51 protein-coding genes, 1 tRNA gene, 2 rRNA genes and 3 pseudogenes (1 of these 57 cut by a window edge) are annotated in these 55969 nt (G+C 60.8%); 36 read left to right on the top strand and 21 right to left on the bottom strand.

Translation table 11 applies throughout. The features are described 5' to 3' along the window. From BMW74_RS22345 to mrdA, 3 genes are all read left to right on the top strand, one after another. Positions 1–202: ribosomal RNA gene (locus tag BMW74_RS22345) — 23S ribosomal RNA — on the top strand; the annotation flags it as partial. Between the two features lie 169 nt (positions 203–371). Beyond that, positions 372–487, top strand: a 5S ribosomal RNA gene (gene rrf / locus BMW74_RS22350). Between the two features lie 194 nt (positions 488–681). Next, on the top strand, positions 682–2574 hold the full coding sequence (gene mrdA / locus BMW74_RS22355) for a penicillin-binding protein 2 (protein ID WP_093426307.1): 1893 nt from the start codon (positions 682–684) through the stop codon (positions 2572–2574). 12 nt (positions 2575–2586) lie between these two features. Here the strand turns inward: mrdA and BMW74_RS25060 are convergent. Continuing rightward, positions 2587–2733 (bottom strand): annotated as a pseudogene (locus BMW74_RS25060) (LysR family transcriptional regulator); the annotation flags it as partial. 200 nt (positions 2734–2933) lie between these two features. Between BMW74_RS25060 and BMW74_RS25065 the strand changes: the two are divergent. Further along, complete coding sequence (locus BMW74_RS25065; protein ID WP_139208453.1) at positions 2934–3134, top strand: hypothetical protein; 201 nt, start codon at positions 2934–2936, stop codon at positions 3132–3134. Positions 3135–3252: 118 nt separating this feature from the next. Here BMW74_RS25065 and BMW74_RS22360 read toward each other — a convergent pair whose 3' ends face one another. From BMW74_RS22360 to BMW74_RS22370, 3 genes are all read right to left on the bottom strand, one after another. Further along, complete coding sequence (locus BMW74_RS22360; protein WP_093426308.1) at positions 3253–3915, bottom strand: HAD family hydrolase; 663 nt, start codon at positions 3913–3915, stop codon at positions 3253–3255. Between the two features lie 217 nt (positions 3916–4132). Further along, on the bottom strand, positions 4133–4528 hold the full coding sequence (locus BMW74_RS22365) for a lysozyme inhibitor LprI family protein (protein WP_093426309.1): 396 nt from the start codon (positions 4526–4528) through the stop codon (positions 4133–4135). A 67-nt stretch (positions 4529–4595) separates the two neighbouring features. Further along, positions 4596–4994: a GFA family protein gene (locus BMW74_RS22370; RefSeq protein WP_093426310.1), complete on the bottom strand. Its 399-nt coding sequence runs from the start codon at positions 4992–4994 to the stop codon at positions 4596–4598. A gap of 175 nt (positions 4995–5169) precedes the next feature. Between BMW74_RS22370 and BMW74_RS22375 the strand changes: the two genes are divergently transcribed. Both BMW74_RS22375 and BMW74_RS22380 read left to right on the top strand, forming a co-directional pair. Further along, positions 5170–5631 (top strand): SRPBCC family protein, encoded by a 462-nt coding sequence (locus BMW74_RS22375; RefSeq protein ID WP_093426311.1) that lies wholly within the window; start codon positions 5170–5172, stop codon positions 5629–5631. A gap of 28 nt (positions 5632–5659) precedes the next feature. After that, positions 5660–6469 carry an aminoglycoside phosphotransferase family protein gene (locus tag BMW74_RS22380; RefSeq protein WP_093426354.1) on the top strand — a complete coding sequence of 270 codons (810 nt, stop codon included), beginning with the start codon at positions 5660–5662 and terminating at the stop codon, positions 6467–6469. Positions 6470–6690: 221 nt separating this feature from the next. Here the strand turns inward: BMW74_RS22380 and inhA are convergent, their stop codons facing one another. Next, positions 6691–7371 (bottom strand): isonitrile hydratase, encoded by a 681-nt coding sequence (gene inhA / locus BMW74_RS22385; RefSeq protein WP_093426312.1) that lies wholly within the window; start codon positions 7369–7371, stop codon positions 6691–6693. Positions 7372–7462: 91 nt separating this feature from the next. Here inhA and BMW74_RS22390 point away from each other — a divergent pair, with 91 nt between their 5' ends. Further along, entirely contained in the window at positions 7463–8449 is a 987-nt protein-coding gene (locus BMW74_RS22390; RefSeq protein WP_093426313.1) for a GlxA family transcriptional regulator, read from the top strand. On the opposite strand, the gene BMW74_RS22395 is transcribed toward BMW74_RS22390, so the two are convergent. Next, positions 8428–8835 carry a hypothetical protein gene (locus BMW74_RS22395; protein ID WP_093426314.1) on the bottom strand — a complete coding sequence of 136 codons (408 nt, stop codon included), beginning with the start codon at positions 8833–8835 and terminating at the stop codon, positions 8428–8430. The genes BMW74_RS22390 and BMW74_RS22395 overlap by 22 nt on opposite strands. 600 nt (positions 8836–9435) lie before the next feature. Here BMW74_RS22395 and BMW74_RS22400 point away from each other — a divergent pair. Further along, positions 9436–9792 carry a DUF6124 family protein gene (locus BMW74_RS22400; RefSeq protein WP_093426315.1) on the top strand — a complete coding sequence of 119 codons (357 nt, stop codon included), beginning with the start codon at positions 9436–9438 and terminating at the stop codon, positions 9790–9792. Between the two features lie 42 nt (positions 9793–9834). Here BMW74_RS22400 and BMW74_RS22405 read toward each other — a convergent pair whose 3' ends face one another. Beyond that, on the bottom strand, positions 9835–10836 hold the full coding sequence (locus BMW74_RS22405; protein WP_093426316.1) for a family 2 encapsulin nanocompartment cargo protein terpene cyclase: 1002 nt from the start codon (positions 10834–10836) through the stop codon (positions 9835–9837). 39 nt (positions 10837–10875) lie between these two features. Beyond that, positions 10876–11421 carry an isopentenyl-diphosphate Delta-isomerase gene (gene idi / locus BMW74_RS22410; RefSeq protein ID WP_093426317.1) on the bottom strand — a complete coding sequence of 182 codons (546 nt, stop codon included), beginning with the start codon at positions 11419–11421 and terminating at the stop codon, positions 10876–10878. 199 nt (positions 11422–11620) lie between these two features. Between idi and BMW74_RS22415 the strand changes: the two genes are divergently transcribed. After that, the gene (locus tag BMW74_RS22415) at positions 11621–12793 is read left to right on the top strand and encodes an MFS transporter (protein ID WP_093426318.1); all 1173 of its coding nucleotides are present in this window, start codon (positions 11621–11623) and stop codon (positions 12791–12793) included. 268 nt (positions 12794–13061) lie between these two features. On the opposite strand, the gene BMW74_RS22420 is transcribed toward BMW74_RS22415, so the two are convergent. The 3 genes from BMW74_RS22420 to BMW74_RS22430 form a co-directional block, all read right to left on the bottom strand. Next, positions 13062–14033 (bottom strand): magnesium and cobalt transport protein CorA, encoded by a 972-nt coding sequence (locus tag BMW74_RS22420; protein WP_093426319.1) that lies wholly within the window; start codon positions 14031–14033, stop codon positions 13062–13064. Between the two features lie 48 nt (positions 14034–14081). Next, the gene (locus tag BMW74_RS22425) at positions 14082–14837 is read right to left on the bottom strand and encodes a lysophospholipid acyltransferase family protein (protein ID WP_093426320.1); all 756 of its coding nucleotides are present in this window, start codon (positions 14835–14837) and stop codon (positions 14082–14084) included. Between the two features lie 214 nt (positions 14838–15051). Continuing rightward, positions 15052–15741, bottom strand: coding sequence for a crotonase/enoyl-CoA hydratase family protein (locus BMW74_RS22430; RefSeq protein ID WP_093426321.1), 690 nt, complete (start codon positions 15739–15741; stop codon positions 15052–15054). A 308-nt stretch (positions 15742–16049) separates the two neighbouring features. Here BMW74_RS22430 and BMW74_RS22435 point away from each other — a divergent pair. Then, positions 16050–16139, top strand: a tRNA-Ser gene (locus BMW74_RS22435). Positions 16140–16272: 133 nt separating this feature from the next. Here the strand turns inward: BMW74_RS22435 and BMW74_RS22440 are convergent. Beyond that, a pseudogene (locus BMW74_RS22440) lies at positions 16273–16569 on the bottom strand (site-specific integrase); the annotation flags it as partial. A 455-nt stretch (positions 16570–17024) separates the two neighbouring features. On the opposite strand from BMW74_RS22440, the gene BMW74_RS22445 reads away from it, so the two are divergent. The 7 genes from BMW74_RS22445 to BMW74_RS22475 all read left to right on the top strand — a co-directional run bounded on the left by BMW74_RS22445 (position 17025) and on the right by BMW74_RS22475 (position 23416). After that, positions 17025–18005 (top strand): quinone oxidoreductase family protein, encoded by a 981-nt coding sequence (locus BMW74_RS22445; RefSeq protein WP_093426322.1) that lies wholly within the window; start codon positions 17025–17027, stop codon positions 18003–18005. 13 nt (positions 18006–18018) lie between these two features. Further along, positions 18019–18867, top strand: a complete 849-nt coding sequence (locus tag BMW74_RS22450; protein WP_093426323.1) for a TauD/TfdA dioxygenase family protein — start codon at positions 18019–18021, stop codon at positions 18865–18867. Positions 18868–18954: 87 nt separating this feature from the next. Continuing rightward, the gene (locus BMW74_RS22455; protein WP_093426324.1) at positions 18955–20007 is read left to right on the top strand and encodes a beta-keto acid cleavage family enzyme; all 1053 of its coding nucleotides are present in this window, start codon (positions 18955–18957) and stop codon (positions 20005–20007) included. Between the two features lie 91 nt (positions 20008–20098). Further along, positions 20099–21430, top strand: a complete 1332-nt coding sequence (locus BMW74_RS22460) for an MFS transporter (RefSeq protein ID WP_093426325.1) — start codon at positions 20099–20101, stop codon at positions 21428–21430. Further along, complete coding sequence (locus tag BMW74_RS22465) at positions 21427–22089, top strand: DsbA family oxidoreductase (protein WP_093426326.1); 663 nt, start codon at positions 21427–21429, stop codon at positions 22087–22089. The genes BMW74_RS22460 and BMW74_RS22465 overlap by 4 nt, the downstream gene beginning before the upstream one ends. Continuing rightward, a complete protein-coding gene (locus tag BMW74_RS22470; protein ID WP_093426327.1) occupies positions 22086–22409 on the top strand; it encodes a Rieske (2Fe-2S) protein in 324 nt (107 codons plus the stop codon). The genes BMW74_RS22465 and BMW74_RS22470 overlap by 4 nt, the downstream gene beginning before the upstream one ends. Further along, positions 22406–23416 carry a YeiH family protein gene (locus tag BMW74_RS22475; protein WP_093426328.1) on the top strand — a complete coding sequence of 337 codons (1011 nt, stop codon included), beginning with the start codon at positions 22406–22408 and terminating at the stop codon, positions 23414–23416. The genes BMW74_RS22470 and BMW74_RS22475 overlap by 4 nt, the downstream gene beginning before the upstream one ends. Positions 23417–23644: 228 nt before the next feature. Here the strand turns inward: BMW74_RS22475 and BMW74_RS22480 are convergent, their stop codons facing one another. Continuing rightward, positions 23645–24679, bottom strand: a complete 1035-nt coding sequence (locus tag BMW74_RS22480) for an AraC family transcriptional regulator (protein ID WP_093426329.1) — start codon at positions 24677–24679, stop codon at positions 23645–23647. Between the two features lie 355 nt (positions 24680–25034). Here BMW74_RS22480 and BMW74_RS22485 point away from each other — a divergent pair, with 355 nt between their 5' ends. The 8 genes from BMW74_RS22485 to tnpB all read left to right on the top strand — a co-directional run bounded on the left by BMW74_RS22485 (position 25035) and on the right by tnpB (position 36900). Next, entirely contained in the window at positions 25035–25601 is a 567-nt protein-coding gene (locus tag BMW74_RS22485; protein WP_093426330.1) for an RBBP9/YdeN family alpha/beta hydrolase, read from the top strand. 128 nt (positions 25602–25729) lie between these two features. Continuing rightward, positions 25730–27733, top strand: a complete 2004-nt coding sequence (locus BMW74_RS22490) for a DUF1302 domain-containing protein (RefSeq protein WP_093426331.1) — start codon at positions 25730–25732, stop codon at positions 27731–27733. 41 nt (positions 27734–27774) lie between these two features. After that, entirely contained in the window at positions 27775–29133 is a 1359-nt protein-coding gene (locus BMW74_RS22495) for a DUF1329 domain-containing protein (RefSeq protein ID WP_093426332.1), read from the top strand. A gap of 149 nt (positions 29134–29282) precedes the next feature. Next, positions 29283–30356 carry a WD40/YVTN/BNR-like repeat-containing protein gene (locus tag BMW74_RS22500; protein WP_093426333.1) on the top strand — a complete coding sequence of 358 codons (1074 nt, stop codon included), beginning with the start codon at positions 29283–29285 and terminating at the stop codon, positions 30354–30356. A gap of 31 nt (positions 30357–30387) precedes the next feature. Then, positions 30388–32910 carry an efflux RND transporter permease subunit gene (locus tag BMW74_RS22505; protein WP_093426334.1) on the top strand — a complete coding sequence of 841 codons (2523 nt, stop codon included), beginning with the start codon at positions 30388–30390 and terminating at the stop codon, positions 32908–32910. A gap of 7 nt (positions 32911–32917) precedes the next feature. Further along, positions 32918–34696 carry an acyl-CoA dehydrogenase C-terminal domain-containing protein gene (locus tag BMW74_RS22510; RefSeq protein ID WP_093426335.1) on the top strand — a complete coding sequence of 593 codons (1779 nt, stop codon included), beginning with the start codon at positions 32918–32920 and terminating at the stop codon, positions 34694–34696. 39 nt (positions 34697–34735) lie between these two features. After that, positions 34736–36379: a fatty acid--CoA ligase gene (locus tag BMW74_RS22515; RefSeq protein ID WP_093426336.1), complete on the top strand. Its 1644-nt coding sequence runs from the start codon at positions 34736–34738 to the stop codon at positions 36377–36379. 350 nt (positions 36380–36729) lie between these two features. Then, positions 36730–36900: an IS66 family insertion sequence element accessory protein TnpB gene (tnpB, locus tag BMW74_RS25840; protein WP_139208454.1), complete on the top strand. Its 171-nt coding sequence runs from the start codon at positions 36730–36732 to the stop codon at positions 36898–36900. Between the two features lie 17 nt (positions 36901–36917). Here the strand turns inward: tnpB and BMW74_RS22525 are convergent, their stop codons facing one another. Then, a complete protein-coding gene (locus BMW74_RS22525) occupies positions 36918–37928 on the bottom strand; it encodes a zinc-dependent alcohol dehydrogenase family protein (RefSeq protein WP_093426337.1) in 1011 nt (336 codons plus the stop codon). Between the two features lie 183 nt (positions 37929–38111). Here BMW74_RS22525 and BMW74_RS22530 point away from each other — a divergent pair, with 183 nt between their 5' ends. Together BMW74_RS22530 and BMW74_RS22535 are read left to right on the top strand one after the other, a co-directional pair. Further along, positions 38112–39011, top strand: coding sequence for a LysR family transcriptional regulator (locus tag BMW74_RS22530; protein WP_093426355.1), 900 nt, complete (start codon positions 38112–38114; stop codon positions 39009–39011). A 367-nt stretch (positions 39012–39378) separates the two neighbouring features. Further along, positions 39379–39714 carry a hypothetical protein gene (locus BMW74_RS22535; RefSeq protein WP_093426338.1) on the top strand — a complete coding sequence of 112 codons (336 nt, stop codon included), beginning with the start codon at positions 39379–39381 and terminating at the stop codon, positions 39712–39714. 8 nt (positions 39715–39722) lie between these two features. On the opposite strand, the gene BMW74_RS22540 is transcribed toward BMW74_RS22535, so the two are convergent. After that, positions 39723–39917: a hypothetical protein gene (locus BMW74_RS22540; protein WP_093426339.1), complete on the bottom strand. Its 195-nt coding sequence runs from the start codon at positions 39915–39917 to the stop codon at positions 39723–39725. Positions 39918–40311: 394 nt separating this feature from the next. On the opposite strand from BMW74_RS22540, the gene BMW74_RS22545 reads away from it, so the two are divergent. From BMW74_RS22545 to BMW74_RS22555, 3 genes are all read left to right on the top strand, one after another. Next, on the top strand, positions 40312–40671 hold the full coding sequence (locus tag BMW74_RS22545; RefSeq protein WP_093426340.1) for a glycine zipper domain-containing protein: 360 nt from the start codon (positions 40312–40314) through the stop codon (positions 40669–40671). A gap of 239 nt (positions 40672–40910) precedes the next feature. Continuing rightward, positions 40911–41582, top strand: coding sequence for an HAD-IA family hydrolase (locus BMW74_RS22550; RefSeq protein ID WP_093426341.1), 672 nt, complete (start codon positions 40911–40913; stop codon positions 41580–41582). 1 nt (position 41583) lies between these two features. Further along, positions 41584–42009, top strand: coding sequence for a hypothetical protein (locus tag BMW74_RS22555; protein WP_093426342.1), 426 nt, complete (start codon positions 41584–41586; stop codon positions 42007–42009). 15 nt (positions 42010–42024) lie between these two features. Here the strand turns inward: BMW74_RS22555 and BMW74_RS22560 are convergent. Both BMW74_RS22560 and BMW74_RS22565 read right to left on the bottom strand, forming a co-directional pair. Further along, positions 42025–42667, bottom strand: a pseudogene (locus tag BMW74_RS22560) (aspartate/glutamate racemase family protein); the annotation flags it as partial. Between the two features lie 87 nt (positions 42668–42754). Next, positions 42755–43489, bottom strand: coding sequence for a phosphoadenylyl-sulfate reductase (locus BMW74_RS22565; protein WP_093426343.1), 735 nt, complete (start codon positions 43487–43489; stop codon positions 42755–42757). A gap of 174 nt (positions 43490–43663) precedes the next feature. Here BMW74_RS22565 and thrH point away from each other — a divergent pair, with 174 nt between their 5' ends. Then, complete coding sequence (thrH, locus tag BMW74_RS22570; RefSeq protein ID WP_093426344.1) at positions 43664–44281, top strand: bifunctional phosphoserine phosphatase/homoserine phosphotransferase ThrH; 618 nt, start codon at positions 43664–43666, stop codon at positions 44279–44281. A 155-nt stretch (positions 44282–44436) separates the two neighbouring features. Here thrH and pabB read toward each other — a convergent pair whose 3' ends face one another. The 4 genes from pabB to BMW74_RS22590 all read right to left on the bottom strand — a co-directional run bounded on the left by pabB (position 44437) and on the right by BMW74_RS22590 (position 49038). After that, positions 44437–45780, bottom strand: coding sequence for an aminodeoxychorismate synthase component I (pabB, locus tag BMW74_RS22575; protein ID WP_093426345.1), 1344 nt, complete (start codon positions 45778–45780; stop codon positions 44437–44439). Positions 45781–45977: 197 nt separating this feature from the next. Beyond that, positions 45978–46964, bottom strand: coding sequence for an alpha-L-glutamate ligase-like protein (locus BMW74_RS22580; RefSeq protein WP_093426346.1), 987 nt, complete (start codon positions 46962–46964; stop codon positions 45978–45980). After that, on the bottom strand, positions 46964–48496 hold the full coding sequence (locus BMW74_RS22585) for an osmotic stress tolerance membrane protein RloB (protein ID WP_093426347.1): 1533 nt from the start codon (positions 48494–48496) through the stop codon (positions 46964–46966). Before BMW74_RS22585 ends, BMW74_RS22580 begins: the two co-directional genes overlap by 1 nt. A gap of 5 nt (positions 48497–48501) precedes the next feature. Next, complete coding sequence (locus tag BMW74_RS22590; RefSeq protein ID WP_093426348.1) at positions 48502–49038, bottom strand: retropepsin-like aspartic peptidase RloA; 537 nt, start codon at positions 49036–49038, stop codon at positions 48502–48504. 275 nt (positions 49039–49313) lie between these two features. Between BMW74_RS22590 and BMW74_RS22595 the strand changes: the two genes are divergently transcribed. From BMW74_RS22595 to prpF, 5 genes are all read left to right on the top strand, one after another. Next, complete coding sequence (locus BMW74_RS22595) at positions 49314–50036, top strand: GntR family transcriptional regulator (RefSeq protein WP_093426349.1); 723 nt, start codon at positions 49314–49316, stop codon at positions 50034–50036. Next, on the top strand, positions 50033–50926 hold the full coding sequence (prpB, locus tag BMW74_RS22600) for a methylisocitrate lyase (protein ID WP_093426350.1): 894 nt from the start codon (positions 50033–50035) through the stop codon (positions 50924–50926). The genes BMW74_RS22595 and prpB overlap by 4 nt, the downstream gene beginning before the upstream one ends. A gap of 198 nt (positions 50927–51124) precedes the next feature. After that, a complete protein-coding gene (prpC, locus tag BMW74_RS22605) occupies positions 51125–52252 on the top strand; it encodes a bifunctional 2-methylcitrate synthase/citrate synthase (RefSeq protein WP_093426351.1) in 1128 nt (375 codons plus the stop codon). A gap of 206 nt (positions 52253–52458) precedes the next feature. Continuing rightward, on the top strand, positions 52459–55050 hold the full coding sequence (gene acnD / locus BMW74_RS22610; RefSeq protein ID WP_093426352.1) for a Fe/S-dependent 2-methylisocitrate dehydratase AcnD: 2592 nt from the start codon (positions 52459–52461) through the stop codon (positions 55048–55050). Between the two features lie 60 nt (positions 55051–55110). After that, a protein-coding gene (gene prpF, locus BMW74_RS22615) for a 2-methylaconitate cis-trans isomerase PrpF (RefSeq protein WP_093426353.1) crosses the window boundary here: on the top strand, positions 55111–55969 show its 5' portion. It continues 332 nt past the right edge of the window; the window shows 859 of its 1191 coding nt (coding positions 1–859); the start codon lies at positions 55111–55113; its stop codon lies beyond the right edge, outside the window.

A 55969-nucleotide genomic window follows, 5' to 3' on the forward strand; every position in this document is an offset into this window, starting at 1 on the left:
CCAGTGGCATTGCCGGGTAGCTATGTTCGGAATAGATAACCGCTGAAAGCATCTAAGCGGGAAACTAGCCTCAAGATGAGATCTCACTGGGACCTTGAGTCCCCTGAAGGGCCGTCGAAGACTACGACGTTGATAGGTTGGGTGTGTAAGCGCTGTGAGGCGTTGAGCTAACCAATACTAATTGCCCGTGAGGCTTGACCATATAACACCCAAGCAATTTGCATGCTCCAAGCTGAAAAGCGAAAGAGACCAGATTGCGGTGTGTGAAGACGAAACGAACCGAAAGTTCGATTCTCACAAAACACCGAAATCTATCACGTACCCAATTTGCTGAAGCGCGGCCAGCTGGCCACGATTCGGTACCCGAATTTCTTGACGACCATAGAGCATTGGAACCACCTGATCCCATCCCGAACTCAGCAGTGAAACGATGCATCGCCGATGGTAGTGTGGGGTTTCCCCATGTGAGAGTAGGTCATCGTCAAGATTAAATTCCGAAACCCCAATTGCGAAAGCAGTTGGGGTTTTGTTTTTGCCTGCGAAAAATGATCTTCGCCGATTGCCGTTCAGGGGATTTACCCTGAAGTGCTCGACATCATTTGGTATGGTGCAGCTCTTTTTAAAGGACTGATGTCACGCGCAGGGAATGGCGGCCAATCCAGTCAAAGAGTTGCCGTAGAAATGCCCGAGCCGATCCCAATCAAGGACCACGAAACAGAACATCGCCTGGTCAACCGACGCCTCTTGGCGTGTGCGCTGTTCGTCGCGGCCGTCAGTTGTGCGCTGGTGGTGCGCATGTATGTCCTGCAGGTGGTCGAGTTCGACTACCACTCGACCATCTCCGAAAACAATCGGGTCCACGTCCTGCCCATTACGCCGACGCGAGGCCTGATCTATGACCGCAATGGCGTCCTGCTCGCAGGCAACCGACCCAGTTACAACCTGACGATCACCCGAGAGCGCGCAACCGATGTAAAGGGCGAGTTGGACGAGGTCGTCACTCTGCTGCACCTGCCCGCTGAAGACCGCACAGTGTTCGACAAGGCGATGAAGCAGGCGCGCCATCCCTTCGTGCCGGTTACGCTATTTTATGAGCTGACGGAGCAGCAGATCGCTGTACTTGCGGTCAACGAGTTCCGCCTGCCGGGACTCGATGTCGAGCCGCAATTCGTGCGGCACTACCCACTGGGCGCGCACTTTGCCCACTCGATTGGCTACGTCGGGCGCATTAACGAAAAAGAGTCCAAAACGTTGGACTCGGTGGAGTACCGGGGTACTCAATCGATAGGCAAAACCGGCATCGAAAAATTCTACGAGACCCAGTTGCATGGCCATGTGGGCTATGAAGAAGTCGAAACCAATGCACAAGGACGGGTGCTGCGCGTACTCAAGCACACCGATCCGATCCCCGGTCAGAACATCGTCCTGAGCCTCGATGTAAAACTCCAGCAAGCCGCCGAAGCAGCCCTGGGCGATCGCCGTGGTTCGGTGGTCGCCCTTGATCCGGCTACCGGCGAAGTGTTGGCCATGGTCAGCAAGCCGAGTTTTGACCCGAACCTGTTTGTCACTGGCATCAGCTTCAAGCAATACGCGGCGTTGCATGACTCCATCGACCGCCCGCTGTTCAACCGCGTGCTGCGTGGGCTGTATGCACCAGGCTCGACGATCAAGCCCGAAGTGGCGATTGCTGGCCTGGACACGGGCGTGGTCACGCCGCAAACCCGGGTCTTCGATCCGGGCTACTACCAACTGCCGGACTTCGACCACAAATACCGCAACTGGAACCACAGCGGTGACGGCTGGGTCGACATGGACGCTGCGATCATGCGTTCCAACGACACCTATTTCTACGACCTGGCGCACAAGCTGGGTATCGACCGCCTACACGACTACATGGCGATGTTTGGCCTTGGCGAAAAGGTCTCGTTGGACATGTTCGAAGAGTCTGCCGGCTTGATGCCGTCCCAGGCCTGGAAGCGTGCGACCCGTCGCCAGCCGTGGTTCCCCGGTGAGACGGTGATCCTCGGTATTGGCCAGGGCTACATGCAGGTCACGCCGCTGCAACTGGCACAGGCAACGGCACTGATTGCCAACAAAGGCGTATGGAATCGCCCGCACCTGGCCAAGACGGTCGATGGTGTGGCCCCGCTCGACGAGCATCCAATGCCAAACATCGTGCTGAAAAACCCAAGGGACTGGGAGCAGGTCAACCACGGCATGCAGATGGTCATGCACGACCCGCGGGGCATCGCCCGGGCTGCCGCCGCCGGCGCGCAGTATCGGATCGCGGGCAAGAGTGGCACCGCGCAAGTGGTGGCGATCAAGCAGGGTGAGCGTTATGACCGCTTGAAGACTCGCGAGCGTAACCGCGATAACGCCTTGTTCGTCGGTTTTGCCCCGGCCGAACACCCGCGGATTGTGATCTCGGTGATGATCGAGAACGGGGAGGCCGGTGGTCGTGTCGCCGGTCCTGTGGTGCGGCAGATCATGGATGCCTGGCTGCTGGATCAGAGCGGCCACCTGAAGCCGCAGTACGCCACGCCGAGTAAAGTCCCGGGCGATCCTCACGTATAAGCGATCACGGCATCACAGCACAGGCTCACGGAGACTGAGCATGTGCTGGATGCTGTCGAGGAACACTGTCTCGGCCTGAGTCATCTTCTGCTCACGGTTCCAGAGCAGTTGGATATCGAAATCCACCACCCCTTCTTCAGGCGGCAAAGGCCAGAGCACGCTGCCTGATCGTGCAGGAGGGCGGCTACCACCTGGAAAGCCTGGAGAACAATGGGCAGGCGTTCTTTGTGAATGGCGAGGTGTGGCAGCGCTAGGGTAAGCCGTTGAGACATTTGCTTAAAATGAAGATGAGAGTAATTATCGAATGGCGCAGTGCCATCCTTTACACTCGCGCGCTTCAAACACTCAAGGAAGGCTTCATGCCGTGGCGTAGAAGGATCAAGGGCCGGCACCTGATGTGGGCCGGCGCGGCGATGTATGGCGCCTGGGTGGTGATGCTACTGACCGACACCCCGTATGCGGGCGTGGTCATCAGCACTGCCGGGGTGTGGGTCATCCTGGGCTACTTCACCCACTGTGATGAAAAGAAGCGGGCGGCAGCGCAGAACCAAAAAGCCTGAGCCAAGCGTGTTCCCCGTGGGAGCGAGCCTGCTCGCGAAAGCGGCCTCCCAGGCAACATCAATGCTTAAGCTGATGGCCTCTTCGCGAGCAAGCTAGCGCCTACAGGTTTTCGGGGCGCTAATGGCCCAGCATTCGATCAATTACCGCCCACAACTGCGGGTCATTGAAGTCTTCGATCACCAACTGCGCACCTGCTGCCAGCAACGCCTCGCGCGATTGGCTGGTCGCCAGGCCCACGCTGAAGATCCCCGCGTTCACCGCTGCCGTCAGGCCCGGAATCGAGTCTTCGAACGCCAGGGCTGTGTCTTTATCGGCATTCAATCGCTCAAGACCGGTGAGGTAGGGCAGGGGGTCGGGCTTGGCGCGGGGCAGTTCCTCGGCCACCACCACGTGCTCGAAGCGTTCCCCAAGGCCTAGGGCCTGCAACATGTGATCGGCATTGGCCCGTGGTGCATTCGTCACCACGGCCATGCCGATTTTTTGTGCCTGGGCAAAGTCCAGCAAGCGCAGCAGCCCGGCAATCGGCGTCAGGTGCGGTGACAGCTCACGAAAGCGCACTTCCTTGCGCTCGGCAAACGCCGCGTGCTCGGCCACTGAGCGTTCGGGGAATAAGTAGCGGCACATGTTGGCGTTGGCCTGCCCGCTGACGTGGGCCTGGAACTCGGCGTGGGTGAGTGTCCGGCCTTCTTCTTCCAGCAGCAACTGCTGCAAGGCCAGTATGTGCAGGGCGTCGGTGTCAGTGAGGGTGCCGTCGAGGTCGAAGAGCAGGGCGGTGAGCATGGTCCAGTTCCCGTAGCTGAAGCGGTTAAGCGGATAGCCGACATCCTATACGAGGCGCGCACGCCAATGTTCGTCTCAGTGTGTAACCGTGGTCGTGACATTGAACCCGTCGCCGGGACGCCATCGCTGGAACGACCCGCTGCACCCGTTCCAGATTCCGATGTGGAGGTTGAATGTGCTGGCCTCTTCGCGCGCGATGGCGTTGTGTCGTGGTGCGTTATCTCACCGGGCAACTCAGGTCGCCTTCCTGGCAATCGAGGTAAGTCTTGAAGGCCTCGACTCGCTTGGTGGTGAGCTCGGCCAGGCATTGGCTGTAGATCATTGGATACACGCTGCCACCCTTCACGCCACTGGCGGCGAACCCACACTCGGCATCACGAAACCCCAGCCACGCGCGTTGCGCCATGAGCAGGGATTTCTTACCCTCGGGGTTGTCGTTCAAGCGCTGATTGATCTGCTTGTACAGCGTATTGAGCTGGGCATCGGCGTGTTTGTAGTCCTTGGCCGCGCACTCGTTCATTGTGCGCTGGTCGGCGGCATTGCTGCAGTCATCGGCGTGGGCCTGGGACGCCAGCAACAGAGGGACGAGGATCAATAAATAACGTAAAGACATGCAAAGACTCGCTAGCGATCGAAACAGAGTGGGCAATTGAAGAACAGGCGCCCCGCGCGTGCAACCTTCAGGTTGGCCACTCGTCCCATTCCTCCACGTCGGCGTAGGCCAGCCACGGCACATCGTGGGCGGTCCAGATATGCGCCTGCGGGCGCAGGCCCGGGTCATCATCCAGCGTGGCCACGCGCACAATCACATGGGGCTGTGCCAGGCGCTCGGCCATCAGCTGTGAGCCGCAGCGCGAGCAAAAGTGCCGCCGCTTGCCGGGGGAGGATTGGAATGAGGACAGCAGGTCGGCGCCTTTGATCCAGCGAAAATGCTCGCGCATCACTCCCGCCGTCGAGGCGAACGCGGCCCCGTGCGCCTTGCGACAGGTGTGGCAATGGCAGTGGCTGATGGGCATGTCGAGCTGGTCGAGTTCATAGCCAATGGCCTGGCACAGGCAACTGCCGTGGAGTGGGGGCATGGGGCATCCTTCGCGCGGGCTGACGGGCGGTCGAGAAGCGGACGTTACCACCGTTGGCCGGGCATTTGTCGATGCCGGTGGGTAATGTTTTTTGACAAACAATCGAGGATTTTTACCGTCCGGCTATTGGTCATTCCGCTATCCGCGCCTAGGGTTCAACTTACGGAGGTGCCCAATGCACACACACGATCGCATCGAAAGAAAAATCCTGCTCAACGCCCCGCGCTCAACCGTGTGGCGAGCGGTGGCCAATGCCGAAGCCTTTGGCCAGTGGTTTGGCGTGGAGCTGACGGGCAAGCGCTTCGTCGCGGGCCAGCGCACCCAGGGGCAAATTACCTATCCGGGCTACGAGCACCTGCTCTGGGACGTCGAGGTGATGCGGGTCGAACCTGAGCGAGTGTTTGCGTTTCGCTGGCACCCGTATGCCGTCGATCCGCAGTTGGACTACTCGACAGAGCCCACGACCTTGGTGGTGTTCGAGCTGCAAGACAGGCCCGACGGCACCTTGCTCACCGTGGTGGAGTCGGGGTTTGATAAGATCCCCGAGGTGCGCCGGCTCAAGGCCTTTCGCATGAACAGCCGGGGCTGGGACGATCAAATGAGCAACATCGAGAGCTTCCTCATCCCCGATGGATGAACCCCCTATCGAGCAACCACCCCTGAATATGTTTGAGCCCTACGTGAGGCAATGGAACCTGCGCGCCGACGGCGAGCCCATCATCACCCCCGGTAGCCGCCTGCTGCCGGTGCGCCATGGGACGAAGCCGGCGATGTTGAAGATCGCACTGGATGCCGAAGAAAAAATCGGCAACCAACTGATGACCTGGTGGGACGGCGACGGTGCGGCCCAGGTCTACGCCCACGCGGGCGATGCCTTGTTGATGGAGCGTGCCGAGGGCCCGCGTTCGTTGCTGCACATGGCCATGCACGGTGAGGATGACGAAGCCAGCCGAATCATCTGTGCTGCCGTGGCCCGGCTGCACGTGCCGCGCCCGGCACCGCTGCCGCCGTTGGTGGACATGCGCGCGTGTTTTCGCTCACTGCCGCGGGCTGCCCGGTTGTACGGCGGGATGTTCGAACACTGCCAGCACGTGGCCGAGCACCTGGTGTCCACGCCTCGGGACGAAGCAGTGCTGCACGGCGATATCCACCACAACAACATCCTCGACTTCGGCCCACGCGGTTGGCTGGCGATCGATCCGAAGCGGGTGATGGGCGAGCGTACGTTCGACTACGCCAACCTGATCTGCAACCCGGACTTGCCCAGCGTCACCGACCCCGCACGGTTTACCCGGCAGGTGAGATTGGTGGCGGATGTCGCGGGGCTGGAGCGCCAGCGTTTGCTGCTGTGGGTGCTGGCGTTTGCCGGGTTGTCGGCGGCGTGGTTCCTGGAGGACGGCCATCAGCAATCGGCTGCCGGGCAGCTCGCGGTGGCGAAACTGGCTGCGTCGGCCATCGATAACGGACAACGCTAAGGGAATTCGGAAGGGTGGCTATGGCGAATTTCCTACACGAACTGGTAAGAATGTCGTCTGTTACAGATTGGATCCGATGGGTAACCTAGCCCTACCAACTGAGCACAGGACGTGCTTAGGGTCACGGATGACCGGCCATGTGCAAGGAACGCATCGACAGGATGTCGGCATGGTCTTGAAAACCCGCTTCGGCGGGTTTTTTTGTGGCCGCGTAAACCTGTTCAGCCCAGGCGGGCGGCGGCGCGCAGGGTGATCTGGATGCGCTGCTGCAACGCATCGGCCGTCCGTTGCCGGGCTTGGTCCAGTACCGCCTTGGGCGCGGTGCGTGGATCACCCGCGTTGAACGGTGGGGCGGGGGCGTATTCGAGTTGCAGTTGCACTAACTGCGCCACCTCGTCGCCATACAACTCGGCCGCCAGGGCCAGGGCAAAATCGATGCCGGCGGTGATGCCGCCCCCGGTCAGCAGATTGCCGTCGCGCACCACCCGCTCATGCACCGCGATGGCGCCGAGCGGCGTAAGCAGTTCGTGGTAGGCCCAGTGGGTGGTGGCGCGCTTGCCCTGGAGCAAGCCGGCGGCGCCCAGCACCAGGGCGCCGGTGCACACCGAGGTGACGTAGCGCGCCGTGACCGCCTGACGCTTGAGGAAGGCGAGGGTCGGCGCATCCTCCATCAACGGCCCGACGCCACTGCCACCGGGCACGCAGATCACGTCCAGGGTCGGGCAGTCTGCAAAGGTCGTCGTCGGCGTGAGCACCAGGCCAGTGCTTGAGGTGACGGGGAGCACGTCCTTCCAGATCAGGTGCACCTTCATGTCCGGCAACGAGGCCAACACATCGTAAGGGCCGGTCAGGTCCAGTTGCTGGACCTGGGGAAACAACAAGAAACCGATCTGCAAGGTCATGACGCGCTCTCCTGGTTGGGGGGTAGACGGGTTGACTGTAGGCCCGTAGGCTTTGGCGCATACGCCAATCAACCCTCGAATCACGCCAATCATGCCGAAAACCATCCATGTGCTGGCCTTCGCCAATGTGCAGTTGCTCGACGTCACCGGGCCGTTGCAAGTGTTTGCCTCGGCCAATGACATCGCCGCCCAGCGCGGCCTGCCACGGCCCTATGCGCCGACGGTGATTGCCGAAGGGGGTGGGGCGGTGATGTCCTCGGCCGGCCTGGCCATGTTGGCCGAGCCGCTGCCCGTGGGACCGTCGGACACCCTGATCATTGCCGGCGGCTGGGGCGCCTATGCGGCGGCCGAAGCCCCGGCCCTGGTAGGCTGGATTCGCCAGCACGCCGCACGCTCGCGGCGTGTTGCGTCGGTGTGCACCGGGGCCTTTGTGTTGGCGGCCAGCGGCTGGCTCGACGGTCGACGGGTGGTCACCCACTGGACGCGCTGCGAGCAGTTGGCCCGCGAGCACCCGCAATTGCGGGTCGAAGCCAACCCGATCTTCATCAACGACGGTCCGGTCTGGACCTCGGCGGGGGTCACGGCCGGCATCGACCTGTCGTTGGCGCTGGTGGAGGCGGATCTAGGCCGGGCGATGGCCCTGGAAGTCGCCCGGCAACTGGTGGTGTTTCTCAAGCGCCCCGGTGGCCAGTCGCAATTCAGTGTGACGCTGGACCTGCAGCAGCAAGGCCAGCGTTTCGACGCGCTGCACGGTTGGATTGCCGAACACCTCACCCTGGACCTGAGCATTGCGATCCTGGCCCAGCAAGCCGGCATGAGCGAGCGCAGCTTCATTCGCCACTATCGCGCCGAGACGGGCCAGACCCCGGCGCGCGCCATCGAGTTGATCCGCGTCGAAACCGCCCGCCGCCTGTTGAGCGATACGTCGCTGGCGATCAAACGCATTGCCGGGCAATGCGGCTTTGGTAGCGAAGAGACATTGCGCCGCAGCTTCCTGCGGGCCATGGGCGTGACGCCACAGGTGTACCGAGAGCGGTTTTCCCGCGCGCCGCAGGGTCAACACACCTGGGAGTCCTGAGCCTCTGCGTCGGCGCTCTGGTTGAAGTACTTGGTGCGGTCCGGGGTGAAGATGACCGACATCTGGGTTCGGGAGCAGGTCAGGGTGCGCTCCTGGCCCAGGTCGACATCCAGGTCCTCGCCGCGCAGGCCCTGCCATTGGGCCAGGTACTTGAGGGAACCGAACTTGTCGCGCTTCTTCAGGCTGCGGCTGACGCCACCCTTCCAGCCCAGCACCGGCAGTTCGCCGGCCAGGCAGCGCTGCGCAAGCTCGGGGAATTTTCCGGCCCGTTCGCGGCCGATCTCCCAGCACTTGATCAGGCCCTTGTCGTCGGCCTCCCAGAGCTGGTCGCGGGTCAGGCCGCTGCGCGAGGGGGTGTCGATGGGGCGGTGGATGCGTTGAGTCATTCTGGTTCCTTGAATTCGGGTGGTGGCTGCACAGCTCCGCTGTACCCGTTGCAGGCCAGATCTTATGAGGCTGTAGGAAAGCTGGCAACAGGGTATTTTTGTCGGCCGCACGGGTTGATGCGGGAGGGTGTGTTTATGCTGTGTAGGCCCTGGGCACCGCGCCGGCGCTGGGCTCGCTATCGATCAGCGTGGGAGCGAGCCTGCTCGCGAAAGCAGTGTGTGAGCTGGCCGGCCACCGGTTTTGGGTTGCAGCGGGTGGATGTTGGGTAGGTCCTGTGCCTACAAATGCGGTGTTCGCTGGGAAATGTCCCACCCGGCTTTCAGGTTGTGGTTGGGCGCAGTGCAGGGCTAGCCTGTGTGGGTCGCTGCCCATTCAGCGGCCGGGTTTGGTCACCCGTTCAATGTCAGGCGCACGAGCGCCAACGTCAGCATGTCGGCGCTTTTTTCTGCACTTGCCGTTATGCTCCGCGGTGGGCTGTGCGCGGGGCACTTTCGAGTGCGCCGGGTGCCTGACTTCCCGGTTGACCAACCTGCGTACCGCCCACCACCCATCGTTTGGTCACGATGCTGGTGAGCTTCATTCAAGTCAGGAGTTCTACCATGCCCAAAGTCACCCCCAACCCCCCGCAAGACCCCAGTGTGTCCCCCTACGAAGGCCACGACTCCCGCAAGCTGCACCAGGCCGCCGAGCGGGCGCTCGACTTCCATCTGCAAGGCGCCCCAGCCACCGCACCCAAGCCCAATCCCGGCGACCTGTTCACGGTCAATCCGTCGGACAACGAAACCCTGCTGGCCTACGCCAGTGAAACCCTGGCCTCGCTCAACGTACTGGCCAGCGACCTGGCCTTCGAGCTGGAAGGCTCGCGTCGTCATGTGGCGCTGGCGATCCAGCAGTTGGCGGTGCTCAGCGGGTTGCTGGTGAACCGGGCGCTGGATAACGTCGATCCCTTTGAGTAAAGGACGAGGTCAAGTCCGGGCGGGTGCTGCAGGGCCGCCGTTTCAGGCCTGATAGCGCCCACTGTGCTGGTGCCACTCTCGGCTGCCGGCGACCCAGGCTTTTAATCCACCCAAAAAGCGTTCCAGTTCCGGCGTGGCTGCGGGCAGTGCGCGCTGTTCGGCGGCCTCGTAGGCGCGTACGACGTCATCATGAATGCTCGCGGTGCGCGTCATGGCCTCGGCCAGCGAGCACTGCTGGTGAGCCACTAGCAGTTGGGGCAGGTTGAAGTCCACCTGCACCGTCATGCCTTCCTTGTGCATCGAATACAAATCGTTGGCGATGATGGTGGCGCTGGCCGCCAGGGTCGTTACCCGACGAACCATTGGGGCGCAGTAGAGGTTGGCGGGCAGTTCGTAGCCGCCGACGATGTCGATCAAGGACATGCACGGTAGAAAGCTGTTCACCTGCCGATGGGCCAGGTATTCCCACACGCTGGGTGTCTGGCGATTCAAGCGCCAGGATGCTTCGGCGCCCATGGTTACAAACATGGCAATGATTTCGTGCCGGACCCTGGCGATCTGCGCGGGGCTGGCGAACTGGGCGACGCGCACCATGTAGGCACGCAAGCCGCGCAGTACTGGGTCGGCGTCCAGGGCGCGCTCCAGCGCTGCAATGTATTCACCGGTCAGGTGCGCAGGCTCCAGGGCCGCGAGCGCCACACTGAGGCGTGAGCCGACCTGCTCGGGAACGGAACCTTGGCTGTCGTCGTCGCAGTAATAATCGTCCACCGCAAATAACGCCGCGATGCATTGCGCCGACAACAGCAGCCGGTCGGGTTCATCGGTGTCCGGGTGGCAGAGCATGGCGAAGCGCCCGAACCGCGAGGCGCGAATTTTTTCCAGTTGCCCGGCGAAGATACCGACGCGTTCGATCCAGGGCAGCAGCAGGCTGTCGACCTGTTGTCCGAGTGGCTCATCGATGCGCACGGGGGTGGGGCAGTGCAGGGGAGGAACGCTCAGCCCGGTTGTGGCGGCGGCAGTGGCAGGATCAGTTGTATGGCTCATGATGCTCTCCATCACGTGCAAGGTTTCGATTGGAGGTGCTCAACCATGACGTTGGGCGAGTGTTTTCCAGTGACGCAATCCAGACGGTCCGACGTGCTGGAAGATCTGTACAAACCAGACGCTGAAGGCGTCTGGGTTTGCCGCAATGAGGGGACCAAGGCCAGACACGTTCTGCCAGCGCCAGGCGTGCGCTTCTTCGGGGTTGGCGATCGGCGCCGTGCGGCTGATGCCGGCGTACACGTGGTCGTACTCATGCTCGATGAGTTGGTTGGAGACCTGCTCGTGGTAGAGCAGGGTACTGACGGGGGTCAGGGTGCAGCGCAGTCCCATCTCTTCGCGCAGCCGGCGGTTGGCGGCGGCACGCGTGCGCTCACCGGGTCGCGGATGGCCGCAGCAGGTGTTGGTCCATAGGCCTTGCGAGTGGTATTTGCCCAGGGCACGTTGTTGCAGCAGCAGGCGCGCATTGCTATCGAAGATGAAGATCGAGAATGCCCGGTGCAGCAAGCCCTGCTGGTGGGCATACAGCTTGTCGGCCGAGCCGATTTCGCGGTCTTGGGGATCAACCAGGATCAGGGTGTCAGCCATTGTTGGGCTCCACGCTTCAAACCAGGGGTCAACTGTGGCGCAAACGCAGGCTCCTGCCTACTGTCAGAACTACCAGGTGGTTTCATCACCTGCCCCTAGGCGGTCGGTGGGTTTACACATACGTAACATATGCACCTCTCATCCCCGTGTGCTTTTATGGCAAGTTGCATGCCCCCAGTTCAAGGTGTTGGAACCCTCCATGGCAAACCCCTATTCGGCGTTGTTCAACGCCCCCGGCAGTCGCGCTTTTGTGTTGGCGGGAATGATTGCGCGGATGCCGATTTCCATGACCGGTATCGGCTTGATCACCATGCTCTCGCAGTTGCACGGCGGCTATGGGTTGGCCGGCTCGGTGGCGGCGACGTTCGCCTTGGCCACGGCCTTTTGCGCGCCGCAGGTGTCGCGTATGGTCGACCGCTTCGGTCAGGGCCGCGTGCTGCCGATCGCGGCGTTGGTTGGCGGCGGGGCGCTGTTGCTGCTGTTGCTGTGCACCCGCTTGCAAGCGCCGCAGTGGACCCTGTTTGTGTTCGCCGCGCTCGCCGGCTGTATGCCGAGCATGTCGGCAATGGTGCGGGCGCGCTGGACCGAGATCTATCGCGGCAAGCCCGAACTGCAAACCGCCTACGCGCTGGAGTCGGTGCTGGACGAGGTGTGCTTTATCGTCGGCCCGCCGCTGTCGGTGGGCTTGTGCGTGGTGGTGTTCCCCGAGGCCGGGCCGTTGGTGGCGTTGCTGGCGCTGGCCATCGGCGTGACCGCGTTTGCCCTGCAGCGCGGCACCGAGCCGGCGATCCATCCCCACGACGCGACGCAGGCGGGATCGGCCATTGCCTCGCTGGAAGTGCGCTGGTTGATCCTGCTGATGATCGCCCTGGGCACCATCGTCGGCGTGGTGGACGTGGTCAGCGTGGCCTTCGCCCAACAGCAGGGCCAGCCGGCGGCGGCGAGCATCGTGCTGTCGGTGTATGCCATCGGTTCTTGCGCGGCGGGCCTGGCCTTCGGCGCATTGAAATTCGATGTGCCGTTGCCACGCCTGTTCCTCTACGGCGGGGTCGCGACGGCGATCACCACGTTGCCGTTGTTGCTGGCCACGAACATCCTTGGCCTGGCCCTGACCGTGTTCATTGCCGGCCTGTTCTTTGCCCCGACACTGATCGTCGCCATGGCCCTGGTGGAACGCATCGTGCCCCCGGCCAAACTCACCGAAGGCCTGACCTGGCTGGTCACCGGCCTGAGCATCGGCGTGGCGATCGGGGCTGCGGGTTCAGGCTGGCTGGTGGATGCCTTCGGTGCGCGCAGTGGTTTCTGGCTGGCACTGGCGGCGGGCGCCGTGGTGCTGGGGGCGGCGGTGCAGAGTTATCGGCGCTTGAGGTGAGTGCGTCATTGCCCGGTCTCGCCAGGTCGGGCCAACCCGGTCGTACCGCAAACTGACTAACCCGGCTTCAAGCCTGAATAGCGCTGCTCAAGGGCATCGCCTCGGACGTGAAGCCGGGTGCTGCGGGTGTGGGTTGAGGCCTAGAAGTTGTAGGTCACATCCACCGAGGTCACACGCTCCTGGCCGTCGTAGCAGCTTGTCAACGCGATGAAGCATTGTCGCCTGCGCCAATGGGATGCCCCATGACGTGAGCCGTGTGCCTGCGCGGCTACAACCACCCCGAGCGCTTGAAGCTCGCCCACAACCCAACACACCCCACGCTGATAAGCGCCAGCACGCCGAAGTAGCCGTAGTGCAGTTTCAGCTCCGGCATGTTCTCGAAGTTCATCCCATAGATCCCGGCTACCGCAGTCGGGAATGCGAGGATCGCGGCCCAGGCGGCGAACTTGCGTTGCACCACGCTTTGTCGTGACGCCTCCAGCAACACGCCGATTTCGATGGTTTGGCTGGCAATGTCACGCAGGGTGGAGAGGTCTTCCATCTGCCGCGTGACGTGGATCTGCACGTCGCGAAAGTAGGGGCGCATGTTCTTGTCGATAAATGGGAAGCTCAGCTTTTGCAGCTCCTCACTGATCTCCACCATGGGCGCGGCGTAACGGCGCAGGCGCAACACGTCGCGGCGCAGGCCGTGCAGGTTAAGGATGTCGCGCTCGTCCATGGCGTTGCACAGTACGTTGCGTTCCAGTTCATCGATCTCGGCGTGGATCGCTTCGCCGACGGGCTGGTAGTTTTCGATCACGAAGTCGAGCAGGGCATACAGCACGAAGTCTTCGCCGTGGTCCAGCAACAGCGGACGCGCCTCACAACGTTGACGCACATGGGCATAGGACGCGGAGTGACCGTTGCGGCAGGTGATGATGTAACCCTTACCCGCGAAGATGTGGGTTTCAATGAACTCCAGCTTGCCTTCGTGGCGGACCGGTGAGTAGGTGACGATAAACAGCGCGTCGCCAAAGGTTTCCAGCTTGGGGCGGCTGTGCTTCTCCAGGGCGTCTTCGATGGCCAGTTCATGCAGGCCGAACTGGCGTTGCAGGTTGGCCAGCTCTTGCGCATTCGGCTCCTCAAGGCCAATCCAGACAAAGTGCCCGGGTTTTTGCGCCCAGGCGGCCCCTTCGTCGAGGGTGATGTTACTGACTTTTTTACCCGCGCTATAGACCGCAGCCGCGACGACTCTACCCATAATTCCTTTTCACTTCTTCAAAGGTGGCAGTGACCAGCAGCGTGCAGCTTAGCCTGCCCGGCGGGGTAGGAGCGAGGCCTCGGGGCGGGATTGTAGTTGGCGGTCCATGGCGTCGATACACGCGCGCATCTGCTCGCGGCATTGTTCCATCAGCCTGGGCATATCATCCAGGGTCAGCCCGGCAGTCGGAATCGGTGGCAATGAGCGGATCAGGATCTCGCCACTGTCCCAGCGATTCAGGCGCATGTGATTGATGTAGTTGCTGACACACACCGGCACGATGGGCACGCCCGCGGCGATGGCCATCTGGAACGCGCCTTTCTTGAACGGCAGCAGTTCCTTGCCCAGGTTGCGCGTGCCTTCGGGGAACACCCAGATCGAGGTGTCCTCGTGGCGCAAGGTGTGGGTGGTCTTGAGCATCGACTCACGCGCCTTGTGTGCGTTGCCCCGGTCGATCAGCACATTGCCCGCCAGCCAGAACAACTGCCCGAACAGTGGCACCCATTTGAGGCTCTTCTTGCCAATGCACACCGTACGGCGGGGCACCACATTACCCAGGACAAACAAATCGTAGTTGGACTGATGGTTGGCAATGACGACACAGCTGTGGGTCTTGTTCACCAGCGAGTCGACATCGGTCTTGACCCGCAGACGCAAGATAAACATGGCAGGCCAAGCGTAGAGACGGGCACACAGGCGGCTGTTGTCCGGGTTGAATGGGCGGCACAGGCCAAGCAACACACCCAGCACGCCTGCCACGGCAAAATGCAGACCCATCAATAACATACGAAGCACAAACAGCATTTACAGACCCACCGGGACAAAAGGTGGCGCAGTGTACGGATGTGCACTGTTTTCGGCAATTGCCGCTATAGAGGTAGGAGATAGGCGATGTTTAAGCGCATGTTTCCGACTGACAGTGTCAGACGCGGACTAGAGCGGTTGAAGGGTTGTAAACCCTGCGCACAAAAAAAAGCCCGGCCTGCTGGCCGGGCGCTTCGTTACCGCGTCTTGTCGCTTAACCCAAGTGGGCTTGATCCTGGACGATGGCGCTGTCCAGCGCATCCAGTAGCCCCTTGCGCACCTTGAGCTTGGTGTTCTTGTGGGCCGTCATGTTGATCTTCTTCAACTGACGGGCGGCAGCCAGCGCCGCACCTTGCAGCTCTTCGATCGCCACGACCTTGTCGAGGAAGCCTGCCTCCAGCGCGCCTTGCGGGTCAAACATCTCACCATTGATCACCGAGCGGTGGAATGCCGACTTACGCAGCCGATCACGGGCCAGTTCGATCCCGGCATGGTGCATGGTCATGCCGATCTGCACTTCATTCAGGCCGATGCTGAACGGGCCTTCGACGCCGATACGGTAATCGGCCGACAACAGAAGGAAGGCGCCCTTGGCCACGGCATGCCCCGGGCATGCGACGACCACCGGGTAAGGGTGCGACAGCAAGCGACGGGCGAGGGTAGAACCGGCAGTGACCAGGCTCACGGCTTCTTTAGGGCCCGCGGTCATCACCTTCAAGTCATAGCCGCCCGACAGAATGCCCGGCTGGCCAGTGATGATGACCACTGCCCGATCCGCTACGGCCTGATCCAGCGCTGCATTAAACGCGGCAATCACGTCCGGCGAAATGGCATTGACCTTGCCATTGCTCAAGGTCAGGGTCGCGATACCGTCTTCGAGGTGGTAGGAGATCAACTCACTCATGACGCTATTCCTTGTATTGAAGTGGGGCAGACGTTACCCATGGCCGCTGCCCAGGTAAAGCGCCGTGACTGACCGACCAGTCAGCCAATCCGCCCCCGCCAAGCGTAGCCGGCCACGAGCACTGCGCCTTGCCTTCTCTATAGAGGCGTTACCCTGGCCGAAGATTGGCGGGTTTGCCCTGCCAGCACACCCACCCGAACGGACAAGTGGCTTAAGCGCATGAAAATTCTGAAAAAAATAATTGCCATCAGAAAAGGTTTCGACTACATTAGCGCGCCTCGACAGACAGAACATGTTTGAAGAGATACGGTGAAGTGTCCGAGTGGCTTAAGGAGCACGCCTGGAAAGTGTGTATACAAGAAATTGTATCGAGAGTTCGAATCTCTCCTTCACCGCCAAATTTGAAACGACTAAACCCCTGAAAACGTTAAAGTTTTCAGGGGTTTTGTGTTTTCAGGGGGTCAAAAAAGGCCCATATGGGAACATCCATGGGAACACAGGCTGCTGGATTGCCAGCGTTCAACCCCCGGTTTACGGGACTTCGTCACCACCAGGTGGCTGCAAGCCCAGGGCGTGTTGCAGCATGCCAACAACGTCCGGTCCGTCCTCGTTGATCCAGGTGCCGTAGTGCTGCCGGATCATGTTCGCGCTTGTATGGCCCATCTGCTCGGCGATCCAGTCGATTGAGGCCACCCTCGTAGTCAGCAACTGACTGGCGTAGGTATGCCGGCATTGGCCAGGCCCGCGATAGCGAACCCCGGCCGCATTCAAATGAGCTTTGAAGAACCTGTCCCTCACGACAAAGTCGCTGACGTGCGGCAGACCGCTTTGTAAGCGTTCCATGAACCCCACATTTGTTGGCGCCAACGCCGCGTTTATCCAATGTCCGAGATATCACTGACCCAATCTGATTCCTTGCGAAGCATTGTCTGTGCTGGACGTGTGCCGATTGGAGGTGGGGCAGTCCTGCTTCGGCACATGGGTCAGTTCAGCGTCAGCGCCAACAACGGCCCTTAACACTGTCGAACAACCCGCAGCTCGAGGAGCAACGCGGGGATGTCATCGGCTTGTACCTGGCCTTGGAACGCTAACTGCCTGGGCTGCCTCCGGGGATTGGTCATATCCAAACAAAATCCCATGACTATTCCCCAGCCCAGGTAGCTGTCACGAAATGAAAAGCCATTGTCGTCTGATGAGAAGCGGCTCGTCAGACCGCGTCCTACAGTCCAGTCAGCGCAAATCGACGCTGCACGCAAACCTTGCAGACTGGAGAATAAGAAAACATGGCCAAAGCCGTACGCTTCTACGAAACCGGTGGTCCCGAAGTCCTCCGTTATGAGGAGGTCGAAGTTGGCGAGCCTGGGCCAGGCCAAGTTCGTCTTCGTCATGTGGCGGTTGGCCTGAATTATGCCGACACCTACTTTCGCAATGGCACTTACCCGATCCCGATGCCCAATGGCATGGGAGTTGAAGCTTCCGGTGTGGTCCAAGCCATTGGCGAGGGAGTTACCAACGTACGCGTGGGTGATCGCGTCACCTACACCGGTTTTCTCAATACATTGGGTGCCTACAGCACCGAGCGTCTGATCCCGGCCGCGCCGTTGATCAAGCTTCCGGAAACCATCAGTTTCGAGACCGCCGCGGCCATGACCATGCGCGGCCTGACGTCGTCGTACCTGATGCGCCGCATCTACGACTTCAAGCCCGGCGACAGCATTCTGCTGCACGCCGCTGCCGGTGGTGTGGGGCTGATCGTTTCACAGTGGGCCAAGCTGCTCGGCCTGAACGTTATTGGCACCGTGTCCACTGATGTCAAAGGTGAAATTGCCCTGGCCCATGGTTGCGACCACGTTATCAACTACAGCCACGAAGACGTCGCCCAGCGCGTACGTGAATTGACCGACGGTGTCGGCGTTAACGTGGTGTTCGACAGTGTCGGCAAGAATACCTTTATGGGTTCCCTGGATTCGCTCAAGCGCCGCGGTCTGATGGTGTGTGTCGGTACGGCATCTGGTCCGATCCCTGCGTTTGATCCGGTCCTGCTGGCGATGAAAGGCTCGCTGTTCCTGACCCGCCCGGCACTGGCCGACTACATTGCCGATCCTGCGGAAAAAGCCGCCTTGGCTGACGAGTTGTTCGACCACGTCGGCAGCGGCCGGATCAAGATCGAGATTAACCAGCACTACGCCTTGCAGGATGCCGTACAGGCCCATCGCGACCTGGAATCACGCAAGACCACGGGCTCGTCGATTTTCGTCATTTAAGGAGCCGCGAGCCATGAAAATCGAACAATTGACCTGCAATATTGGCGCCGAACTGATTGGGGTTAACCTCGCCGACGCGGTGCATGACGACGGTTTGTTTGCCGAGATTCGTGCCCAGTTGCTCAAGCACCGAGTGGTGTTCCTGCGCGATCAGGACATCACGCGTGCCGAGCATGTGGCCTTCGCCCGGCGCTTCGGTGAGCTGGAAGATCATCCGGTGGTCGGCAGCGATCCTGACCATCCGGGGCTGGTGCGCATCTACAAGAGTCCGGACCAGCCAGTGGACCGCTACGAAAACTCCTGGCACACCGACGCGACCTGGCGCGAAGCACCGCCGATGGGGTGTGTACTGCGTTGCGTGGAGTGCCCTCCGGTAGGCGGCGACACCATGTGGACCAACATGGTCGAGGCCTACGCGCGCTTGCCGCAAGACGTGAAGGTAAAAATTGCCGACCTGCGTGCCCGCCACAGTATCGAAGCGAGCTTTGGCGCCGCGATGCCTATCGAAAAGCGTCTGGCACTCAAGGCCACGTACCCGGATGCCGAGCACCCGGTGGTGCGCACTCATCCTGATACCGGGGAAAAGGTGCTGTTCGTCAACGCCTTTACCACCCACTTGAGTAACTACCACACCCCTGAGCGGGTGCGCTTCGGCCAGGATGCCAACCCGGGCGCGAGCGAGTTGCTGCGCTACCTGATTAGCCAGGCGTACATCCCCGAGTACCAAGTGCGCTGGCGTTGGAAGCCCAACAGCATCGCCATCTGGGACAACCGTAGTACCCAGCATTACGCCGTCATGGATTACCCGTCGTGCCATCGCAAGATGGAGCGTACCGGGATCATCGGCGACAAGACCTACTGATCGACTCCTTCTGCATTCGTACTCGTAAAAACGTCTGCCCGGCACGATCCCGGGTGGGCGGAACAATCATAAGAACAGGAGTAAACCATGCAATTCTTAGACGATTCGCTGCACCCGGAAAACATGGAAAAAGTGGTCATCACCGTGGCCCCGTATGGCCCGGAATGGATGCCCGAAGACTTCCCCGAAGACATCCCGCTGACCATGGATGAGCAAGTTCAGAAAGCGGTCGAATGCTATGAGGCCGGTGCCACCGTACTGCACCTGCATGTGCGCGAACTCGACGGCAAAGGCTCCAAGCGCCTGTCGAAGTTCAACGAGTTGATCGCGGGTGTGCGTGAAGCCGTGCCCGACATGATCATCCAGGTTGGCGGTTCGATTTCCTTCGCCCCGGAAAGCGATGGTGAAGCGGCCAAGTGGCTGTCGGACGATACTCGCCACATGCTGGCCGAGCTGACGCCAAAACCGGATCAGGTGACGGTGGCGATCAACACTACCCAGATGAACATCATGGAGCTGTTATACCCCGAATACCTCGAGGGTACTTCTCTGGCCAATCCGATGATCCAGGCTGCCTACAGCGAAATGACCGTACCGGCCGGCCCGGCCTGGGTTGCCGAGCACCTTAAGCGCCTGATGGACAACGGTATTCAGCCGCACTTCCAGTTGACCGGCATGCACGCCATGGAAACCCTTGAGCGCCTGGTGCGCAGGGGCGTCTACAAGGGACCGTTGAACCTGACCTGGATCGGTATCGGCGGCGGTTTCGACGGCCCTAATCCGTTCAACTTCTTCAACTTCATCCACCGCGCACCGGACGGCTGCACCCTGACCTCCGAGTCGCTGCTCAAGAACGTGCTGCCGTTCAATACCATGTCAATGGCCATGGGCATGCATCCGCGCGTGGGCAATGAAGACACAATCATTGATCACAAGGGCGATCGTTTCGGCTCGGTTGCGCAGATCAAACAAACCGTGCGCATCGCTCATGAGCTGGGTCGCGAAATCGCCACCGGCAAAGAAGCCCGCGAGATTTACCGCATTGGCGTCCAGTACCAGAGTATCGAAGAAACGCTGCAGGCCAACGGTATGGCCCCCAACCGCAAGGCTGGGCAGAAAGGTGTGCCGCGACGCGGCTGACTGGCAGTTGGGGGGAGGCCGATGACCTCCCCCCTGTGGCAGGTGCAACACGCTTGATAACAACAATAAAACAAAGCTTTGAGGAGGCTGCATGGCCTTTCACCCAATTGCTGCGGACGATGACGACTGCGGTAGCGTCGGCGTTGCGCGCCAATATGCCTGGATCGTCTTTGCACTGACGTTCGGGTTGTTGATTTCCGATTACATGTCACGCCAGGTTCTGAACGCGGTATTCCCCATGCTCAAGGGCGAGTGGGTCCTGAGTGACGGTCAGCTCGGTCTGCTCAGTGGTGTGGTCGCCCTGATGGTTGGCCTGCTGACATTTCCGCTGTCGTTGCTGGCGGATCGCTTCGGCCGGGTCAAGAGCCTGGCGCTGATGGCCCTGCTCTGGAGCCTGGCCACGCTGGGCTGCGCGTTGGCGCAGGACTACCAGCAGATGTTCATTGCACGATTCATGGTCGGCGTTGGCGAAGCGGCGTACGGCAGCGTCGGCATCGCGGTGGTGATTTCAGTATTTCCCAAACACATGCGTGCCACGTTGACGAGTGCCTTTATGGCGGGCGGCATGTTCGGTTCGGTATTGGGCATGGCGTTGGGCGGTGCAATAGCCGCCAAACTGGGCTGGCGCTGGGCGTTTGCCGGTATGGCGCTGTTTGGTCTGCTGTTGGCGGTGCTTTACCCGATCATCGTCAAGGAAGCGCGCATCGCTCCGAAGCGTGTTGTGCAAGCAGTGAACAAGGCGACTGCGGCGGTCAAGCGCCCACTGTGCACCCTGTGGTCCAGCCCCTCGGTGATCGCGGCCTACATCGGCAGTGGTTTGCAATTATTCGTCGGTGGCACCGTGATTGTGTGGATGCCCAGCTACCTCAATCGCTATTACGCCATGGCCACGGACAAGGCGGGCGGTGTCGCGGCGATCATTGTGCTGTGCAGCGGTGTCGGGATGATTCTGTGCGGCATGCTCAGCGACCGCCTGTGTCGTCATTCGCCGGAGCGTAAGGTGGCCTTGGCCATCGCGTATTGCCTGGGCAGTTGCCTGCTGTTGTCGGCGGCGTTCGCATTGCCGGCAGGTCCTGCGCAACTGCTGTTGATTTGCCTCGGCATGCTGATCGCCGCAGGCACCACCGGCCCGGCCGGGGCGATGGTGGCCAACCTGACTCATTACTCGGTCCACGGCACGGCGTTTGCCACGCTGACCCTGGCCAACAACTTGCTCGGGTTGGCGCCTGGGCCTTTTATCACTGGCAAGGTGTCCGACGTGATTGGCCTGCATGCCGCGTTTCAGTTGGTGCCGCTGGTGAGTCTCGCGGCAGCGGCGGTGTTCTTTTATGCCAAGTGTCATTACCACAAGGACATTGCTCGGCTTCAGGGCGAGCGGGTCCACGATTCGATCGGAAAAGCGGTATTAGAGGTGAAGGTGTGAGTGGTCGTTTACGTATTGATGTGTTCTTCGATTTCATCTGCCCTTGGTGTTTGATCGGCAAACGTCAACTGGAGCGCGCACAAGACCTGCTGCGTATTCAGCAACCCGACGTGGAAATCACCACAGTGTGGCATGGGGTGCAACTGTTGCCTCACCTGCCGGTGCAGGGTGAACCCTTTGCCGATTTTTACCTCAACCGTCTGGGCAGTGCCGAAGCGGTAACGATGCGTCAGGCCCAGGTACAGCAGGCTGCGGCGGCGGTTGAGTTACCCATTGATCTGAGCCGCATCGTCACCATGCCCAATACGGCTGACGCCCATCGTCTACTGGCGCGGGTCAGCGTGCAGGGCAATGCTGCGCAGCGAGATGCCTTGCTCGAACGTCTGTTCGCAGCCTACTTCCAGAACGGCGAAGATATCGGTTGCCGTGAGACCTTGATCGCCATCGCCCGCTCGTGCGGCTTCGATGCTGACGCGGTGGCTGACTGCCTGCAGGGTGACGCCAGTCCCTTTGTCGGCACCTGCGGCGCAGCCAACGGCGTACCCAGTTTTCAGTTCGATCGGCGATTGACGGTGGTAGGGGCGCAGCCAGCGCAGGCATTGTTGGACGCCATGTGCGAAGCCTTGCTGGAAAGTGCCCGAGAGCGTCAACCGACATGACCCGGCGTATTCCGGTGCCACCCAGAAAACTCCCGCAGGTGGGTGGTCGTGCACTGTTCGAGTTCGAAGACAAAAGCCTGGCGTTATTCAACGTCGAAGGTGATGTGTTCGCCATCGACGACAGTTGCCCGCATCAGGGCGCCTCGTTATGTGGCGGGCGCCTAGAAGGGCGGGTGATTCAATGCTGCGCCCATGGGCTGCGCTTTGATCTGCGCAGCGGCTATTTGCTCAATTCCAGCGCTATCAAAGTCGTCAACTACCCGGTCGAAGTTATCGACGGCCAGGCATTCATTCTTGTTTCCGAGGAGTCCGCGCCATGAGCGCTATTGCTCTGAGCCGTATCCACAGCCGTACGCGCGAATTGGCGCCAGGCTTTATCGTCAGCCTGATCGTTGCGGCCGCCGCCTCGTTTTTGTCCGAGCACTACGGGGCGCCGGTGATGCTGTTCGCCTTGCTGCTGGGCATGGCGCTGAACTTCCTCGCCGGCGACGGCGTCTGCAAGGCCGGCATCGAGTTCACCGCACGCTCTGTGTTGCGTATCGGCGTGGCGCTGTTGGGGATGCGCATCACCCTTGAACAGATGGCAGCGCTGGGCTGGAAGCCTGTGGCGCTGGTGGTGATTCTGGTGGTGGTGACGATCAGCGTCTCGGTGATTGCGGCCAAGGCCCTGGGCTTTCAGCGTTTGTTTGGCATGCTCACAGGTGGCGCGACCGCTATTTGTGGTGCATCGGCCGCATTGGCGCTGGCGGCGGCATTGCCCAACCATCCGCAGAAAGAGCGCGCGACCCTGTTCACGGTGATCGGTGTGTCGGCGCTGTCGACCCTGGCGATGATCGTGTACCCGATGATTGCCAACTGGCTGTCGTTGTCGCCACAGGTGGCCGGGGTGTTCCTCGGGGCGACCATCCACGATGTGGCCCAGGTCGTTGGCGCCGGTTACAGCATGTCGACCGAGACCGGCGACACGGCCACGGTGGTCAAGTTGATGCGCGTCGCCATGTTGCTGCCGGTGATCGTCACCGCCGCCATGATCACCCGTATGCAAGGCGCCGACCCGACCGGCAAGCGGCCGCCGTTACTGCCGTGGTTCGCCGTCGGCTTTCTGATCCTGGCCTGTATCAACAGCACCGGATGGATAGCCCCGGCGGTGCAGGGCTCGGTGAATGAACTATCGCGTTGGTGCCTGGTGGTTTCGATCAGTGCGCTGGGTATGAAAACCCAACTCAAGGAACTGGCGGCGGTGGGCATCAAACCGATCCTGTTGATGGTGGGGGAGACGGTGTTCCTCGTCGTGCTGGTGCTGCTGTTGCTGCACTGGGGTTTCTAGACTCAAGCCAAGTACGAACCCCGTGGGAGCGAGGTCGAACGCAAGTTTCAGGTTCGGCCAACACCCCCTGTAGGAGTGAGCTTGCTCGCGATGAGGCCGGTACATCTGCCTGATAAGCCTTCAGGCAATGAATGCGGGGGATGGCCGTGTCACGACAAACGCTACCAATAATCCGTTGCGCACGTTATTGCCTGCGTCAGTAACAGATTACTCGAAGGTTCGGCTGGCTCAGGATTCGTTGGAGGCAGACAGGGGTTTTGAGTGTGTTGGCTTTTGTGCACGCCAGGCGGCTGGCGGCATGCCGAACTGGCTGATGAACCAGCGGGTAAACGAGCTGGCCATGGAATAGCCGAGCATGTCCGCGATCCGGCCCAACGAGTAATTCGGGTTTTCCAGATAGCGCAGCACCAGGTCGCGGCGCACGTCGTTGATCAGGTCGTTGAAGGCGCAGCCGTCGTCTTTGAGGCGACGTTGAAGGGTGCGAACGTTCATGCCCTGGGTCTGGGCGATTTGCTCGATGGTGGCGCGTCCCATCGGCAACAACAGGTAGATCGCTTTACGCACCTCGAACAGCATCGAAGGGCCTGCGTCGCCCAGCAATGAGTCTAGGTAACTCTGGGCGTAGCGCGCCATGGCCGGGTCGGCATTGGGGTTGGTCATGTCGAGGCTCGCGTCGGAGCAGACAATGCCATTGAACTCGCTGCCAAACTCCAGCGTGCAACCAAACAGGCGGCGATGCAGTTGCAGGTTGTCGGGGGGCTGGTGCGTAAAGTTGACGCTGTAGGGATGCCAGTGGCTGCCGAGCAGGGCGGAGCACAGGCGGAACATGACGCCGACTGCCAGCTCGGTGGCTTGTCGGCTGGGCATCGGTGATTCCGTCACCACCTCCTCGCGAATGATCACCATCTTACCGGCCTCTTCAATGAGGATGGCCAGTGAGTCGTTCATCAGATGTCGGTAATGCACCACGACCTGCAAGGCGTCGCGCAGCGTGCGTTGGTGGCTGAGCAACAGGCTGACCACGCCGAAGGCCGAGAGATGGCGTGACTCGGCCATGCTCAGGCCGAAGCTCTGACAGCCACTGGCGATGGCCGAGTCCTCCAACAGACGCACGGCGGCGTCGATGGGTATGCGCTGTTCGGGTGCCTGTAGTTGGGCCCTGGTCAAGCCGGCGTCAGCCAGCACATCGCGCGGGTTAAACCCCAGGTACTGGGTGACCTCCAGGTAGTTGGTCAAGACAGCGGCGCGAACAAGCTTGGTCATGCGAAGTCTTTCCTGGGCCGATGGTGATTCAAATGAGCAGGGCGACTATATCCAGCACATCGGCAATTGAACAGTTACGACGTTACCCCGTGCACTCGACCACGCGGGTCAAAAATCACCTCCATTGCAGTGGCCCAATCGACGCTCACCCGTTGATGACAGTGACCTGCACCGAATCGGCGGCGTTTTTTGGCCAAAGCTTTCGGAGCACCAACACCTGGAAATTTGTCATGAAAAGAAAAGTGCCTGACGTCCAATGAAAAGCGCCTCGTGTGGGCGCTCTTTAATGTCAGTCCTACAAAAAGCCCCTGGCGAATAGAGCCAGTCGAGTCATCGAGAAAGCGAAGGTGTTGAAGTGGAAAAACTGCAAACTGTCGCAACCGTTCTGATCGTACCGGGTCTGCGCGAGCACGTTGCCGAACATTGGCAAACGTTGCTTGAAGCCAGGCTGTGCAAGGTGCGCAGTGTGCCGCCGCTTGAAACCGACAAGCTCGACTGCCATAAGCGGGTCGAGGCGATCCAGCACGCGCTGGAGCAGATCGACGGGCCAGTGATTCTGGTCGCCCACAGCGCTGGCGTATTGATGGTCGCGCATTGGGCGGCGCGGCATCGTCGGCCAATCAAGGGCGCGCTGTTGGCCGCTCCGCCCGATCTCGATGCCCAATGGCCGCAAGCCTACCCCTCCACTGAAACCCTGCGCACCCAGGGCTGGGATCCTCTACCCAAGGGCCCGCTGCCGTTTCGCAGTGTGCTGGCCGCCAGTACCAACGACTACCTCGCCAGTCTGGAGGCGGCCGCTCGCCTGGCGGAAGGCTGGGGCAGTGAATTGCTCAATCTGGGCGAAGTTGGACATCTCAATCCTGCTGCGGGCTATGGGCACTGGCCACAAGCCGAAGCACTCATCCTTGAACTGGATCGCTAATTCAGGCGCCGGTTGGTGCTAACCAACCGGTATTTGCCCTCACTCCTGAAAAACGTAAACCCCTGGAGCAAAGGGGTACGCGAGGGCGGCTGCGCTTAAAACAAATAAAAAAAGGCGGAGACAACGCAATGCACAACAATAAGAGTCACGGATTCTCACCCTCACGTTACACCTTGTTGGCCTCGGCCATTCTCGCGGCAGCCATGCCGGCAGCGCATGCGTTCGAGCTCGACACCGGCAACCCGGACTGGACCGCGCGCCTGGATAACACCGTGAAGTACAACTACGGCGTACGCACCGAAAGCGCCGACAAACGTATGTTGGGAACACCGAACAACAACGACGGCGACTACAACTTCCGAAAGGCCGGGACCAACATTACCAACCGGATTGACCTGTTGACCGAAATGGATGTGGTCTACAAGGAGCACATGGGCTTTCGTGTCAGTGCCGCCAGTTGGTACGACAAGGCTTATGAGAACACCGGCTCTAACGCCAATCCGTTCGTCAATGGCAACGATGCCAAGTCAGGCCTGATCGCCAACGACCCACGCCTTGCCGGCGTCACTCAGGACAATGTCGGCAACGGCAGTTCGCACCTGAGCAACTACGCGAAGCGCTATTACACCGGTCCGTCCGGCGAAATCCTCGATGCCTTTGTTTTCTACAGCACCGAAGTGGGGGAGGAGTCGTTGCTCAACGTCAAGGCCGGTCAGCACAACGTGTTTTGGGGCGAGACCATTCTCAACCCGGTGCACTCGATCAGTTATGGCCAATCCGGCCTGGACTTGGCCAAGTTGGCGGCCTCGCCGGGCACAGAGGCCAAGGAACTGTTCGTACCGCGTAACCAGTTGTCGATGTCGTTCACCGTCAATCCCGAGCTGACCGTGGGCGCCCAGTACTTCCTTGATTGGGACGCCGCTCGCCTGCCTGAAGCCGGTAGTTTTTATGGCGGTTCCGATCTCGTGGGTTTTGGCGCGCAGTCGTTCCTGCTGGGCAACACCAATGCCGTGGTGCCGGGCAGTCCGCTGGGCTGTGGTTTAGCACCGTGCAACGGGCTGACCAACGTGCGTCGCGGCCATGACCTGACGCCGGGCAGCAGCGGTGACTGGGGCGTGATGGCCAAGTGGTCGCCCGCATGGCTGGACGGGACCCTCGGTGTTTACTACCGCGACACGTCGGACATCCTGCCCCAAGCCTGGCTGAATGCCACCGGGATCAGTTCGGCCAACCCCAATGGCACCCGACCAGCAGGGCAGGTGCCAGCGGTGGTCAACACGCTTAATTCGCTGAGCACCAGCACCTACCAACTGGCCTATGCCGACCACATTCAGATCTTCGGCCTGAGCCTGTCCAAGGACGTGGGCGGCGTGAGCGTGGGCTCGGACCTGAACATTCGACACAACATGCCGCTGTCCAGTATTCCGGCGATTGTCAGCTCCACCAGCCCCTTGGGATTGGGCGCTGGCCTTGGGTTGTTGCCGGCCCGTACGGCCGCCACCGGCATCGTTTATGACACCCCGAGTCGGGGCGATAGCATGAGTGCCACCGGTGACACCTTGCACTGGACGCTCAACGGCTTGATGTCTTTCTCGAAAACCCCGGTGTTCGATTCGGCCGGCCTGCTGGCCGAGCTGTACTACAGCAATTTGCTCAAGCTCGATAGCAAAAACGAAGCGCTCTACAAGGGCAAAGGCACCTACCGCGGCATCGACGCGCCAACCCGCGACAACTGGGGCATTGCGGTCAACTTCATCCCGACTTGGTACCAGGTGTTCCCAGGGGTCGATCTCAACGCACCGATGTCCATCAACATGGGGCTCGCCGGTGTGTCGCCGGTGTCCGGTGGCGGTGCCAAAGACACCGGTAACTATGCCGTGGGCGTGGGGGCCGTTGTGTACAACAAATACTTTGTCGACCTGAAGTACGTGGACTCCTTCGGCAAATCCGATAAGTGCAACGACAGTGGTGTGAGTACCGGCCCGAACGGCGGTGACGGCCCTTCACCCAACGCCTTTAGCGGTAACGAAAACTACGCCTGTTACGCCGGTGGCTACTCGGCCTTCTCCGGAGGTGGTGCCACGACTGAGGACCGTGGTGCCGTTTACCTGACGATGAAAACCACTTTTTGATTCACCACGGGCTTACTCAATGTAAGCAGGAGAATAACAAGATGAAGTTTGTACAAACCGTGTTGGCCGCTTCGCTGGCGATGGTCATTGCAGCCCAGGCTCAGGCCGCTGTATCGGCTCAGGAAGCCGCCAAGTTGGGCGCCAGCCTGACGTTGGTCGGCGCTGAAAAAGCCGGCAACGCTGATGGTTCGATCCCCGCGTATGACGGTGGCCTGACCACGCCGCCGGCCAGTTTTAAAGCCGGAGACAGCATGCGCCCGGATCCTTTTGCCAACGAAAAACCGGTGTTGGTGATCGACGGCAAAAACGTCGATCAGTACAAGGGTTTGCTCAGTGCAACCACGGCGGAACTGGCCAAGCGTTTCCCGAGCTTCCACGTCAATGTCTACCCGACGCACCGTACGGTCTCGTTGCCAAAAGCCGTGCTCGATAATGGCGTGAAAAACGCCACCGGCGCCAAGTCCCTCGAAGGCGGGTTGGCCATCGACAACGTATTGCCTGGCGTGCCGTTTCCGATTCCGCAATCGGGTAACGAAGCCATGTGGAACTTCCTGCTGCGCTATCAGGGGGTCAGCATCAGCTCCAAGTACGACTCCTGGAACGTCGATTCCGCTGGCATTCCGAGCCTGGCAATTACCGGGCAGGCGTACATTTCCTATCCGATCTACGAGAACCTGGCGCAGCCGATCAGTAGCACCGATGTGTACTACCAGATGAAGCTGTCCTACACCGGCCCCGCGCGTCGCGCGGGTGAGGCGATCATGCTCAAGGACGCCGCCAACCCGTTGCAGCAACCGCGCCGCGCCTGGCAGTACTTGCCAGGTCAGCGTCGCGTCAAACTGGCACCGAGCCTGGCCTACGACACGCCTAACCCGGGTACAGCCGGCGCCGGCACCTACGACGATGTTTTTGTGTTCAACGGTGCTCTGGACCGCTACGACTGGAAACTGGTGGGCAAGCAGGAAATGATCGTGCCGTACAACACCTACACGTTGACCTACGCGCTGGATCCCAAGTCGCTGGCCACCGCCAATCACCTGGCACCGGATTACGTGCGCTGGGAAAAACACCGCGTCTGGGTAGTCGAAGGCAACCTCAAGCCCGGCGCCCGACACATCTATCAGAAGCGTCGCTTCTACCTCGATGAAGACAGTTGGACCGCTCTGGCTTCTGACCAGTATGACGCCCGTGGTCAGCTGTACCGTGGCTCGTTCGCGTTCCTCAGCCAGAGCTACGACAAGCAAATCCCGGACTCTACGCCCTTCATGATCTACGACCTGGTCGGTGGCTCCTACAACATCAACGGCGTGGTCGGGCCTTACGGCGGCATCAAGTACATCGATCCGCTTTCCAAGGCGCAATGGTCGTCGGAGTCCCTGGCAGGTAGCGGGATTCGCTAAGCAAACCGTGACAAAGCGTCCGCTTGGTTCGTTGCCGGCAAGGTAGCGGACCGCACAACGGTCGGTGTAAACCGATCGTTTCGGGCGTCAGGTTTGAACGTCAGGCACACGGACGTGTGCCCCGGCGCGGTTTTCGAAGAGGATGCGGTATGTGTTCGCACAAAAATTATTTCAGGCTAGCGCTCGGCGCTCTGCTTGCAATGTTGCAGGGATTCAGTCAGGCATCCAGTTATGTCGACGTGCTGGATCTGCCAGCCAGGGTCAGCGCCTTGGCGGTCAGCAGCCCGTTATCGGGCATGACCCGCGCCGGCGATCGCCTGGTCGCCGTCGGCCAGCGTGGCCACATTCTGTTTTCCGATGACACCGGCAAACACTGGCAACAGGCCGCTGTGCCGATCAGTGCAGACCTCAATGCAGTGAGTTTTCCTTCTGCCTCCCAGGGTTGGGCGGTGGGTGGCGACGGCGTGGTACTGCACAGCAGCGACGCGGGCGCGACCTGGCGCAAGCAACTGGACGGGCGCGAGATCGGCGACTTACTGGTCCAGCATTACAGCGCGTTGGCCAGTGCAGAACCGGGCAACGAGCAATGGCCGCTGCTGGTCGCCGAAGGTCAGCGGCTGGTGGCGCAGGGTGCCGACAAACCCTTGCTGGATGTCTGGTTCGCCAACGACAAACTCGGCTATGTGGTTGGTGTGTTCAACCTGATCCTGCGCACCGAAGATGGCGGCCAGAGCTGGACACCGTTCCAGGATCGCACCGACAACCCGCAAGGCTTTCACCTCAATGCCATCGCCTCCACCGGCGACGCGCTGTACATCGCCGGCGAGCAAGGCCTGTTGCTCAAGTGGGATGACGCGGGGCAGCGCTTTGCCGCCGTACAGACACCCTATCAAGGCAGTTTTTTTGGCGTGCTCGGCAAACCTGGGGAAGTGCTCGTCTACGGCTTGCGCGGCAATGTGCTGCGCAGCACCGATGGCGGTCTCAGTTGGGCTCACCTGGAGAGCGGCCTGCACTTCAGCATCACCGCCGGCATCGTCGATGCCCATGGCAATTACCGCTTGTTCACCCAGGGCGGGCAGATGCTGGTCAGTCAGGGCACCGGCCCGCAACTGCATCTGGTTCAGCAACCGGCACCGACGCCGGTAGCCGGCGCCACTCAGTCTGCCGACGGTGCGCTGGTGGTGGTTGGTAGTCGTGGTGCACGGACGCTTTCCGTTGAATAAGCCCTCGAACCCTTAGAGCGAGTACCCAGACATGGGCAATATCAAACAAGAAGCCATGCCGGTGATCCGCGATCTGCGTGACTTTGACCGTCATTCCGGCAATCGGCTGGAGCGGTTGGTGTTCAACTACCGTCCGCTGTTCATGCTGCTGATGGCGCTGACCACCGTGATGCTGAGCTTTATGGCGGTGACCCGTCTGGAGCTGCGCCCCAGTTTCGAGAAAATGATTCCGCAGAGCCAGCCGTACATCCAGAACTTCCTGGAGAACCGCCAATCGCTGCGCGGTTTGGGTAACTCGGTGCGGGTGGTGGTGGAGAACACCCAAGGCGATATTTTCGACCCTGGCTACCTGGACGTGATTAAGCAGGTCAACGACAAATTGTTCCTCACTGAAGGCGTCGACCGCGCCTGGATGAAGTCGTTGTGGAGTCCGGCGGTGCGCTGGACCGAAGTTACCGAGGAAGGCTTCCAGGGCGGCCCGGTGATGCCCGATACCTATTCAGGCAAGCCTGAAGAAATTGAACAGCTGCGCCAGAACATTTCCCGTGCCGGCATCGTCGGCAGCCTGGTGGCCAGCGACTACAAGTCGAGCATGTTGATCGTGCCACTGCTCGACAAGGCCACCGCCAGCGGTCAACGCCTCGACTATCACGCCTTCTCGCAGATGCTCGAAGAGCAGTTGCGCGACAAGATCGAATTCGCCGGTGACAGCGCCGCGCGCAAGGCCGCAGAGGAGGGCAAGGGCCCGTATAAGGTGCGGGTGATCGGTTTTGCCAAACTGATGGGCGACCTGATCGACGGGTTGATTCAGGTGATGATGTTCTTCGGCCTGGCCGTCGTCACGTCGCTGATCATCATTTACGCGTACACCCGCTGCGTACGTAGCACGTTGCTGGTGGTTGGCTGCTCGCTGATCGCGGCGGTCTGGCAACTGGGTATCGTCGCCTGGCTGGGTTATGCCATCGATCCTTATTCGGTATTGGTGCCGTTCCTGATTTTTGCGATTGGTGTATCCCACGCGGCGCAGAAGATGAACGGCATCATGCAGGACATCGCCCGCGGCACCCACAAGCTGATCGCCGCACGCTACACCTTCCGGCGCCTGTTCATTGCCGGGGTCACCGCGCTGCTGGCCGATGCCGTCGGGTTCGCGGTCCTGATGTTGATCGACATTCCGGTAATCCGCGACCTGGCGGTCACCGCCAGCATCGGTGTGGCGGTGCTGATTTTTACCTCGCTGTTGCTGATGCCGGTGGCGCTGTCTTATGTCGGCGTCGGTGCCAAGGCTGCCGAGCGTGCGCTGAAAATCGACACGCGCGCGGAGGGTCATAAAGGCTTCGGCAAACTGTGGGACATGCTCGACCGTTTCACCACGCGCAAGTGGGCCACGGGGGCAGTATTGGTTGCGCTGCTGATGGGCATCGGCGGCTTCATGATCAGCCTGCATTTGAAGATCGGCGATCTGGAAAGTGGTGCACCGGAATTGCGTGCCGACTCGCGCTACAACCGTGATAACGCCTACATCACCAGCCACTATGCGCTGTCCAGCGACCTGTTTGCGGTGATGATCAAGACCGCGCCGGAAGGCTGCCTGAATTACAAGACGCTGATCCTTGCCGACCGGTTGGCTTGGGAGCTGCAACAGGACCCGGGCGTGCAAGCGACGACTTCGCTGGTGAACGCGGTGCGCCAGATCACCGCGGGCACCTATGAGGGTAACCCCAAGCTCAACAGCATCCAGCGTAATCAGGACGTGTTGAACTATGCCGCGCAGCAAGCCTCGGTCAACTCCCCGGAGTTGTTCAACAACGACTGCTCGCTGATGCCGGTGATCGCCTTCCTCAAGGACCATAAGGCCGAAACCCTGAATGCGGTGGTCGGCATTGCCGAAAAATTCGCCCAGGAGAACAACAGCGATGATCGCCAGTTCCTGCTGGCGGCCGGGTCGGCCGGCATTGAGGCAGCGACCAACATTGTGGTGCGCGAGGCCAATCGCACCATGCTGCTGTACGTCTATGCGGCGGTGACGCTGTTCTGCCTGATCACCTTCCGCAGTTGGCGCGCGACGCTGGTCGCGCTGTTGCCATTAGTCCTGACCTCGATCCTGTGTGAGGCCTTGATGGTGGTTATGGGCATTGGCGTGAAGGTTGCGACCCTGCCAGTAATCGCCTTGGGCGTGGGGATCGGTGTGGATTACGCGTTGTACCTGCTCAGCGTGCAGTTGCATTACCAGCGTCAGGGCCTGCCGTTGAGTCAGGCTTACCGCAACGCCGTGTCGTTTACCGGTCGGGTGGTGGGCTTGGTGGGCATCACCCTCGCGGCGGGCGTGGTGTGCTGGATTTGGTCGCCGATCAAGTTCCAGGCGGACATGGGCATCCTGCTGACCTTCATGTTCCTGTGGAACATGCTCGGTGCGCTGATTCTGATTCCGGCGCTGTCGTATTTCCTGTTGCGTGAAAGGGTGCCGATTGTACAAGCCCCTGAAGCGCAAGCAGCTCCAACCCAAACCACTGAACGTCCCGGCATGCCACATGCCCTGGCCACTTCCGAGTAAGTCAAGAATGTCTGATTACAAAGCTCCTTTGCGCGACATGCGCTTCGTACTCAACGAGGTTTTCGAGGTGTCCCGGCTATGGGCCGGGCTACCTGGCCTGGCCGAGGTGATCGATGAAGAAACCGCCGCTGCCATCCTCGAAGAAGCCGGCAAGATCAGCGGCGAAGTCATCGCGCCCTTGAACCGTGCCAGCGACGAACAAGGTTGCACCTGGAGCAACGGCTCGGTTCAGGCGCCGGACGGTTTTGCCTCGGCGTACCAGGCGTTCGCCGAAGGCGGTTGGGTGGGCGTTGGCGGTGATCCGCAGTTCGGTGGCATGGGCATGCCCAAGGCGATTTCGGCGCAGGTCGAGGAGATGGTCAACGCGGCCAGTCTGTCGTTCGGCCTGTACCCGATGCTGACGGCCGGCGCCTGCTTGTCGATCAATGCCCACGCCAGTCAGGAACTCAAGGAGCGCTACCTGCCAAACATGTACGCCGGCATCTGGACCGGTTCGATGTGCCTGACTGAAGCGCATGCCGGTACCGATCTGGGCCTGATTCGCACCCGGGCCGAGCCTCAGGCCGATGGCAGCTACAAGGTCAGCGGCAGCAAGATTTTCATCACCGGTGGTGAGCATGACCTGACCGAAAACATCATCCACCTGGTGTTGGCTCGACTGCCGGATGCACCTGCCGGCCCCAAGGGGATTTCCCTTTTCCTGGTGCCCAAAGTGCTGGTCAATCCTGACGGCTCGCTGGGCGAACGCAATGCGCTGTCTTGTGGTTCCATCGAACACAAAATGGGGATCAAGGCCTCCGCTACCTGCGTGATGAACTTTGACGGGGCCACGGGCTGGATCGTCGATGCGCCGAACAAGGGCCTGGCGGCGATGTTCACCATGATGAATTACGAGCGTCTGGGCGTGGGTATTCAGGGGCTGGCGTTGGGCGAGCGTTCGTACCAGAACGCCGTCGAATACGCCCGTGATCGCCTGCAAAGCCGCTCGCCGACCGGCGCGCAGTACAAAGACAAAGCTGCCGACCCGATCATCGTGCACCCGGACGTGCGGCGCATGCTGTTGACCATGAAAGCCTTGAACGAAGGCGGGCGGGCGTTCTCCAGTTATGTCGCCCTGCAACTGGACACCGCCAAGTACAGCGAAGACGTGACAACCCGCCACCGCGCCCAAGAATTGGTGTCGCTGTTGACCCCGGTGGCCAAGGCGTTTCTCACCGACATGGGGCTGGAAACCACCGTGCATGGGCAGCAGGTTTTCGGCGGTCACGGCTACATCCGCGAATGGGGCCAAGAGCAATTGGTGCGCGACGTGCGCATCACCCAGATCTACGAAGGCACCAACGGCATTCAGTCGCTGGACCTGGCGGGGCGAAAGATCGTCGGCAGCGGCGGGGCGCTCTACCGGTTGTTTGCTTCAGAAATCCGCAACTTTACCGCCAACGCCCGTGCTGAGTTGGGCGAGTTTTGCAGGCCATTGAACGCCGCCGTGGACACCCTCGACGAACTGACCGCGTGGTTGCTGGATCGCGCCCAGGGCAACCCGAATGAAATCGGCGCCGCCTCGGTCGAGTACCTGCACGTGTTCGGCTACACCGCGTATGCCTACATGTGGGCATTGATGGCCAAGGCAGCCTTGGGCAAACAGGCCGAGGATGACTTTTACGCCAGCAAACTGGGTACCGCACGCTTCTACTTCGCCCGCCTGCTGCCGCGTATCCATTCGTTGAGCGCGTCGGCAAGGGCTGGCAGCGCATGCCTTTACCAACTGGATGCGGCGCAGTTCTGACCGTTGAGCCAACGCAAAAAAGGACCAGGAACCATTACCATGATGGCGACAAAAATAATTCCGCCCGCCGACGGCGCCTATGCCTATCCCTTGCTGATCAAGCAATTATTACTGTCCGGGGTGCGCTACGAGCCGGGTCGGGAAATCGTCTATGCCGACAAACTGCGCTACAGCTACCAGACCCTCAACCAGCGTATCCGCCGCCTGGCCAACGCCTTGACCGCTGCCGGGGTCAAGGCCGGTGACACCGTGGCCTTGCTCGATTGGGACAGTCATCGCTACCTGGAGTGTTTTTTTGCCGTGCCGATGATCGGCGCCGTGCTGCACACCGTGAACATTCGTCTGTCACCGGATCAGGTGCTCTACACCATGAACCACGCCGAGGACGATCTGGTGCTGGTGCATGATGATTTTCTGCCGCTAGTTGAACAGATTCACGGGCAGCTCAAGACCGTCACAGGCTACCTGCAACTCACGGACGACACGGCAAGCAACACGTCGTTACCCGTGCTGGGGGAATACGAGCAGCTACTGTCCCTGTCGGCAGACCAGTACGAGTTTCCCGATTTTGATGAAAACTCCGTAGCGACCCTTTTCTACACCACCGGCACCACCGGCGATCCGAAAGGCGTGTATTTCACCCATCGCCAGTTGGTCCTGCACACTCTGAATGCCGTGGGCACCTTGGGGGCTTATCAGGGCCTGCCGCTGCTGCGCTCAGATGATGTGTACATGCCCATCACACCGATGTTTCACGTGCATGCCTGGGGGGTGCCCTATGTCGCCACCCTGATGGGACTCAAGCAGGTGTACCCCGGTCGTTACGAGCCCAACACGCTGGTAAGGCTTTTTCGCGAAGAGAAGGTTACGTTCTCCCATTGCGTGCCGACCATATTGCAAATGATCCTGGGCTGCGAGGAAGCGAGACAGACCCGTTTCGATGGCTGGAAAATGCTCCTGGGGGGCAGCGCCCTGACACTGGGTACGGCCAGCGAAGCAACAGCCAAAGGCATTCACGTATACAGCGGCTATGGGATGTCGGAAACCTGTCCGCTGCTCTGCGTGACATACCTGCGCGATGAGGAACTGAAACTGTCCACCCAGGCCCAGTTACCCATTCGCATCAAGACCGGGATACCGGTCCCGATGGTCGATCTGAAAATCATTGATGCCAGCGGCAATGATGTGCCCCACGACGGTGAGTCCCAGGGAGAGATCGTGGTGCGTGCACCCTGGCTGACTCAAGGGTATTGGAAGGAGCCGGAAAAGGGCGCCGAGTTGTGGAGCAACGGTTGGATGCACACCGGCGATATGGCCTCTATCGATGCCTTGGGCGGGGTAGAAATCAAAGATCGAATCAAGGATGTCATCAAGACGGGAGGAGAGTGGATCAGCTCTCTGGAACTGGAGAGTCTGATTAGCGAGCACACGGCGGTTATGTCGGTAGCTGTCGTGGGTATTGCCGATGAACAATGGGGCGAACGCCCCATGGCTCTGGTGGTGTGCGAGGCGGGGCAGTATCTCGACCGCAAGATGCTGGAGGCGCATCTTCAGGCGTTTGTCGAGCGTGGCCGCATCAACAAATGGGCGATCCCCAAACAGTTCAAATTCGTCGCCGAGATCCCTAAAACCAGCGTCGGGAAGATCAACAAGAAGCTCATCCGGGAAAATGAATTGAGCTGAATGTACCAAGCGCCCGATGTGATGCATCGGGCGTTTGGGTGAAGCAGGGTATCCGTCTGGCGAAGTCATCTACCCTGCACCGCAAAGCCAAGATATGGTGTGCACTTAAATTTAGGTGGACACCAGTTCTAGCCTTTTAAGCGGGTATTTCATGCAGCCACAACGACGTTCCTACTCCAAATCCTTCAAGGCCCAAGTCATTCAAGAGTGTGCCCAGCTCGGCCATGATCTGTCTCGAAATCCCACCCCCACGCGGTACCGTCAACGTTAGCTGGCCGACCGAAAGCGCGGCTGTCTGCGCAACCTTTTTGCGAGAGCTGTTGCGATGATCCGTATCGACTCCATCTGGCTTGCCACCGAGCCCATGGACATGCGCGCCGGCACCGAAACCGCACTGTGCTTATCTGTTTGCCAACCGCCGCGCCAATCGCATGAAAGTGCTGGTGCACGATGGGCTGGGTATCTGGCTGGCGGCCCGCCGCCTGACCGCGCATATTTCAATGCGCAAATTTGCGGCGTAACTCCAAGCGGTTTAGTCCTACGCGATTTTGATTACTACCTTACCAAAGGCGCCTCTGGCCAAATGTTCGTACGCTTCGCGTGCTTGATCGAATGGATACACGTGGTCGATTACCGGGCGAATCTTGTGCTCATTCAGGAATTCGTTCATTCGGTCAAATGATGAGCGTGGAGCAACGGCTATGCCGCGAATCGTTGTTTGTCGGAAAATCATAGGCATCAAGTTCAGGGCAGAGGTTTGGCCTGTCAGAAAGCCGATCTGTGCGATACGTCCACCTGCCTTTGTTGCCGCAATCGATTGATTGATGCCGTCACCGCCTGCCACATCCAGCAGGAGATCCACGCCCTTGCCGTCAGTGAGCTTCAGAACTTCCTCTGCCCACTCAGGGGTAGTGCGATAATTCACACCAGCAACAGCGCCCAGTTTTTTTACAGCTTCCAGATTGGTATCACGGCTGGAGGTGACGATAACCTTGGCTCCCAAAGCTGTGGCAATTTGTGCTGCAAAAACAGAAACACCTCCAGATCCCTGAACCAAAACGGTTTGGCCGGCCTCGATCTGGCCATAATCGACGAGCGCATACCACGCCGTCAGCGCAGCAATTGGAAGGGTCGCAGCTTCCTCATCTGACATGTTATCGGGGGCACGTACCGCGCTGTCTTCATGGATGATCATGTATTCCGCCAGACCACCAGGCAATGGCGAGCCGAAGCAGTAGTTGGGTTCATCAGGCCCAGGCATGCCCTCCAACCAACGTGAGTAGAGGTGTGAGTTGACCCGATCTCCGATAGCGAAGCGGCTGACACCATCACCAACGGCCACGACAGTCCCCGCCGCATCGCTGACGGGGATCAGCGGCTTGGGCACCATGTGAGGTTCATAGATGCCGTCAACGATGGCCTTGTCCCGGAAATTGAGTGATACAGCGCCTACTTTAACCAGCAGTTCACCAGCTTGGGGCACGGGGGTTTCCGTTTCGCCCTGCACCAGATTATCCAAGCCGAAATCTTTCAGAAGCCACGCTTTCATGTTCTGTCTCCAACAATTTTGAATGTGCAGGGGAGGAAAGCTCCTCCTTTACGCTGAGGACATTGTTGAGGTTTCGCGGCTCTAGATAAATGTGCAGAAACCAACAGGATTGTTATCCTGATCAGCAACAATCATCCAGTTAACACGCTTCCCGAGAAGAGACTTATGGAGCTTCTACAGTCGATGCAAGTATTCGCCAAGCTAGCGGAGTTGGGGAGCTTCACCAAAGTCGCTGAGGCAATGCAGGTCGGACGCCCGCACGTCACACGCACCATTCAGGATTTGGAAGCCTCGCTGGGTGTCCGTCTGTTCCAACGCACTACGCGTAAAGTGAAACTGACTGCTGAGGGCGAGCGGTTTTACGAACGCGTCAAAGAGATTTTGGCAACCATCGCAGAAACCACTTCCATGTTCGACCGTAGTGGATCGACGTTGCGAGGACGGCTTCGAATTGACATCCCCACCGCATTTTCCCAGCACAGCTTCATGGAAAGCCTTAGGAGATTTACCGAGGCATTTCCCGAAATCGAGCTTGCGCTAGGCGTGACCGACCGTACGGTAGATCTCGTAGCCGAGGGCATCGACTGTGTATTGCGAATTGGTGACCTCCCGGATTCAAGCATGGTGGCTAGAGAAATCGGCACCGCCACCATGGTGACCTGTGCGTCTGCAGGTTATCTCCAAGCCTGCGGGGCACCCAAAACCCTACAAGATCTAGTAGACCACCAATGTGTCAGCTTCCTTTCCGGTCAAAATAACAGACCGCTGCCTTGGCACTTCTCGGTAGACGGCGAAGATCGTCCACATACGCCTCATGGTGGAATCACCGTGAATGAGTCGAATGCCTACGTTCAATGCGGTGTTGCAGGCTTCGGCATTGTTCAAGCTCCTGGAATTACCGTTCAGACATTCCTCGCAAGCGGAGAACTGGTTGAAGTGCTCAGGGCATTTCGTCCAAAGCCTCGCCTGGTTTCCGTGCTTTATCCAAGCAGAACGCATCTTGCGCCTCAGGTCGACGCATTTGTGGATTGGCTGAAGGAACATTTTCCTGTGCTACACCCCAATTGGTTCACAGCGCACTAACCTTCGCTCATAGGCTGACTCCGCACCAAAACGGGCTGGTGCAAGATGTGTTCGGCAGACGCTTACGAAACAGGCGTAAACCCGCTTTAGGCCTAGCGAGATGCAACAGGCATGGCGGCTACTTACGTATTGCCAGTGGATGGTCTAGCGATCATGGCATCCGTATTTTCGTCTTGCGGTAGGCCTCGCACCGTGGACCGGCGGGAGATGACGGCAAGGCGCGAATCGGGGACTTTGTGTTTCCAGCAGCTAACCTTCAAGTAGCGGACAGGCGACGAAGTGCCAGGATGAATGTTGAACCCGCGCAGAGTCTGGCTCTCTATGGGATGTGAGGCTACATTTCTTTCTTTGACGACAAGGAACACTTATGCGGACGTGGTCAGTGGCACTTGCGGGCCTGCTGTTGGCTGGGTGTTCATTGCCGGCATCCCTGGTGCCGGGCGAACCCAATTACAGCAAGGTGTCGGACAAGCCGCCCAAGGAACTCGCTGCGTGCGTTTTTCCGGTCTGGCAGCGCGAAGTACCGAAAACCACCCAGGTTTCGATCTCCAATGGGATGAGGATCCACGCGCCGGGCGTGATCACGGCCGATGAAATCCTGGACATCGTCAAGTACAAGGATGGCAGCCGTGTCTCCCTCTACGAGGGGCCACCCTGGGCCAAGACGACGGTGTTGAGAAACGCGGTACGTGATTGCCTGTGAGGCAAGGATCATTCGCCCACTTGTGTCTCACAGGCAAAATGATTGGTCTGGCGGTTTTTCGCGGTCAGGTCGTTCGTCAGCTTCCTGGCCGCCGCGAGGCATTGGATGTGAGCATCTTGCTGCACCCAATGTTCGACGGGAATCACCTGGCAATGGCTGCGCGATGCGTCGGCGCACAGGTAGAGCAGTAAAAATACCGTCATACAGACTCCTGTGCGTTTGGTTTCAGGTGCGGTGGCTTAGGTATGAGTATGTACCGCTCCCTCACTTCGGCCAGTGGCGCGGGGGTGATAATTCGATATGGGGCGACTCTCGCGTGCCCTCCGTTCGTCGACCGTTGTGGGTCTGAACGAGCGGGCCGTGACTGACGGGTTTCACGCTTCTTTCACAAGTGCCGACGTAGGCTCGGGTTATCCGTTAAAAGTAATCTTATGAGCCCGTTCCCCAGCGGGCTTTTTTTTTGCCTGCGATAAAACTTGGTGCACAAACGCTGTCCAACCCTCGCGGTTTGGCGGGGGAATGTGTCCTGGACTGAACTGTCTGCCGCCCCGAGCGTCCAACCGCTTACTATTCAGTAATATCTTTGAGGTTTATGTCATGCGTTTAACTCTGCCTGCTCTGGTTCTGGGCCTTCTGGTCGCTCAAGGGGCGATGGCCGCCGGTGATGGTACAGCGGCGCTCGGTGGTGGTCTTGGTGGTGCGTTGGGCAATGTGGTGGGGCAAAAGCTCGGCGGCAGTACCGGTGCGGTGATTGGCGCTGGCGTTGCCGGTGCGGCCGGCAGTGCGGCCGGTGCCCGTAAAGGCAATCGAACCAAGGCTGCTATCGGCGGTGGCGTGGGTGCGGCAGGTGGCTCGGTGATCGGCAAGTCACTGGGCGGCAAGAGTGGTTCCACTATCGGTGCCGGCCTTGGCGGTGCCGCCGGCGGTGCGGTAGGCAACAGCATGGGCAGGAAGTAACACCGACGCCTGCGCGTGTTGAACGGGAAGCCCGGCTTGATGCCGGGCTTTTTCATGGGCGCGGACCGGTGCTAGTACGCGGGCGGAGCGCTGAGGGCCTGCTCCGGCAAACAGTTGGCGCCTATCAACCTGGCTCGCTATGCTGGCGAATCCTTTAACCGATCGTCGTGGGGGCGATCAAGACGATGGCCAGCCCTGAGCCGTTCCCGGAATGCAGTGTTGATAACGGATCAGATGCGATGAACGCAGCGCGAGGTTTGGGCCCGATCAAGGCCGTGATTTTTGATATGGATGGTTTGCTGCTCGACACCGAGGGGATTTACACCGAGGTCACGCAGATCATTGCCCAGCGCTACGGCCGCACGTTCGACTGGAGCATCAAGCAGAACATCATTGGCCGCGGTGCCGCCGACCTGGCGCGCTATGTGGTCGAGGCACTGGACCTGCCCATCACCGCCCAAGAGTTTCTGGTGATCCGCGAGCCCCTGCTGCGTGAGCGGTTCCCCCATGCGCAGGCCATGCCGGGGGCGCGTGAACTGGTCGAGCATTTGAAGGCCAGTGGTATTCCCATCGCCGTGGGCACCAGTTCTTCAAGCCAATCGTTCGCGCAAAAAACCGCGTTGCACGGTGAGTGGTTTGCGCTGTTCGACACCATTGTGACCGCCGATGATCCCGAGGTGGGTGCGGCCAAGCCGGCACCGGATATTTTTCTGGTCGCGGCGCGTCGCCTGGGGGTGGAGCCCAGAGACTGCCTGGTGTTCGAGGACTCACCTTTTGGCGTGACCGCCGCCAAGGCCGCGGGGATGACCGTCATCGCAGTGCCGGACGCCGCCATGGTCGATGAAAAGTACGTCCATGCCGACGGCATTCTGCGCAGCTTAAAGGCGTTCCAGCCTGATCGGGAGTCATGACATGCTCAAGGATGTTCCGTTTAGCCTCGCTGCTGCGCTGTTGATGATGGCAATGACGGCATGCACTCAATCCAAGCCCTCTGGTGGCGCAGCTTTAGCGTTGCCATCCCGTACCGCTGCACCGTCAGGTGAGGACGCCCGGCAGTTTTTCGCCAGAGGCAATGAGCCGTTCTGGGCAATCAAGACAAACGGATCGACATTGATTTGGCTAACCCCTGAAAATCCGCAAGGGAAACCACTCCGGGCCGATCAAGCTGTTTCGGCAGATAAGGTCGAGTACACGGGGAAAGACGCAGACAAGGCATTCGCTTTGCTCATCGTCCAGGCCCCCTGTGTCGACACCATGTCCGGAGAGGCTTTCAATTTCACGGCTGTCTGGACGTATGCGCAACAAAGCCACCACGGGTGTGCCGCGGGTGGGGAGTGACACCGGCCACAGGGTTCAGCGCCCTCGGCCAAACTGCCCGGGCCAGCCGATGATGGTTTTTCCCCGAGGCGTTGCATAGGTCCTGACCTTGGACGTCGAAAGCCCCAGCCGTACCAACGACTCAGCGATGGTCACCGCTGCTGTCACGCCGTCCACCACCGGCACGCCGGTGCGCTGTCGGATCTGTTCGCCCAGCCCGGCCATGCCGCCGCAACCCAGGCAGATGACTTCGGCCTTGTCTTCGTGCACCGGCGTGTTGAACGATGGCGAACAGGGCCCGCTCGGGGTCCTGTTCGAGTTCCAGCACCGCCAGGCCGCTGGCCCGGACTGACGCGCAGCGGTCCCAGAGGCCGGAGAGCTTGAGGCGATCCTCGATCAGCGGCACGGTGCGGTCCAGGGTCGTGACCACCGAATGGGCATGGCCCAGAAACATCGCGGTGCTGGCGTCGGCGTCGGTGATGTCCACCACCGGCACGTCCAACAACTCCTGCAAACCCTCGCGCCCATGCTCGCCGTAGCCGGCCTGGATCACCGCATCAAAGGGTTGGTCGTAGCGCATCACCCAGTCCATCACCGCGATAGCCGCCAGGTCGCTTTCGAAGTTGCCTTCGATGGAGTCGGCGCCAACGTGCGGGGTCAGGCCAATGATCTGCGTGCCGGCCGGCGGCTGATTCGATTTAGCGGGGGAGAGGTGTGCAACGATGGCGGTCGCACAGGACACCATCGCGCAGGTGGGGCGGGGGGGTCAGGCTTTATGGATGAGGTTGCCGGCGTGCAGGCCGCATTCCTTTTGCGTGGCTTCTTCCCACCACCAGCGGCCTTCGCGCTCGTGCTGGTTTGGCAGCACCGGGCGGGTGCAGGGTTCACAGCCGATGCTGATGAAACCGCGCTCATGCAGGCTGTTGTACGGCAACTCCAGCATGCGGATGTAGCCCCAAACTTCTTCACTGCTCATTTGCGCCAGCGGATTGAATTTGTACAGCGGGCGCTCGGGCGTGGAGAACGCGCTGTCGACTTCCAGCACCGCCACCTGGCTGCGGGTGCCTGGGCTCTGGTCGCGGCGCTGGCCGGTGGCCCAGGCGCGGACGGTGGACAGCTTGCGCCGCAGCGGTTCGATCTTGCGGATGCCGCAGCACTCGCCGTGGCCATCCTTGTAGAAGCTGAACAGACCCTTTTCCTTGACGAACGGTTCGAGCTTGCGGTGGTCCGGGCTGACCAGTTCGATCGGGATGCCGTAGTGCTCGCGCACCTGGTCGATAAAGCGATAGGTCTCGGGGTGCAGGCGGCCCGTGTCGAGGCTGAATACCTTGACGTTCTTGTTGAGTTTCCAGGCCATGTCCACCAGCACCACGTCCTCGGCGCCACTGAAGGAGATCCAGAGATCATCGCCAAACTCGGCAAAGGCCAGCTTGAGAATGTCTTGGGCGGATTGTGTGGCATAGGTCGCGGCGAGTTCAGCGACGTCGAACGATGGGCTCATCAGGGCGGTTTCCTACAGGTCGGTGGCGCTAAGCGCTCTATAGGCTGGCGATGGTAGCAAAATCCCGAGGTCCCTGGCGCGCTCGTCTGCGTTGCGCCGGTCGGTGCGAGTCGCTAGAGTTCGGCAGTCTTTTTACTCGCTCAACTCAATAATCAGTACAAATGGGAGTGTGTTGTGGAAATTGCCTGTCTCGACCTGGAAGGTGTGTTGGTCCCGGAGATCTGGATCGCCTTCGCTGAAAAAACCGGGATTGAATCCCTGAGGGCCACCACCCGGGATATTCCTGACTACGACGTGTTGATGCAGCAGCGCCTGCGGATCCTCGACGAACATGGCTTGAAGCTGTCGGATATCCAGGAAGTGATCGGTACCCTCGCGCCGCTGGATGGCGCCATCGAGTTCGTCAACTGGCTGCGCGAGCGCTTCCAGGTGGTGATTCTCTCCGACACCTTCTATGAGTTCTCCCAGCCGCTGATGCGTCAACTGGGCTTCCCGACGCTGCTGTGCCATCGGCTGATTACCGACGAAACCGGGCGGGTGACCAGCTATCAACTGCGTCAGAAAGACCCCAAGCGTCAGTCGGTTCTGGCGTTCAAGAGCCTCTACTACCGGGTGATCGCGGCCGGTGATTCGTACAACGACACCACCATGCTGGGTGAGGCGGACGCCGGCATCCTGTTCCATGCCCCGGACAACGTGATCCGCGAGTTCCCGCAGTTCCCGGCGGTGCACACCTTTGAAGACCTCAAGCGCGAGTTCATCAAGGCGTCGAACCGTGAGTTGAGCCTGTAAGGGATGCCGTGGGGCTGATGGCCTCTTCGCGGGCAAGCCCGCTCCCGGCCAGATTCCCTGTGGGAGCGAGCCTGCTCGCGAAGTCGGTGTGAAGCCAGCGACGATCATCGCGAGCAGGCTCGCTCCCACAAGGACTGCTGCGTACCGACCAGGCGCTACAAGCCTTGTAACGTATCGAGCAACACCTTCACCTTGGTGATCGATTCCTGATACTCGGCCTGGCCATCCGAGTCGGCGACGATCCCGCCACCGCCCCAGCAGCACACCTGGCCGTCCTTGACCAGCAGGCTGCGGATGGCAATCGAGCTGTCCATCTCCCCGCGCACGTCCAGATACAGCAACGAACCGCAGTACAAACCTCGGCGGGTCGGCTCCAGTTCGTCGATGATTTGCATGGCGCGGATTTTTGGTGCGCCGGTGATCGAGCCGCCGGGGAAGCTGCCGGCGATCAGGTCCAGGGCATCCTTGCTGGCGGCGAGCTCGCCGGTGACGCTACTCACCAGGTGGTGCACGTTGGGGTAGCTCTCCAGGCTGAACAACTCCGGTACCCGTACCGAACCGACACGGCAGGTGCGGCCCAGGTCGTTGCGCAGCAGGTCCACGATCATCAGGTTCTCGGCGCGATCCTTGGCGCTGGCCAGGAGTTCGGCGGCGTTGGCCGCATCTTCCACAGCAGTCAACCCCCGTGGGCGGGTGCCTTTGATCGGCCGGGTTTCCACCTGGCCGGCGCTGACTTTGACGAAGCGTTCCGGCGACAGGCTCAGCACTGCGCCGCCATCGGGCAGGCTTTGAAAGCCCGAGAATGGGGTCGGGCAGGCCGCTCGCAGCGCACAGTACGCCGCCCAGGCATCGCCCTGGCAGGGCGCGCGGAAGCGTTGGGCGAAGTTGACTTGATAGCAATCACCGGCCTGGATGTACTGCTGGATGCGTTCGAATGCCTGTTGATAGTCATCGGCGCTCAGGTCCGCAGCCATGGTGCCGCTCAAACTGAATCTGGTATCGAGTGGCTTGGCAGGCTGGTTGAACAATTCGATCAGGCGCTGGCGCTCGGTGTCGGCGAGACTGGGGTGGAACACCAGTTGGCTGGTGCCGCGCAGGTGATCGCTGATCAACGCCCAGGCATACAGGCCAAAGCGTGCGTCGGGCAGTTGCAGATCGTCTTGCGCCTGGGTGGGCAGGGTTTCCAGGTGGCGGCCGAAGTCATAGCTGAGGTAGCCGATCAAGCCGCCGGCGAATGGCAGCTCGAAGGGCGCCGGGATAGTGGCATTGCCCAGTTGGCTGAGCGTCTCGCGCAGGCGTTGCAGGAAGGCGTTGCCACTTTCGTCTGGCGCGACCGCCAGGGTCGCCAGTGGCCAGGCGCTGAGCAGGTCATAGCGGCCGCGCTCGGCGCTGGGCCGGCCGCTGTCGAGCAACACGCTGCCCGGGGCATGGCGAATCGCCGCGAAGTACTCGGCGGGGTCGGGGTGATAGGGCAGCGGGTGTAGAGAGCAAGTCAGCATGAGCAGGGGGGATCAGCCATCGAGGCGGGGTGGCGATTGTAGTCCCCTGTAGGAAATGCTCCTAGAGGGATGTCGGGCATAGGCAGACGCATGGTCGGGTGAAGGCTTTCGCGAGCAGGCTCGCTCCCACAGGTTGATGTGTAGCCTGTGTGGGAGCGAGACCGGCTTGCTCGCGATGAAATCGCCCCGATCCCGTCTCAGCCCTCGACCCGCGGAATATGCCCAAACAGTTCCTGGACAAACGCCACGCGCTCCTCGACGGTTTCGGTGATCCCGCGCGCCTTCAATTGCTCCAGGTGCGCTTCCACCGCATGGGTGCGCAGTGTCAGTCCGCAGTCGTTGGCGATCTGGATGTTCAGTCCGGGACGGGCATTGAGTTCGAGGATCAGCGGGCCTTTTTCCTGGTCCAGCACCATGTCGACGCCGATGTAGCCCAGGCCGCACAGTTCATGGCAGCCCGCGGCCAGTTTCATGAAGCCGTCCCAGTAGGGCAGTTGCACACCGTCCACCGCGTTGGTGGTGTCGGGGTGCTTGGCGATGATGTTGTTCAGCCAGGTGCCGCGCAAGGTCAGGCCGGTGGCCAGGTCGACGCCGACGCCAATGGCGCCCTGGTGCAGGTTGGCCTTGCCGCCGGACTGGCGGGTCGGCAGGCGCAGCATGGCCATCACCGGGTAGCCCATCAGTACGATGATGCGGATGTCCGGCACGCCTTCATAGCTGATGCTTTTGAAGATCTGGTCGGGGATCACCCGGTACTCGATCAGCGCCCGGTCGCGGTGGCCGCCCAGGGAGTACAGGCCAGTGAGGATGCTGGAAATCTGGTGTTCGATTTCCTCATGGCTGATGATCTTGCCCGAGACCGTGCGGTAGCGGCCTTCGAAGCGGTCGGCGATCACCAGGATGCCGTCGCCGCCAGCGCCCTGGGCCGGCTTGATCACGAAGTCGTTGCGCCCGCCGATGATCGAATCGAGCTTGTCGATTTCCTTCTCGGTGGAGATCACACCGTACATTTCGGGTACGTGGATCCCGGCCTTGATCGCCCGTTCCTTGGTGATGATCTTGTCATCGACGATCGGGTACAGGCTGCGCTTGTTGTACTTGAGCACGTAGTCGGCGTTACGCCGGTTGATGCCCATGATCCCGCGCGCTTCCAGGGCTTTCCAGGTCTTCCAGAAGCCGAACATTACGAATCAGCCTTGAGGAAGGCCTTGAACCGTACCAGTTCGGTCAGGCGGTAGCCGCGATAACGCCCCATGGCCAGCATGAAGCCCACCAGGATCAGCAGGACCGCCGGGAAGGTGAAGATAAAGTACACCAGCTCCGGCACGCTCATGATCAGGTGCGCCAGGGACGCGGCGAACAGGGTGCCAATCGCCACTTTCATGGCATGCCCGGCGCCGCGTTCTTCCCAGGTGATCGACAGGCGTTCGATGGTCATGGTCAGGATCACCATCGGGAACAGCGCCACCGACAGTCCGCGTTCAAGGCCCAGCTTGTGGCTGAACAGGCTGATGGCGGCAATCAACACCACCACGAACGTCAGCACCACCGACAGCCTTGGCAGCATTTGCAGCTTCAGGTGTTCAAGGTAGGAGCGCAGCGACAGCCCCAACGCCGTGATGACGGTGAACAGCACGACGCCAAAGCCCAATCCGGTTTCACGGAAGGCCAGGGCAATCAACACCGGGGTGAAGGTGCCCAGGGTCTGCAAGCCGATCAGGTTGCGCAGGATCAGGATCACCAGCACGCCAATCGGGATCATCACCATGATCATGAAGGTCTGCTGGGTTTGCAGCGGCAAGCCGTACAGCGAGTAGTCGAGGAAGTTGGCGTCGGTGTTCTCGTCGGTCAGCTTGGCCAGGCGAATCGCGTTCATTTCGCTGTTGTTGAGGCTGAACGTGACGTTGGCCTTTTTGCCGCCATCGACGGTGATCAGGTTGTCATCGCCGGTCCACCACAACAGGCGGTCGCTGGGCAGGCCTTGCTCGCCGGTTTCCGGGTTGAAGTACAGCCAGTCGTTGCCGTTGAAGCTGCGCAGCCACAGCTCCGGGCTTTGCGGCTGGTCGGCCATCAGGCGGATGGTGTGGACCTTCTCTATTGGTACATGGGCAATGGACAGCAGCAGTTCGACGATCTTGGCCTTGTGCGCCGGCGATGGGTCGCCCGCCAGCAACAGCTTGGCGTTGTCGTCACTGCTGTTGTTGACCCGCTTGATCGCTTCGCTGATGAAGGTCTCGACATCGGCCGAGTGCTGGCGGATCGGCGCCAGCAAGGCATCGGCGGCGACCTTTTCCGGGCCTTCGATGGCGATGCTGTCGCGGAAGGTCGGACCCTTGACCTTGGATTTTTCGCCGGTGTAGCGCTTGGTCAGCACCAGGCGGTAATAAAGGGTCTGCTTGCCGTTGGCGCGGCGGGCCGACCAGGTGACCTTGCGGTTGCCGTCGACACGGTTCACCGAAACGCCATAGTTGTTGGAGATGAAGCTCTCGTTGAGGCTGACGTAGTCGCGGCTCAGGGGCGGCACGAACATCTGGACCTTCACCGGGTCCTTGGCACTGGCGACGAACTCGACCTTGGCGTCGATGTTCCACAGGTCGTCGGTGGCGTCTTCAGTCACTGGAATGCCCAGCACGAAAATCTGATAGGCCGTAACGGAAATGCCCAGCACCACCAGGATGGCGATCAGGATTTTCAAGTGAAGGGTAAGAGAGCGCATGGGGATTACTCGGCGGTATGAGCGTCGGTGGCGCAGGCGGGTTTGCCGGCAGCGTATTTAAGACTGGGGTCGACCAGTGCATCGAAGCGTTTCAGGGCTTCGGAGCCGATCAGGAGCGGGTACTGGAAGGCGCTGCGGTCGGTCAGGTTCACTTCGATGCTGCGCAGCGCCGTGCCCATGCAGATATCCAGCTCGATCACCGGGCGTGCGGTGTACTGTTGCCCTTCCTCGGGATCGTAGTCGCCCGCGCGGCGCTTGATTTTGCTGACTCGCGCCAGTGGCCGTTCGATCGGGTGCGTGTGGGCCGCGTCAATGGCCAGGTAAAAACGCACCCAGGATTCGCCGTTGCGCTTGAAGCGCTTGATGTCACGGGCACTGAGGGAGGCGGTCTTGGCGCCGGTGTCGAGCTTGGCCGCCACTTGCAGGTCGATGCCTGACAGTTGGGCGTACTCGTTGAGGCCGTACACGGTTTTTTCGCCCGCGTAGCCAAGGGCCGGCAGGCAGAACAGGCAGAGCAATGAAGGGAGGTGCTTGAGTCTCATAAATCCTGGCGCGCGCTGTCCATTCTTTCTTTTGGTTCAAGGTGACTGGCATTGCTGCGCAAGCGCCCTTTTATGCCTGCCATAAAAAGATGACAGGTAAATGCGGCCGGCATTCTAACACGGTGGTTTTATGGCGCTAGCGCCGGCGAGGGTCCTTTAGTTTGGTTTTAATTGCCGTGCTTATTAGACGATTGTCGACAATAGATCTTTTTTCTTTGACGAAAGCCTAGTTATTGGTTAGTTTTTGCCGCATCAGCTTTCAAGGTGTCGACAATATGCTGGATCAACTCGATTCCCCAGCCCTGGCTCAGGACGATTCGGAAACCCTCTCCGAGAACGTCTTCCGTAGAATCCAGGCGGCCATCGTCAAAGGCGAGATCGCACCGGGCAGCAAAATCTCCGAGCCGGAGTTGGCGCGCACCTATGGCATCAGCCGTGGCCCGCTGCGCGAGGCAATCCACCGCCTTGAAGGCCAGCGCCTGCTGGTGCGAGTGCCTCACGTCGGCGCCCGGGTGGTGTCCCTGAGCCACGCCGAGCTGGTTGAACTCTATGAGATCCGCGAGTCCCTGGAGGGCATGGCGTGTCGCCTGGCGGCCGAGCGCATGACCGATGCCGAGATCGAAGAGCTGCGCCAGGTCCTGCATACCCACGAGCGCGATGCCGCGTTCCAGGCCGGCGTCGGCTACTACCAGCAGGAAGGCGACTTCGACTTCCATTACCGGATCATCCAGGGCGCCGGCAACCGCACCCTCACGCAAATGCTCTGCGGCGAGCTGTATCAACTGGTGCGCATGTACCGCATCCAGTTTTCCGCCACGCCCAATCGCCCGCGCCAGGCCTTTGCCGAACACCACCGAATTCTCGATGCCATCGCCGACCGTGACGGTGAGTTGGCCGAGTTGTTGATGCGTCGCCATATCGGCGCGTCAAAACGCAATATCGCCCGTCACTATCAGGACGGTAACCATCCGACAGTCACTCCACGAGGTGAGTCATGAGTTCCAACAAGAGCACACCAGGCCAGCGTTTCCGTGATGCGGTCGCCAGCGAGCAGCCGTTGCAAGTGGTGGGCGCGATCAACGCCAACCATGCACTGCTGGCCAAGCGCGCCGGTTTCAAGGCTATTTATCTGTCCGGTGGCGGGGTTGCGGCCGGTTCCCTCGGCGTGCCTGACTTGGGCATTACCGGTCTGGATGACGTACTGACTGACGTGCGCCGCATCACCGACGTCTGCGACCTGCCGCTGCTGGTGGACGTGGACACCGGTTTTGGCTCCTCGGCCTTCAACGTGGCGCGCACCGTCAAGTCGATGATCAAGTTCGGCGCGGCGGCGATTCACATCGAAGACCAGGTGGGCGCCAAGCGCTGCGGGCATCGTCCGAACAAAGAGATCGTGACCCAGCAGGAAATGGTCGACCGCATCAAGGCGGCGGTGGACGCCCGCACCGACGACAGCTTCGTGATCATGGCCCGCACCGATGCCCTGGCCGTGGAAGGCCTGGAGTCGGCACTGGATCGTGCGGCTGCGTGCATCGAAGCCGGCGCCGACATGGTGTTCCCGGAAGCCATCACCGAGCTTGAGATGTACAAGTTGTTCGCCGCCCGCGTGAAAGCGCCGATCCTGGCTAACATTACCGAGTTCGGTGCTACGCCGCTGTACACCACCGAGCAACTGAAAGCCGCCAACGTGGCGCTGGTGCTGTACCCGCTGTCGGCGTTCCGGGCCATGAACAAGGCGGCAGAAAACGTCTACACCGCGATCCGCCGCGATGGCACGCAGCAGAATGTCATCGACACCATGCAGACCCGCATGGAGCTTTACGATCGCATCGACTACCACACCTTCGAGCAGAAGCTCGATGCGTTGTTCGCCCAGAAAAAAGGCTGAGCGGCGACCCGCGTATCGCGTGTGAAGCAATGCTGACCCGTAGGAGCGAGGCTTGCCCGCGAAAGCGATCTGATTCCGGGCACTGAGTGTGAATATAGATCCGCGTTCGCGGGCAAGCCTCGCGCCTACGGGAGCTGGGCATCCGTCCTCGATCAATGTGTTGCCAAGTCCCTAACAAATTCAAGATTGGAGAGAGCAATGGCCGAAGCAAAAGTATTGAGTGGCGCAGGTCTGCGTGGCCAGGTCGCCGGGCAAACCGCGTTGTCCACCGTGGGCCAGGAAGGCGCTGGCTTGACCTATCGCGGCTACGACGTGCGCGAACTGGCGGCGGATGCGCAGTTTGAAGAAGTGGCCTACCTGTTGCTGTACGGCGAGTTGCCGAGCAAGGCCCAACTGGCGGGCTACATCGCCAAGCTGAGCAAGTTGCGCGACCTGCCGCAAGCCTTGAAAGAAGTGCTGGAACGCATCCCGGCCGACGCCCACCCGATGGACGTCATGCGCACTGGCTGCTCGTTCCTGGGCAACCTGGAGCCGGAGGCGGACTTCTGCGAGCAGCACGACAAGACCGACCGCCTGCTGGCCGCGTTCCCGGCGATCATGTGCTACTGGTATCGCTTCAGCCACGACGGCAAGCGCATTCATTGCGTGACCGATGAGTCCTCTATCGGCGCGCACTTCCTGCACCTGCTGCACGACAAGCCGCCGAGTGAGTTGCACGTCAAGGTGATGAACGTGTCGCTGATTCTCTACGCCGAGCACGAGTTCAACGCCTCGACTTTTACCGCCCGCGTCTGTGCCTCGACCCTGTCGGACCTGTTCTCGTGCATCACCGCCGCCATTGGTTCGCTGCGCGGCCCGCTGCACGGCGGCGCCAACGAAGCGGCGATGGAAATGATCGAGCGCTTCGCTTCGCCCCAGGACGCCATCGACGGCACCCTCGGCATGCTGGCGCGCAAGGACAAGATCATGGGCTTTGGCCACGCGATCTATAAAGACAACGATCCGCGCAATGAAGTGATCAAGGGCTGGTCGAAAAAGCTCGCCGACGAAGTGGGCGACAAGGTGTTGTTCCCGGTGTCCGAAGCCATCGACAAGACCATGTGGGAGCAAAAGAAACTGTTCCCCAACGCCGACTTCTACCATGCCTCGGCGTACCACTTCATGGGCATCCCGACCAAACTGTTCACGCCGATCTTCGTTTGCTCGCGCCTGACCGGCTGGGCCGCCCACGTGTTCGAACAGCGCGCCAACAACCGCATCATCCGCCCGAGTGCCGAGTACATCGGCGTTGAACAGCGCAAGTTCGTGCCAATCGAACAACGCTGATTGGGGAGGGGCGCCGACGCAGGGACCTGAGTTAACGCAGATCCCTGTGGGAGCGGGCTTGCTCGCGAAGACGGACTGACATTCAACGTTGATGTCGACTGACACACCGCTTTCGCGAGCAAGCCCGCTCCCACATGTGACCGTGCTCACTTCGGAGCCCGCTGCCGGCCCCACCTTTTGTCTCCACCGTGACCGAGTCCTGACCGATGAACACTGAATTTCGCAAGCCGCTCCCCGGCACCCAGCTGGATTACTACGACACCCGCGCCGCCGTCGAGGCCATTGCGCCTGGTGCCTATGACACCCTGCCGTACACCTCCCGCGTGCTCGCGGAAAACCTGGTGCGCCGCTGCGACCCGGCCACGCTCACCGACTCCCTGAAGCAGTTCATCGAGCGCAAGCGCGACCTCGACTTCCCATGGTTCCCGGCGCGGGTGGTGTGCCACGACATTCTCGGCCAGACCGCCCTGGTGGACCTGGCCGGCCTGCGCGATGCGATTGCCCTGCAAGGCGGCGACCCGGCGCAGGTCAACCCGGTGGTGCCGACTCAACTGATCGTCGACCACTCCCTGGCCGTCGAGCGTCCTGGTTTTGATCCCGAGGCGTTCGAGAAGAATCGCGCCATCGAGGACCGTCGCAACGAGGACCGTTTCCACTTCATCAACTGGACCAAGAAGGCGTTCAAGAACGTCGACGTGATCCCGCCGGGCAACGGCATCATGCACCAGATCAACCTGGAGAAGATGTCCCCGGTGATCCAGGTGCGCGACGGCGTCGCCTTCCCTGATACCTGCGTCGGCACCGACAGCCACACCCCGCACGTCGATGCCCTGGGCGTGATCGCCATCGGTGTCGGTGGCCTGGAAGCCGAGAGCGTGATGCTCGGTCGTGCGTCCTGGATGCGCCTGCCCGAGAGCGTTGGCGTCGAGCTGACCGGCAAGCTGCAACCGGGCATCACCGCCACCGACATGGTGCTGGCGCTGACCGAGTTCCTGCGCCAGCAAAAGGTGGTGGGTGCCTGGCTGGAGTTCTTCGGTGAGGGCGCCGCCAAGCTGACCCTGGGCGACCGCGCGACCATCTCCAACATGGCCCCGGAATACGGCGCCACGGCCGCGATGTTCTACATCGACCAGCAGACCATCGACTACCTCAAGCTCACCGGCCGTGAAGACGAGCAGGTGCGTTTGGTGGAGCAGTACGCCAAGCAGACCGGCCTGTGGGCTGACAGCCTCAAGGGCGCGCAGTACGAGCGTGGCTTGCGCTTCGACTTGTCGAGTGTGGTGCGCAACATGGCCGGGCCGAGTAACCCGCACGCCCGCGTCGCCACCGCGGACCTCGCCGCGCAAGGTATCTGCGGCCAGTGGGACGACATTCCCGGCCAGATGCCGGACGGCGCGGTGATCATCGCCGCCATCACCAGTTGCACCAACACCAGCAACCCGCGCAACGTGATCGCCGCTGGCTTGCTGGCGCGCAATGCCAACCAGCTGGGGCTGACCCGCAAGCCGTGGGTCAAATCGTCCCTGGCGCCGGGCTCGAAAACCGTGGCCCTGTACCTGGATGAAGCCGGCCTGACGACTGAGCTGGAGCAACTGGGCTTCGGTATCGTGGCCTTCGCCTGCACCACCTGCAACGGCATGTCCGGTGCGCTGGACCCGCTGATCCAGCAAGAGATCATCGACCGCGACCTGTACGCCACGGCCGTGTTGTCGGGCAACCGCAACTTCGACGGGCGGATTCACCCCTACGCCAAGCAAGCGTTCCTGGCTTCGCCGCCGCTGGTGGTCGCCTACGCCATCGCCGGGACCATCCGCTTCGACATCGAAAAAGACGTGCTGGGCGTGGTCGATGGCAAGGAAATCCGCCTGAAGGACATCTGGCCCAGCGACGAGGAAATCGACGCGGTGGTCAAGGCGTCGGTCAAGCCGGAGCAGTTCCGCCAGGTGTACATCCCGATGTTCGCCATCCATGAAGACACCGGCCCGAAAGTCGCGCCGCTGTATGACTGGCGCGAGCAGAGCACCTACATCCGTCGTCCGCCGTACTGGGAAGGCGCGTTGGCCGGGGCGCGTCCGCTCAAGGGCATGCGCCCGCTGGCGGTGCTGCCGGATAACATCACCACCGATCACCTGTCGCCGTCCAACGCGATCATGCTCGACAGCGCCGCCGGCGAATACCTGGCGAAAATGGGCCTGCCGGAGGAGGACTTCAACTCCTACGCCACCCACCGTGGCGATCACCTGACCGCGCAACGCGCCACCTTCGCCAACCCGAAGCTGTTCAACGAAATGGTGCTGGAGAACGGCAAGGTCAAGCAGGGTTCGCTGGCCCGTGTCGAACCGCAAGGCCAGGTCATGCGCATGTGGGAAGCCATCGAGACCTACATGGAACGCAAGCAGCCGCTGATCATCATTGCCGGCGCCGACTACGGCCAGGGTTCGTCCCGTGACTGGGCGGCCAAGGGCGTGCGGTTGGCGGGCGTGGAAGCGATCGCCGCCGAAGGCTTCGAACGCATCCACCGCACCAACCTGGTGGGCATGGGCGTGTTGCCGCTGGAGTTCTTGCCGGGCACCAACCGCAAGACCCTGGGCATCGACGGCACCGAAACCTACGACGTGATCGGTGAGCGCACCCCGCGCACCACCTTGACCCTGGTGATCACCCGCAAGAACGGCGAGCGCGTCGACGTGCCGGTCACTTGCCGCCTCGATACCGCCGAAGAAGTGTCGATCTATGAAGCGGGCGGCGTGTTGCAGCGCTTTGCCCAGGACTTCCTGGAGTCGGCTGTCGCCGTCTAATCAGCCAATGCGCGCATGGGATTTAAGTCCCGTGCGCGCCGGTAAGGAGTTAGGAGCACCATGGCTCACGCACCTCAGATCAAGATCGCTGCCACCTACCTGCGTGGCGGCACCAGCAAAGGCGTGTTCTTCAGCCTCCAGGATTTACCCGCGTCGGCGCAGGTGCCGGGACCGTCCCGTGATGCGCTGCTGCTGCGCGTGATCGGCAGCCCCGACCCGTACGAGAAGCAAATCGACGGCATGGGCGCGGCCACGTCCAGCACCAGCAAGACGGTGATCGTGTCCAAGAGCCTCAAGGCCGATCACGATGTCGATTACCTGTTCGGCCAGGTCTCCATCGACAAGCCGTTTGTCGATTGGAGCGGCAACTGCGGCAACCTGTCGGCAGCGGTCGGTTCGTTCGCCATCAGCAGCGGCCTGGTCGATGCCAGCCGTGTGCCGCACAACGGCGTGGCCGTGGTGCGTATCTGGCAGGCCAACATCAGCAAGACCATCATTGCCCACGTGCCGATCACCGACGGTGCGGTGCAGGAGACCGGCGACTTCGAACTCGACGGCGTGACCTTCCCGGCTGCCGAGGTGCAACTCGAATTCCTCAGCCCGGCGGCCGAGGAAGATGGCGCCGGCGGCTCGATGTTCCCCACCGGCAACCTGGTGGACGACCTAGAAGTGCCCGGCGTTGGCACCCTCAAGGTGACGATGATCAATGCGGGCATCCCGACCATCTTCGTCAACGCCCAGGACATCGGCTACACCGGCACCGAGTTGCAGGGCGACATCAACGGCGACCCGAAAGCGCTGGCGATGTTCGAGACCATCCGGGCCTACGGCGCGCTGCGCATGGGCTTGATTGCCGATCTGGATGAAGCGGCCAGGCGGCAGCACACGCCCAAGGTGGCGTTCGTCGCGCCGGCGGCGG

Source organism: Pseudomonas sp. ok272 (assembly GCF_900109995.1).
In the GTDB taxonomy this organism is placed as follows: domain Bacteria; phylum Pseudomonadota; class Gammaproteobacteria; order Pseudomonadales; family Pseudomonadaceae; genus Aquipseudomonas.

Excerpts from the sequence above, each read along its gene's own strand:
- BMW74_RS22580 (WP_093426346.1), bottom strand. The coding sequence starts at position 46,964 with ATGTTCGGCTTCTGGAAGACCTGGAAAGCCCTGGAAGCGCGCGGGATC.
- BMW74_RS22370 (WP_093426310.1), bottom strand. The coding sequence starts at position 4,994 with ATGCCCCCACTCCACGGCAGTTGCCTGTGCCAGGCCATTGGCTATGAA.
- BMW74_RS22495 (WP_093426332.1), top strand. The coding sequence starts at position 27,775 with ATGAAGTTTGTACAAACCGTGTTGGCCGCTTCGCTGGCGATGGTCATT.
- BMW74_RS22475 (WP_093426328.1), top strand. The coding sequence starts at position 22,406 with ATGAGCGCTATTGCTCTGAGCCGTATCCACAGCCGTACGCGCGAATTG.
- BMW74_RS22430 (WP_093426321.1), bottom strand. The coding sequence starts at position 15,741 with ATGAGTGAGTTGATCTCCTACCACCTCGAAGACGGTATCGCGACCCTG.
- BMW74_RS22530 (WP_093426355.1), top strand. The coding sequence starts at position 38,112 with ATGCAAGTATTCGCCAAGCTAGCGGAGTTGGGGAGCTTCACCAAAGTC.
- BMW74_RS25065 (WP_139208453.1), top strand. The coding sequence starts at position 2,934 with ATGCCGTGGCGTAGAAGGATCAAGGGCCGGCACCTGATGTGGGCCGGC.
- acnD (WP_093426352.1), top strand. The coding sequence starts at position 52,459 with ATGAACACTGAATTTCGCAAGCCGCTCCCCGGCACCCAGCTGGATTAC.
- BMW74_RS22550 (WP_093426341.1), top strand. The coding sequence starts at position 40,911 with ATGAACGCAGCGCGAGGTTTGGGCCCGATCAAGGCCGTGATTTTTGAT.
- BMW74_RS22425 (WP_093426320.1), bottom strand. The coding sequence starts at position 14,837 with ATGCTGTTTGTGCTTCGTATGTTATTGATGGGTCTGCATTTTGCCGTG.
- BMW74_RS22510 (WP_093426335.1), top strand. The coding sequence starts at position 32,918 with ATGTCTGATTACAAAGCTCCTTTGCGCGACATGCGCTTCGTACTCAAC.
- BMW74_RS22565 (WP_093426343.1), bottom strand. The coding sequence starts at position 43,489 with ATGAGCCCATCGTTCGACGTCGCTGAACTCGCCGCGACCTATGCCACA.
- BMW74_RS22525 (WP_093426337.1), bottom strand. The coding sequence starts at position 37,928 with ATGAAAGCGTGGCTTCTGAAAGATTTCGGCTTGGATAATCTGGTGCAG.
- BMW74_RS22490 (WP_093426331.1), top strand. The coding sequence starts at position 25,730 with ATGCACAACAATAAGAGTCACGGATTCTCACCCTCACGTTACACCTTG.
- BMW74_RS22380 (WP_093426354.1), top strand. The coding sequence starts at position 5,660 with ATGTTTGAGCCCTACGTGAGGCAATGGAACCTGCGCGCCGACGGCGAG.
- BMW74_RS22390 (WP_093426313.1), top strand. The coding sequence starts at position 7,463 with ATGCCGAAAACCATCCATGTGCTGGCCTTCGCCAATGTGCAGTTGCTC.
- BMW74_RS22400 (WP_093426315.1), top strand. The coding sequence starts at position 9,436 with ATGCCCAAAGTCACCCCCAACCCCCCGCAAGACCCCAGTGTGTCCCCC.
- BMW74_RS22595 (WP_093426349.1), top strand. The coding sequence starts at position 49,314 with ATGCTGGATCAACTCGATTCCCCAGCCCTGGCTCAGGACGATTCGGAA.
- BMW74_RS22545 (WP_093426340.1), top strand. The coding sequence starts at position 40,312 with ATGCGTTTAACTCTGCCTGCTCTGGTTCTGGGCCTTCTGGTCGCTCAA.
- idi (WP_093426317.1), bottom strand. The coding sequence starts at position 11,421 with ATGGCTGACACCCTGATCCTGGTTGATCCCCAAGACCGCGAAATCGGC.
- mrdA (WP_093426307.1), top strand. The coding sequence starts at position 682 with ATGCCCGAGCCGATCCCAATCAAGGACCACGAAACAGAACATCGCCTG.
- BMW74_RS22445 (WP_093426322.1), top strand. The coding sequence starts at position 17,025 with ATGGCCAAAGCCGTACGCTTCTACGAAACCGGTGGTCCCGAAGTCCTC.
- BMW74_RS22420 (WP_093426319.1), bottom strand. The coding sequence starts at position 14,033 with ATGGGTAGAGTCGTCGCGGCTGCGGTCTATAGCGCGGGTAAAAAAGTC.
- BMW74_RS22405 (WP_093426316.1), bottom strand. The coding sequence starts at position 10,836 with ATGAGCCATACAACTGATCCTGCCACTGCCGCCGCCACAACCGGGCTG.
- BMW74_RS22480 (WP_093426329.1), bottom strand. The coding sequence starts at position 24,679 with ATGACCAAGCTTGTTCGCGCCGCTGTCTTGACCAACTACCTGGAGGTC.
- BMW74_RS22460 (WP_093426325.1), top strand. The coding sequence starts at position 20,099 with ATGGCCTTTCACCCAATTGCTGCGGACGATGACGACTGCGGTAGCGTC.
- BMW74_RS22540 (WP_093426339.1), bottom strand. The coding sequence starts at position 39,917 with ATGACGGTATTTTTACTGCTCTACCTGTGCGCCGACGCATCGCGCAGC.
- BMW74_RS22455 (WP_093426324.1), top strand. The coding sequence starts at position 18,955 with ATGCAATTCTTAGACGATTCGCTGCACCCGGAAAACATGGAAAAAGTG.
- BMW74_RS22395 (WP_093426314.1), bottom strand. The coding sequence starts at position 8,835 with ATGACTCAACGCATCCACCGCCCCATCGACACCCCCTCGCGCAGCGGC.
- BMW74_RS22535 (WP_093426338.1), top strand. The coding sequence starts at position 39,379 with ATGCGGACGTGGTCAGTGGCACTTGCGGGCCTGCTGTTGGCTGGGTGT.
- BMW74_RS22415 (WP_093426318.1), top strand. The coding sequence starts at position 11,621 with ATGGCAAACCCCTATTCGGCGTTGTTCAACGCCCCCGGCAGTCGCGCT.
- BMW74_RS22515 (WP_093426336.1), top strand. The coding sequence starts at position 34,736 with ATGATGGCGACAAAAATAATTCCGCCCGCCGACGGCGCCTATGCCTAT.
- BMW74_RS22365 (WP_093426309.1), bottom strand. The coding sequence starts at position 4,528 with ATGTCTTTACGTTATTTATTGATCCTCGTCCCTCTGTTGCTGGCGTCC.
- BMW74_RS22470 (WP_093426327.1), top strand. The coding sequence starts at position 22,086 with ATGACCCGGCGTATTCCGGTGCCACCCAGAAAACTCCCGCAGGTGGGT.
- pabB (WP_093426345.1), bottom strand. The coding sequence starts at position 45,780 with ATGCTGACTTGCTCTCTACACCCGCTGCCCTATCACCCCGACCCCGCC.
- BMW74_RS22375 (WP_093426311.1), top strand. The coding sequence starts at position 5,170 with ATGCACACACACGATCGCATCGAAAGAAAAATCCTGCTCAACGCCCCG.
- inhA (WP_093426312.1), bottom strand. The coding sequence starts at position 7,371 with ATGACCTTGCAGATCGGTTTCTTGTTGTTTCCCCAGGTCCAGCAACTG.
- BMW74_RS22590 (WP_093426348.1), bottom strand. The coding sequence starts at position 49,038 with ATGAGACTCAAGCACCTCCCTTCATTGCTCTGCCTGTTCTGCCTGCCG.
- BMW74_RS22555 (WP_093426342.1), top strand. The coding sequence starts at position 41,584 with ATGCTCAAGGATGTTCCGTTTAGCCTCGCTGCTGCGCTGTTGATGATG.
- BMW74_RS22450 (WP_093426323.1), top strand. The coding sequence starts at position 18,019 with ATGAAAATCGAACAATTGACCTGCAATATTGGCGCCGAACTGATTGGG.
- BMW74_RS22505 (WP_093426334.1), top strand. The coding sequence starts at position 30,388 with ATGGGCAATATCAAACAAGAAGCCATGCCGGTGATCCGCGATCTGCGT.
- BMW74_RS22360 (WP_093426308.1), bottom strand. The coding sequence starts at position 3,915 with ATGCTCACCGCCCTGCTCTTCGACCTCGACGGCACCCTCACTGACACC.
- BMW74_RS22585 (WP_093426347.1), bottom strand. The coding sequence starts at position 48,496 with ATGCGCTCTCTTACCCTTCACTTGAAAATCCTGATCGCCATCCTGGTG.
- BMW74_RS22500 (WP_093426333.1), top strand. The coding sequence starts at position 29,283 with ATGTGTTCGCACAAAAATTATTTCAGGCTAGCGCTCGGCGCTCTGCTT.
- prpB (WP_093426350.1), top strand. The coding sequence starts at position 50,033 with ATGAGTTCCAACAAGAGCACACCAGGCCAGCGTTTCCGTGATGCGGTC.
- prpC (WP_093426351.1), top strand. The coding sequence starts at position 51,125 with ATGGCCGAAGCAAAAGTATTGAGTGGCGCAGGTCTGCGTGGCCAGGTC.